This is a genomic window from Streptomyces sp. NPDC087420 (assembly GCF_044744165.1).
Lineage (GTDB): Bacteria > Actinomycetota > Actinomycetes > Streptomycetales > Streptomycetaceae > Streptomyces.
The window spans coordinates 1-56,871 of record NZ_JBIUXU010000025.1 but is presented as its reverse complement, the minus strand read 5'-3'; the positions used below and the strand labels follow the sequence as shown (position 1 = coordinate 56,871).

Genomic DNA, 56,871 nt, shown 5'->3' with positions numbered 1-56,871 from the left:
ACAACGACCACATCTACGCGGAGATCGACCTTCCCACCGACCCCGACACCTACAACATCCACCCCGCACTGCTCGACGCCACACTCCACGCCGCATGCACCGAGGGTCCCCGGCTGGCGACGTCGTGGAGTGGGGTCGCCGTGCACGCGGTCGGCGCGTCCGCCCTGCGGGTGCGGATCGGCCCGAACCGCAACGGCTCGGTGTCGATGATGCTCGCCGACACCGTGGGTGATCCGGTCGCTGAGCTCGGAGTCGGCACCACCCCCATCGATTCGAGAGAACTGCGGGCCGCCAGGGTCGCACAACTCGAGGCGCTGTACCGGGAGACATGGGTCGACCACGTCGCGAAGTCGTTGCCTCGCAAGGCGAACTGGGCAGTCGTAGGCGCGGATCCGCTCAGCGCCGTGGCGGGATTGACGGCTGCGGGCGTGTACGCCCAGGCGTACACGGGATTCGAAGCCCTGGCCGAAGCCGGCGAGGACGTGCCGGACTACCTGGTGCTCACCGTACCGGCGGGCACCGAAGTCGCCGCCACCGCGCGGGAGACACTGCGCCAGTTGGACCTACTGCTGGCGACCGAAGCGCTCGCCACGGTGACCGTGGTGTTCCTGACCACCTCCACGGTGCCGGCATTCGACCATGCCGGCACCGACCTCGGCGGCGCCGCGGTGTGGGGGCTGATCCGGTCTGCGCAGGCGGAGAACCCCGGACGGTTCGTACTCGTCGACGTGGACGCCGGCGAAGCGTCGTGGCGTGCGCTGCCGAGGGCCGTCATGTCCGGTGAACCACAGATAGCTCTGTACGAGGGCCGGGCCAGGGTGCCGCGGCTCGCCCCGGGTAAACCGGTGGGCGACACGGAGCGGTTCGCCGGAGACGAGGGCACAACGCTGATCACCGGCGGGACCACGCCCATGGGCGAACGACTGGCGCGGCACCTGGTTGCCGTGCACGGAGTACGGAACCTCGTGCTCACCGGCGCCGAGGCCCCCGTGCTGACCGCGGAGCTCACCGCTTCGGGTGCCACCGTCACCACTGAGGCGTGCGATCCGGGCGACCGCGCGGCGCTGCGCGAGCTGATCAACTGCCTGCCCGCGGAGCATCCGCTGACCATGGTCGTGTACATACCAGAGGCGCTGCCGAGCGACGAGGCAGCCACTCTGACACCGGATTCGCTCGCCGACGTGTTGCGCGCGACGGTCGGTGCCGCGGAGATTCTCGACCAGGAGGTCGGGGCCGTCACCCTCGTCCTGTGCTCGTCGTTCGCCGGGACCGTCGGCGGCCGTGGAACCGCCGCCTCGGCCGCGTCGGCGGCCGCTCTGGACGCGCTCGCCCGACGACGCTGGGCGAGCGGAACCCCTACGGTGTCGCTGGCCTGGGGGCCCTGGGCTCTGGGCGACGCACCGTCCCGTACCGGGATCGCAGGAGTGAGCGTGCTGGGGGTGCGGGAGGCCGTCGCGCTGTTCGATACCGCCTGTCGTGCAAGCGAACCCGTTCTGATTCCGGCCAGGTTGGATCTGGCCGAGCTGGCCAGGCAGGCCAGAACCGGGACGACGCTGCCGCCGGCGTTCAGGTCACTGGTCACGATCACCGGCAAACGCACAGCGGGCGGAGGCGCAGCCTCGGCGACATCACTACGGCAACGGCTCGCGTCAATGGCGGAAGCCGACCGGAACCAAACGCTGTTCGACCTGATCGCAACGCAGATTTCGGCGGTACTCGGGCTTGAGCCGGCTGATGTGGTGCAGCCGAACCAGATCTTCCGCGAGCTCGGGTTCGACTCGCTTTCCATTCTGACCCTGCGAAACCGCTTGAACTCGGCGACCGGCCTGCGTCTGGACACCTCGTCGATGTTCCAGCAGTCGACACCGGACGATCTGGTCCAGCACCTCAGGCAGGCCCTGCTCGAGAACTGATGCGGCAGAGGAGACGATGATGCACCCACCACTTACGCAGTCCAAACGCGTCGTTAACCCGACGGGGCGTGGTTATCTGCTGCTCGAGTCGCACCCGGCCGGATGCTTTCGCAGCGTCGCGCTGATGCGGGCCGAGGTGCCGGCCCCCGATCGGCCACCGGCACGGCGGCCAACGGCGTTGGTGATCGGGTCGAGTGCGGGCTACGGCCTGGCCAGCACGATCGCCGGGCTGGTGCGGTATGGGATCGACGGGGTAGGTATCGGCTTCGAGCGGCCGGCCGGGCACCGCAGTGCCACTGCCGGGTGGTACCGCACCATCGCCGTCAACACGATCGCCCGCGACCTCGGGTCGGACTTCTCGTTCCGCAACGCCGACGCGTTCGCCGACACCACCAAGACCGAGACGCTGGATCTGCTGGCCAAGCGGTTCGGCGGTGTGGACTACTTGATCTACAGCGTGGCCGCGCCCCGGCGTACTGATCCACGGAGCGGCACCACCTACCAGTCGGTGCTCAAGCCGCTCGGCGCGCCGCACACCACCCGGAACCTGGAGTTCGCCAACGATGGAGCCGCGTACGTGCGCGAGGTCACCGTCGATCCGGCGAACGAGGCCGAGACTGCCGCGACAGTGCGTGTCATGGGAGGCGAGGACTGGTCCCGCTGGGTCACCGCGCTGGCGGAGCGCGGGCTGCTGCGCGACGGTTTTCGCACGGTCGCCCTCACCTATATCGGCTCGCCGCTGAACTCGGCGATCTACCGCGAAGGCACGATCGGCGCCGCCAAGGCCGACCTGGAGTTCACGACGGGAGCGTTGAGCGAGCAACTGGCCGCGGTGGGCGGCCGTGCCTACACCTCGGTGAACGGAGCCGCGATCTCCCAGGCGTTGACCGCCATCCCGGGCATTCCGCTCTATGTCAGCCTGCTCCGTGGCGTCCTGGGTGACCGCTTCCCGTCCCCCGTCGAACAGTCGCTCCAGCTGTGGAACCAGCTCACCGCACACCGGCCCGACCTGGACGAGTCCGGCCGTATCCGCCTCGATCGCTGGGAGCTGTCCGATCAGGTCCAGGCCGCCGTGGCCGAACGCTGGCGGTCGATCACCCCCGAGACCGTCAGCGAGCTGGCCGACATCCCGTGGTTCCGTGCCCAGGTCCGCTCCCTGTACGGCTTCGACGTCCCCGGCGTCGACTACGCCGCCCCGGTCGAGACCGACCTGCCCTGGCCGAACTCGTCGACTCCTTGAACTCGCCGCCGAGGGCGTGATCATCTCCCCCCAGCAGCGCCGCGACCACCACCGACGCCGACAGCAGGATCGACTCCCGCGTGAGGCGTCCGGTCACCCGGTAACGGCTCGCGTACGCGAAATCGCCGGGTCGGACATGTTCGCGATGAGTTCCAGCGGATCGAAGATCGGGGATCGGACCGTGAAACCCGCGGACGACACCGACGGGATCAGCAGCCGCTGCGCCCACGACGACGGCGTCGCACTGGACGCCGCCTCCGACGCGGCTCGAACGAGCCTCGGCCGGCCGAAGGGAGCCTGAATCATGACCGATTCCCCCAAGAAGTACGGCCACTGGATAGCAGGCGCCTGGCGCGAGCCCGAGCAGGGCTACTACCAGATCACCAACCCGGCCACCGAGGAAGCTGTCGGCTACGCCTCCGAGGGCCACGCCGCCGAGGTCTGGGCCGCCGCCGAGGCCGCGCGGGCGGCCTTCGATGACTGGTCCCGCACCGATCCGCGCGAGCGCGCTGCCATCCTGGAGCGCATCGGCGCCCTGATCTCCGAACGGGCCGAGGAGCTTGCGGCCTTGGTACAGGCCGAGACCGGCGCGACCATGCGTGTGGCGAAGTCCATGCAGGTGCTCACCGCGGCCGACAGCTTCCGTCGCTACGCGCGCGGCGCGCTGGAGCCTGACACCGTCCCCCTCGCGCCGCACCCCGTCACCGCGAGCCCGCCGGCGGGCGGCGGGCTCATCGGGGCGGCGGCCGTGCGCCGTCCCCTGGGCGTCGTAGCATGCATCACCTCCTGCAACTTTCCCATCGCCAATCTCGTGGGCAAGGTCGCCCCGGCCCTCGCCATGGGCAACACCGTGGTCGCCAAACCCGCACCGCAGGACCCGCTTGGGTTCCTGGAGCTGGGTCCGATCATGAAGGAGGCCGGTCTGCCGGACGGCGTCTTCAACGTCGTCACGGGATCAGGACCCATCACGGACGAGGCGCTGGTCGCCCATTACGACACAGACATGATCAGCTTCACCGGTTCCACCGCCGTGGGAAAGAAGATCGCCGTAGCTGCGGGCGGGCAGATGAAGCGCACGCTCATGGAGCTCGGCGGCAAGGGCGCGGCCATAGTTCTCGAGGACGCCGACGAGAAGGCCTTCACGTCGGCGGTCATGGCGGTCGGTTCGACTCTTTCCTTTCGCAGCGGTCAGCTCTGCACGGCGCCGACCCGGATGCTCGTACACCGATCGCTGTACGAGAAGGCCGTCGCCGCACTGACCCGGTACGCACAGGAAGTGACAGTCGGCAGCCCTGTGGACGACTCCACGATCGTCGGCCCGCTCATCTCCGCCGCCCAGCGCGACCGCGTCGAGGCGTACGTCGAAGATGCCAGGCAACAGGGCGCCCGGGTCGCCGCCGGCGGTGAACGCCCCGCGCTCGAACCCGGGTTCTACGCTGCCCCCACCGTCCTCGCCGACGTCACCCCGGACATGACGGTCGCGCAGGAGGAGATCTTCGGCCCGGTGGTCGTCGTGATCCCCTTCGGCGACGAGAACGAGGCGGTACGGATCGCCACCGGCACCCCCTCCGGCCTCTACGACTACGTCTTCTCCGGCGACACCGCCCGCGCCTGGCACCTCGCGGCCCGGCTACGCAGCGGCAACGTCGGCATCAACACCGCCCAGCGGCACCCCGAGACACCCCTCGGCGGCCCCTTCGGGCTGCACGCGTACAGCGAACTCCAGTCGGTCGTCTGGCCGTCCTGAGACGAGAGGAAACGAACCCGTGCGAGGCGTCATCTTCGACGGCAAGCAGCCGCGCATCGTGGACGACCTGAGGTCCGCGCCCCCGTGACCGACGGCACCGTCCCGTTCCTGCGGCGCGGGATGACGCCGCGTCGCGAACGCGTCCATTGTTCAACCTCTCTCATATTCCGGTCACTTGCGGTCGTCCGTTGTGATCAGCCCATTGAAGGCCTGGCTCTCGGGTGATGAGTGGGTCGTTCCCACGTCACGGACGTCAGCTCCGTGCCCTGGCCCGCAGGGATGCCGAAAATGCCATGCCTGAGGAGATCGGCAAGGTCAAAAATGTGAGGCGGTCCAGTTGTGCGGATCGTGGCCGAGCCGCGGGATGTGGCTGAACAGCAGACCAGGGGCCGGTTCACGGTCGGGGACCGTGTCCTGGGGATCGAGCCGATGCCGGCCCGGGCGGTGCGGTTCCGGTGAACCCGGAGCGGACGGTGGGGCAGTCCCTTCTGCGCCTGTCCGAGGACATCGGGCTGAGGGTCCGGCACGCTGCAGACCGCACTCTGGGCGGCCTCCCGTTGGCCGATGTGGATCACGGATCCACTCGAAGGCCTCCCCGTCGAGGACGTCGGCCGGGGTGCGCTCGGGGTGGCGCGGGAACAGGGAGGCAACGATCGAGTGCTTGGACGGGGCCTCTGGCGGCGCCGGGTCGACCGCTTCGGTGAGCGAGCCGAGGACCGGGCCGGACACCCAGGCGCCGGTGGCTTCGCCCTTCACGGCCCGAGACATCCGTCGATCCGCGCGCGGTGGGACCCGCCGCGGGGTGCCCCGTGAGTGAGGCACCCCAAGGGCGCCGCCCGGCAGACCGCGCCACATCATGCCTACGGAAGGGCCGAGCCAGTGATCGAGGAACTACTCCCGGACTCGGTGGTGGCCGTGGAGAGCCGAGGAGGCGACGACGACTGTGCCACGCTCCTCCCCGAGGAGGAGACGGTGGTGGCACGAGCGGTGGCCGAACGGCGCCACGAGTTCGCCGCGGTACGCGCCTGCGCCCGTCGGGCCATGGAGAAGCTCGGCCTCCCTCCGCAACCCGTCCTGCCGGGAGAGCGCGGCGCCCCGCGCTGGCCCGAGGGCCTGCTCGGCAGCATGACCCACTGCGACGGATACCGGGCCGCCGCGCTCGTCCGCGCCACCGACATGGCGTCTCTCGGTATCGACGCCGAGCCCCACAGTCCGCTCCCGGACGGCGTTCTGCGTTCCGTGTCGCTCCCCGCCGAGCGGGACCGCCTCGCCCTCCTCGCCAGCGGGCGGCCCGACGTCCACTGGGACCGACTGCTTTTCAGCGCCAAGGAGTCCGTATACAAGGCCTGGTTCCCGCTGACTGGAATGTGGCTGGGCTTCGATGAGGCGGACATGGAGATCCACCAGGATTCCGAGGAACCCGGTACAGCGCCGCAGGGACGCTTCCGAGCCGAACTCCTCGTCCCCGGACCGCTGGTGGGGAGACACAGGCTCGGGCACTTCGAGGGACGGTGGACCGTCCGCGAGGGCCTGGTCGCCACCGCCCTGACGGTCCCCCACCCCTATGCACGCTCAGGAGGGTGTTACAACGGCTGACACAACGAGTTGATCTGTCGCAGGGTGGCTTTATTCATGAGTAGTGCCGCCAGTTGTTCACGGGTTTGGGAGGTGCCCAGATCCACGGTCGGGTGATGTTCACGAGTTTTGACAGCACTGGGGTACTTGCCAGGGCAGCATCGGGATGCTCCTGGTGAAAGGTCCTGGTCATGCCGCAGATGTCGAAGGTCGAGCTGTACGCGGCGATCCGGCGTGACCACCGTGCCGGCATGAAGATGCGCGAGCTTGAGCGCAAGTACAACGTCTCGTGGAGGACGGTCAAGAAGGCCGTGGACTCCGTCTGGCCAGGGCCCCGGAAGAAACTGCCGCCGCGGCCAACTGCGCTGGATCCGTACAAGCCGGTGGTCGACGAGATGCTGCGGACGGACCTCGACGCGCCGCGCAAACAGCGGCACACGATCACGCGGATCTTCCACCGGCTCATCCAGGAGCACGGCGCCGATGTGTCCTACCAGATGGTCCGGCGCTACGTCTCCGACCGGAAGCCGGAGATCCTTGCCGCCTCGGGCAAAGCCCCCGTTGAAGCCTTCGTGCCGCAGACCCACATGCCCGGTCACGAGGCAGAAGTCGACTTAGGCGACGTGACCGTGCGCCTGGCCGGCGAGCTGGTGACCTGCTACCTGTTCTCGCTCCGCCTGTCCTACTCAGGCAAGGCCGTCCACCGCGTCTTCGCTTCCTGCGGCCAGGAAGCCTTCTTCGAAGGGCACGTGCACGCGCTTCGCACGCTGGGCGGTGTCCCGCGAAGCAAGATCCGTTACGACAACCTGAAGTCGGCCGTGGCCCAGGTGCTGGGGCTGAACCGGGCCCGGGTGGAGACCGACCGGTGGATCGCCTTCCGCTCGCACTTCAACATCGAGAGCTTCTACTGCCGCCCTGGCCTCGAAGGCGCCTATGAGAAGGGCTGCGTCGAAGGGATGATCGGCTATTCCGCCGCAACCACTTCACACCAGTCCCGGAAGTCGACTCCCTCGCTGAGCTGAACGAGATGGTCGACCAGTGGGACCTGCACGACGGGCACCGCAGGATCGGCTCGCGGCCGGACCGTCGACGAGTACTTCGCCGTCGAACAGCCGATATTGATGCCGCTGCCAGGAGAGCCGTTCGAGACGGGCCGACTGTTCACGCCACGGGTCGACCGCTACAGCCAGATCGCCGTCCGCACCAACCGCTACTCGGTCCCGACCCGCCTGATCGGCAAACGGGTACGCGTCGTCCTGCACGCTTCCCACCTGGTGGTTTACGACAGGAACGTTGAGGTGCCCCGCCACGAGAGGCTGATCGCGAAGGGTAGTTGCCGCCTGGACCTGGACCACTACCTCGAAGCCCTCATCCGCAAGCCCGGCGCCTTCCCTGGTGCCACGGCTCTGGAACAGGCCCGGTCAGCGGGCAAGTTCACCCCGGTCCACGACGCCTGGTGGGCCCAGGCCCGCAAGGTTCACGGCGAGCGGGACGGCACCCGGGCGTTGATCGAGGTCCTGCTGCTGAACCGGCACCTCGCCCACGAGCACGTGGTCGCGGGCCTGGCCACCGCACTGCGGGCCGGCGCCCTGACCGCCGACGCCGTTGCCCTGGAGCCCGCAAGGCCGCCCAGGCAGAAGACGAGCCGACCATCGGCGCATCCATCCCGGCGCTTCCTGGGCAGACGCCGGCCACCGTCACGTCGCTGCACGAGTGGCGCCTCGCGCACCTCCCGCCGGACACCAGGCCGCTGCCGTCGGTGACCCCCTATGACCAACTGCTCCGACGCCGCCGCACCACCGGCAGTGACCACCGTGAGGGAGGAGCCCAGTGACCCTGCCCCGCCAGCGAGGCTTGACCGAGCAGGCCGCCGACGCCGCGATCGACACCGCCTGCCGCCTGCTGCCGCTGCCCTCGATCCGCAACGAGGTCAACGAGATCGCCGACAGAGCGGTCAAGGACCAGATGACCTACCGCGGCTTCCTCGCCGAACTGCTGATGACCGAGCTGGTCGAGGCCGCCGACGAGAAGCAGCTCAACAAGACCATCGCCCGCTACGGCCGCGTCGATCTCCTCTGCGTCGACGAGCTCGGCTGTGCGCCACGAGGCGCTGATGGATCTCGCGGGATGAGAGGCCCGCCGCCAGTCCTCGCAGGGACTGGTTGAAGCTGGAGGCAGGCTGAGCCCCGGGTTGGGGGTGAGGCCAGAAGCAGCCTCGACAACGTAGGGGCGGACCGACACCACCAGACGGTTCGTGCCCGCAAGCGAAGACGGAATGGGTGTAAGGAAACTGAACCAGTGGTTGACGTCCCGTGAGTCGTCAGCGGCCTGCCGAATCTGGTGGATGGGCCGCTTTGCAGTGCTGGAGATCGCCATAGCCGATGGGATCTCCTCTTCCGGCGTCTTTAGCCTATGGGCGTCGGGAGGCCCGGACCAAGACTGCGATTTGCGGTCCGTGGCGATGCTGCCGGGGTATAGCTGGGCACCGAAGCCGTCAAAGAGATCCTCAGTGAACGTGGGAAGCGATCTGGCATCGCCCTTCCCGTCCGGCAGCCGGCCGGGCGGCGGGCAGGCGCAATGCCCGCTGATGACGCCAGATCGTGGCGGAGTCGCCGTAGTACTCGGAGTCCGGGAAAGCCGGTCACATGGGGAAGTTGCGCCGTCTAACTCGGCGTTGGATCACTCTTTCAGAGAGTAGGGGTTCGGAAGGAGAAGCCTCTGGACCACCCGCCTTATCTGGACGCGAAAGTGCGAGGGGACAACAGCATGGCGGGAAAGCGTGAAGCGCTGCGAAGGCGTTTAAGGTGCTGTCGCGCAAGGTCCGTGTGATATGGCGAAGACCAGACTGTTTGAAACCTAGTTCCCAGTGATGGAAATGTGCATCCTCCGACATGCAACGCCCGGAGCGGAGCCACCAGCATCAGGCGAATCCCCTTTGCTTCGCCCCAATCTTCCGGCTGGTGGGCGGTGGGCAACGAGCTCACTCAAGGGAACGGACGGGTCGCCTACGATACGTCCAATGCAAGAGGAATTCGGGATTACCTAAGGGGCGAGAGCCCTACGGTGACGGAGTGTCAATAGTAGTCGTGGGAGTAACGCCCCACCAAGGAGAGCGGGAAAGCCGCTTACAGGGCCAAGTGGCACAGGTTCCACGATATCCGGAGAGGCAAGGTACGCGTAATGCAGAGAGCCGAAGCCCTGATGGAGATCATCCATGAACGCGGCAAGAGAGGATTGCCACTGGAGAGATTGTACCGGCACCTGTTCAACCCGGAGTTGTACTTGCGTGCCTACGGGAAGATCTACCGCAACGACGGTTCCATGACGCCCGGTTCCACCACGGAGACCGTGGACGGCATGAGCCTGAAGAAGATTCAGGTGATCATCGATGCGCTGCGGCATGAGCGCTATCGGTGGACCCCGGTCCGGCGTGTGCATATCGAGAAGAAAGGATCGCCAGGAAAACGCCGCCCTCTGGGGTTGCCATCATGGTCGGACAAGCTGTTGCAAGAAGTAATACGCTCCCTGTTGGAAGCCTATTACGAGCCTCAGTTCTCCGACCGCTCCCACGGTTTCAGGCCGGGGAAGGGTTGTCATACCGACCTTACGGAAGTATCTGAATCGTGGCGCAGTATGACATGGTTCATCGAGGGAGATATTTCCCAGTGTTTCGATCGGCTGGATCACGGAGTGCTTCACTCCACCCTGGCCGAGAACATTCACGACAACCGCTTCCTGCGGTTGATCGACGGACTACTTCAGGCTGGATACCTGGAGGAATGGCGCTACCACGAAACACTAAGTGGAGCGCCACAAGGGGGTGTTTTGAGCCCCCTGCTCTCCAATATCTACCTGGACCGGCTGGACAAGTACGTCGAGACAACGCTCTTGCCCGTCTTTAACCAGGGAGCCCGACGCAAGCCTTATCTTCCGTACATGCGGATACATAAGGCCAGTTGGAAGCTGGAGAAGAAGGGCCAGCGGGAGGAAGCACAGCAACTGCGTCGTCAGCTGCAAAAGCTCCCCTCCCATGACCCCAATGATCCAGGCTTCCGGCGGCTGCATTTCGTCCGTTACGCGGACGATTGGCTGCTGGGGTTCTCTGGGACACGGCGGGAAGCCGAGTACATCAAGGAAATGATCGGAAAGTTCCTGCGGAATCGTTTGAAGCTGGAACTCTCTGAAAGAAAACCTTGATCACTCATGGGCGGTCACAGGCCGCCCGCTTCCTCGGCTACGAAATCGTAGTCCACCACAACGATGCCAAGCACGATCGGAACGGTCATCGCTCCATCAACGGGCAGATCGGGCTGAAGGTGCCTATGGATGTCGTGCGCGACAAGCGTAAGACCTACACGCGACGCGGTAAACCGGCAGCCATGCTGACGCGCGCTCATGATTCGGATTTCCGTATCGTGACGCGGTATCAGGCGGAGTTCCGGGGCATCGCGGAGTACTACCAGCTGGCCTATAACCGGCACCGCCTCGGCCTGCTGAGGTGGGTCATGGAACGGTCGATGACCAAGACGTTGGGCCAAAAGAACAAGGTCAGCGTCAACAAGGTCTGGAACCGCTACCGCGCCACCTGGCAGACGCCAGCAGGTCCTCGCAGAGGTCTGCAAGTCACGGTCGGGCGAGGTAACGGGAAGAGGCCACTGGTTGCCCGATGGGGCGGGATTTCGCTTGCCCGCAGGACCACGAGGGTAGTTCTCAAAGACAATCTCCCGGAGATCTGGAGGAAGCGCCCGGCGGAACTCATCGACCGGCTCATGTCCGGCCGCTGCGAACTCTGTCAGTCGCGGACTGATGTCGAGGTGCACCACGTTCGGCGTCTGAAAGACCTCCTCTCCAAGAATCAGGCTGAACGGCCTGATTGGGCCCAGCAGATGGCGTCACGCCATCGCAAGACCCTGATCGTCTGCCGTAACTGCCACGACGGAATCCACAACGGATCCTCAACGGGGCAGGCTTCATCGAATGTGGTACTGGAGAGCCGGGTGCGGTGACAAGTCGCATGCCCGGTTCGGTGGGGGGCCGTCGGAAAAGGGTCCGCATCTGCGGATACCTCGCCGGCGGCCTACCCTGCGGCGACAGCGTGATAGCAGCAGGACTGCTGTCGGGGAGGAACGTTGTTGAATTACGACGCGCCGCCGACAACTTGGCCGGGCAGCATGACGGCCGAGCGGCGGGTACCGATCACCAGATCAAGCTGCACCGATGGGCAAGGAATGAACCGGACCGCCGGTTCGATGATGTATTCAACTTGATCTGCGACCGGGCCACCTTGCTGGTGGCTTGGGAGCGGGTGTCTGGCAACCGGGGTGCCAGAACAGCAGGCGTGGACGCGGTCACCCGCTACCACGTCGAAGAGCGGCAGGGAGTGATTCCGTTCCTGGAGGAGCTTCGCTCCTCTCTCAAGGACGGGTCCTTCACTGCGTTGCCGGTCAAGCAGGCGGTGATTCCCAAGAAGAACGGCAAGGTCCGTTACCTGGGCATCCCGACCCTACGTGATCGAGTCGCGCAGATGGCGCTCAAGCTGGTTCTGGAGCCGATTTTTTTTGAGGTCGATTTCTATCCGTCCAGTTACGGGTATCGGCCTGGTCGTCGGGCTCAGGATGCCATCGCCGAGATCCACCACTTCACCTGCAAGCCGTCGACCTACGAATGGGTCATCGAGGGCGATATCAAGGCTTGCTTCGACAACGTCGACCATCACGTCCTGATGGACCTGGTGGCCGAGCGCGTCAAGGACCGCAAGGTCCTGCGGCTGGTCAGCGCGTTTCTGCGGGCCGGGGTTGTCGAGATGCACGGTGGATTCGCAGAGACCCTCACGGGAACTCCGCAAGGAGGAGTCGCTTCCCCGCTGTTGGCCAACGTCTATCTCTCGGTCCTGGACCGGCATTTCTCGCGGATCTGGGACACGGAGATGTCACCGCCCTGGCGTCGGCAATACCGGCGTCGGATGGGGCGGCCGAACTTCCGGCTCGTGCGTTACGCCGACGATTTCATCGTGCTCGTGCACGGGACGAAGTCCGAGGCTGAGGCGCTCAAGTCGGGGATCGGTGAGCTGTTGGCCAGCAGGCTGAAGATGACCCTCTCGGATGAGAAGACCCACATCACCCACATCGACGACGGATTCGTCTTTCTCGGCTTCCACATCCAGCGGAGGTCCTGGGGCGACGGCCGTCGCGTCGTGCTCACCATCCCGTCGAAGCAAGCCTTGGCGTCGGTGATGCACAAGATCAAGAAACTGACGGGGCGGAGCACGACATCGCTCTCGTTGGAGGAGGTGCTGCGGACGGTCAATCCGGTCCTTCGGGGCTGGGCTGCCTATTTCCGTTACGGCGCATCCAAGAAGACGTTCTCCTACCTCGGCTGGTACGCGTGGTGGAGGCTGATCCATTGGATTCGCTATAAGCACCCCCATGTGACCTGGAAACAGTTGCGGCGCCGCTATTACGGGGCGGACCGCATCACCGAGGGCGGGCTCGTCCTCTACAACCCGGCGAAGATGCGGGCCAGCGACGTCACTTGTAAGCTCCCCAGCGCTAGCAGACGGGCCTCCCCTTGGAAATCGTCCTGATGCTCCGTGTGCAGGATGTTCTGCATCAAGTCCCTGGATGTCATGTCACACCAGCTCTCCCAACGGTCCCGTTGCGGTAGGTCGTTGGTGTGGAATACCGCCTCGATCATTTTTGTCCCCCTGGCCATGGCTCTCTTCCGCCACCCCGGACGCGGGAAATAGCGGCCCTTCATGGCAAGCATGGCGAGTCCACTTCACCACCGCTTTATGTGAGATCACGAAAGGCGAAAAACGTTCTCTCGCAGAGACCTCCCCGTCAGCAGTGTTCGAGAGGGCCGTGCCCCGCCCCGGGCTTGCCGAGCCCAGCGACCTTCCGACCGAGCTGCGCCACGACATCGCGGTCGGCTGCGGCGGAACCACCGTCTTCTAACTCCCGCCCAGTAGAGGCGGCCGTGCCTGCCTTCTTGCCGCAGAAGGCGAGGAGGCAGACGTACGGCCGGGCTGCCATGGCTCGGCCGGAAGCCTTCGACGGTTGGCGAATCCCGCAGAGCGATCAGTAAGAAACCCCATGACCGCCAGTCGGCGATCGTGACGACACGGCCCGGTCGAGCTCGCGTGGGGCGTCCCGGGTTGGCGTCCCGTGTCCGGCCGGTTGATCACCAGTGGTGACATTCCGGCACCCAGCTTTCACCGATATTGGAGTCGATGACAGTGGCAACGGCTCTGGGGCCTTGGCCCAGCTCGCGGCAGATGCGTGAGACGAGACATCACGGATGTGGTTGCCGATGCCGACGGCCGCCCAGCGGGCCAGAACCCTCAGGCCGTGCGCCAGGGCGGAAAGTCCGCAGGCAGGGCCCGCCACTTGAAGCGGGTGTCCACGACATAGCGAATGGCATCCACGATCTCCGCCGCAGGTGCTTTTACGGACGCCCGTCGATGGCGGTCTCGCAGGCTGGGACAGGTAACAGCGGTTCGATCTACGAACTGGCGCGCCCGTCGTGAGCAATCGACTGAGACCCTGGGGCTTGGTACTGGACGCCTCGGATGTGCAGCCAACGCCGTGGTGGCCTGCGGCACCCGATCCGGAGTGCACCCACTGGCCGGAGAGCTGACCGCGCTTCAGCGCGACAGGGCCCTACTGTGCTGCAGGAAGGCCGAGGTCGGCGAGGAGAAGGCCCAGCTGGGACTCTTCGTGGACGGCATAGCCCTGCCTGGCCATGCTGTCGGCCAGGGCGGGATTCCAGGGGGTGGGAGCAGGTTCCCCGGTGAGGGGGAGAGTGCGGTCGCCGGGTAGGAGGCTGAGTGCGTCAAGGTAATCCTGGGCCCGCATACGCCATGGCCGGGCGCCGGCCTGGAAGAGACGTCCCGCGATACCGACGCCCGGCCAGTCGAAATCACCGTGATACAGGACGAGCGCATCGTCGTGAACAAGACGGCGGACAAGTTCCCAGCCGGCGCTCGACGGGTTCCCAGATGTGCAGATAAGCGTCGCGTCCGTACCGTGCCGGGCTGCCCCTTGCAGGATCTGGGGGTTCTCGCAGGCGTAGATCCGTTGCCGCGGGTCGGCGAGCCGGATGCCAGCAGCCGAAGAGCTGCGCAGTTCCTGCATCGTCAGATGAGTGGCCACACCCAGCTTGGCGCGCATGCGCATCATGGCTGACCACGGGTCGTCTCCGGGCGGCATCAGCCGCCAGGTTAGAACGGTCCCGGACACCAGGTCCGTGGTGACTTTGACGCTTTCCCACAGCGCTTTGCGCTGGGCTGTGTTCTCGGCCGGCGGCCCGCCGCCGGCAGCCGTGATCGCCCGCAGGACCAGCGCCCCGGTGAGGGTCCCATCATCAAGGCCGTGGGCGTCGTGAGTGATGTGTGCGGCGAGCTCAGCTATTTCCCACGGCCTGGTCGCACTGTCTCCGGACAATGAAGAGCCGAGGCCTAGGCACGAGAGAGTCTTCACCGCATGGTCCAGGGCACTGTCGGCGGCGATGCTGCCGGCGCGGGTGAGGAGGCCAGAGGAACGGATCCCGGCAATCCACAGAGGAACCCAGGCAGCAGAGGCAAGGCCTGCGGAGCCCAGCGAGGCATCCAGGCGTTGCCACACCTGCGTCCAGGCCGCATCCCGCGTTTCCTTTGCCGCGGCACGATCGATCAGGGGCGCGCCGGTGAGGTCGGCGACGGCGACCAGAAGGCCACGCCGGGCCGACGAGGCACGCAGAGCCGTATCTAGCGCCTCCAGTTTCACGCGGGTACGTCCCGGTGCGCAGATGGTGCCGAGCAGGCCGCCCATTTGCGTTGCGCCGTCTTCGTCGAGAACGACCTGCACACTGCCTGTGGGGGAGAGGCGGTTGCGTTCCAGACGGGTCCGCACGGCAGTCCACAGGCCGCGCAGAGCGGGGTGGCAGAGGTAGGAGCGGATCGGCTCGGCCATCCGCTCGGGGGCGGGAAGGGTCATGGGGCAAATTTCAAGTGCCTGGTGTGGCCGTCCCAGTGCACGTGGGTGGTGACGGCCGCGGTGCCTTCGGAACGCCGCACCTCGTAGGCATCCAGAGCGGGCACCTGAGGAAAAAATCCCCACAATGCATGCCCGGTCATGACGAAATCGAGGTCGAGGCGGACCAGTAGTGCCATGAGTTCTCCGACAGTCCGGTTGTCGACCTTGGCGAACGCGTCGTCGAGGAGGACCAGGCGCAGCGCACGGTTGGTGTCGGGCAGGCCGGAGAGGTAGGCGTCAGCCGCTGCGAACAGGGTGACGTAGGAGACGAAACGGGTCTCGCCCTGGGAGATTTTGGCGCGCCGGCTGATCCTGCGTACCTGGTTGGCACCGGGGCCGGTGATGAAGGCATCCATGGAGTGCCACATCCGGTAGTCCAGCGCATCGCGTAGGTGGGCGGCGTATCCGGCCTGCGGGTCGCTCGCGAAACGCTCGTCCACACGTGCCTTGAGCAAGGCGATCAGTTCCTCGCTCTGGTCCGGGCGCATGACCCGCCCGTCGAGCGCGATCAGGTTCCTGATGCGGCCGACAGGGCTCTCCGCCGGCTCGGTGAGCTGCCAGCGGAGCTTGACGCCGATGCCGTGACTGGTGGAGATCGACAGCAGCGAGGCGTTCATGTCTTTCACAAGCTGCACGGCCTGACCGATGCGGGTCCGTAGCTCCTCGGCCACCCCGCCCAGGACGAAGTGTTGAAAGGCGGTGCGCTCACGGCTGGTGAGCGCCTCCCTGCCCCTGTCCCGCCGGTCGGCGAGATCCTGCGCCGCCTCGGCGATGTGCCGGCGCCCCTCGGCGTCGGAGAGCTCCACGACATGGATGTCCCCATCGACCGTGATGCTCACGTCGTAACTGCCCATGACGTTGCGCTCCAAAGCCGAATGTGCGCGAAGCAGCGCGGTGACATCCGCATGGGCATCCGGTTTCGACAACGACGCCAGGACGGCCTGGGCTGCAGCTTTGACCCCCGGCGGGTCAGTAGCGGCCCGGGCATACCGGGCAGGCTGCCCCGTAGTGGCGAGCGCAAGGGCGGGATGAGCTGCGCAACGGGCCAGATCGGCCGCAGCACGGGCCAGCTGTTCGCGCGCCTCAACGGCCGCCAGCTGTGCCGATTCTGCCCTGACCTCGGCCTTTCCTACTTGACCCGCAAGGTCAGTGACGGTGCGACTGCCCTTGGCCCGCTCGGCTTCCGCATGGAGCAACGCATGTTCCACCTCGGATAGTCGCTTTCGTAGATCCTCGGCGGACGTGCCCATGCTCTCCTGCAAGGCAGACAGCTCAGCAGCCTCGGACGACCACGCCGTCCACTGGCCCGCGGCCTTCGCCTCGGCAGCCTCACGCTGGCCGCGCTGCGCCACCACTGCGTCCATCGCCCTCTGCCACGCCGCCACCCGCGCCGAGACCGCAGCGCCGGCCTGCGCCAGCTGCCGGCAATCAGTGACTGCCTGCCCCGCCGCGTCACGAACCTCGCCCAACTCCTCAGCGGTGCAGGGAAGACGGAACGCCGAGCACCGTTCCCGATGCGTACGCTCCGCGGCCGCCCATGTCCGCCGTACCTGATCTGCCGTTCGCCCCAGCTCGGCAGCCTGACGCTGTTTGGCCGCGGCAGTATTCCGGGCCGCGGCAGCCTGCTGGCGCAACGTAGCCAGCTCACCCGAGCGAGGAGCGCTGCGCAGGTGGGTGTCCAAGGCGGCCTGGGCCCGGTGCACCGTGTCCCGTGCCTGGCTGCGTGCCTCCGAGGCATCCCGCAGGATCTCCAGCTCCCGCCCGATCTGGTCCAGGCGTTCAGCCCTCGCAGCGGCCCGCGCCTTTGCCCCGATGTACCGGGCAGCGGGCAGCGAATGACGGCCGCGCAAGGCCCCCAGCCCGAAGGACCCGTCACGGTGTACCCACGTCGGGCATCCCGGCGTGTCCAGGGCGATACGGTCCAGCGCCGCCTGGACCCGCCCCACCGGCACGCCGCTGTCGGGCACCGCAGTCAGGACCGAACGCACCGAACGCACCGTAGCGGGGCCGTCTGCGGCCAGTAGGAGCTGGCCTGTACCGGTGACCACCTTCCCTGTGGGGGTGATGTACGCGGTGAGCAGCCCGGAGGCCAGCAAGGCGGCCTCCAGACCTGCCTGGTCCGCTTGGCTCACGTCCGGCTGAAAGTCCACAGCACGCCACAACGGAATTCCGTCACGGGGAACCGCTTCGGCCCAGGCCGCCCGAGGCGGCTGGACGTCACGTGCCTGACGCAGCTGCGCGGCCTCGCTCTCCAGCAGTGCCTGGGTCGCCAGGTCGCGGGTCTCTTCCGATGCCAGGGAAGCCAGCGCGGTGGCGTGGCGGGTACGAGCGGTGAAGGCAGCGGTGTGCGGAACTGTGTCCAGCTCCTCCAGGTCCGCACCGGCACTTTCGTAGGGTTCCCCAGCCAGGGTGTGTACGTCGAGGAGCAGGGCGCCGGCCGCCGAGTCCTCCCACCGGGTGCCGGGCAGATGCTCGGTACTGGCCGCACATGTGACCCAGGTACGCCAGCTCGTCGCGAGGTGGATGGCGCAGGTGTCGCGGTGCTCGGCCGCCGCCACGGCGGCCTCTTCCAGCTCGACCGCGTCCTGCGCGCTCTCCTCAGCTCTTTCCTCCGCCCGTTGGACTCGGACGAAGGAGGCATGTAGTTCGACAGCGTCCTGGTGGCGGGCCCGCGCCTGGTCCTGCCGGGCGCTGCCCGCGGTGGCCGCCTCGGTGGCGGCCTGGTGCAGCTCGGCCGCCTCCTCGTCGAGGAGGCCCGGGGCTGGCAGGAGGAGCATCGGCAACGGGCGGCTCACGGCGACCGGGTCAGCGGCACGCTGGGTGCGCACCGGTTCGGCAACGGCAGCTGCTGCCCGTACCGTGGCTGAGACCTTCTCGGGAAGCCTGTGGCTCAGTCCGGTCTGCTGCAGATGAAAATGTGCTCTGCCCAGGACGGCATCGGCGCTCTCCGCAGCGGTGCAGATCTCCTCAGCCGCAAGGTCGCACGCCGTAACAGCTCCAGTCTCCTCGCGGCGTGTCACGGAGGCCATCTCCAAAACGCCCTCCGCCGCTGCGGCAAGCGCATCGAGCTTGCCCAGACGCTCGGACAACTCGCGGGCCTGGCGGTACTCACGCGAGTCCTTGATGCCGGTGGCCGTGGCGGCAAGCTCTTTCGCGTACTGCTCGACCTCCTCCAGCCCGGCCGCCGCCTCAGCGTGTTTCTCTGTCAACGCCTCATGTTCTCTGGTCTGTTCGTGTTCCCTGCGCTCAGCCTCGAGGGCAGTACGGGCGGCGATGCGGGCGGCGTTCGCACTGTGTGTCAGAACTCCGGTGGCATAGCGCGAGTACACCTTGAGGAAGTCCGCCACGTGCCCGTAGGCACTCTCCAACCGCTCCAGCGCGGCCCGGGTTTCCTCCAGCCCGTCGAGTTCCTCGCCGGCGGCCGTCAGGGCGTGCTCTGACAGAGGCGGCAGCGCATCGGAGAGGATCTGGGGGAGGCGGCCTTCGTCGATGCGGTTGCCAACGTCGGGGGAGCGCAACGTGTGCAGGAGCTGAAGGAGCCCCGCGTAGCGCTGCCGGCCGGCTTCGCCGGTCAGCCCGAAGACCTGAGAGCGGACCTGATCACGGTGGGCTTCGGGTTTGTCGGTGATCCGCTCCGCCCCGATGGCACTAATGAGGCCCTCCCGAGAGAGCGGTGTCCGACCCTCGTCCATCAGGACCAAGTCGTGGTCGACGCGCAGTGGCGAGGTGAAGTACCAGACCTTCGCTTCGGAGGTGCTGCGCGAGAAACGGACCTGCGCACCCAAAGTCAGATACTCACGCTCATTCTCACCCGGCTCGCCCGGGCCCGGTGTGCGGGTCAGTTCGACCCACAGATAGCCGAGCCTGTTGACCTGTTCCTCACCTCCCGCACGCATCAGGTCTTCTAGCCGGACCTTGCCCGAGCCGGTGGCGTCCATCCGCCGCCGGTCGGCGTCCAGGAGGAAAGGCAGCAGCATCTCGAGTGCTCGCGACTTGCCCGAACCGTTGGCACCACGTAGCACCAGACGGCCATCGGAAGCATCGAAACGCTGGTCGAAGTAGTACCAGACGTTGACGATCCCGGCCCGGTGCAGCTGCCACCTCTGAGTACCGGGCAAAGCGGCAAGAGAAGCGCCGTTGCTGAACTTCCGGTAAGCGGAAGCCGCCGAGGTGGCCGTCACGATGCCTTCCCTGTCTTCGTAGCAGTCGGGTAGCCGTCCCCGAAGAGAACCCCGGCCGCCGGAGCAGGCACGGAGGGCTGCGCCAGACGGTGTGCGGCGCGAGTACCGGACATCTCCTGCACCGCAGGCCGGTATCTGGCCGAAGCGGGGTGGAGCCGCAGACCGCTGTTGCCAGAAGTGGCCAGCGACAGCGACTCCAACAGCGCGACTACCTCGCCGCGCAACCGATCCGGGTCCCGGGTGTAGGCCGCGGACCAAGAAGAGGCATAGCGCGCGGAAAGCCCCACCAGGCACTCCTCCACCAGCTGCCACTCACACAGCAGGCCAGACTCCGAAGGCGCTTGCGAGCCCTCCGCCTCCGATCCACCGTTCTCGATTAGGACGTCGATGAGGAGCAGTGCGGCCTGGCGGACCGTGCCAGGGCCGGGGAAGGCTATATCGCTCAGCGTGCCTTCGGTGTCGTAGGCCAGAGCGCCTTCGGCGCGGACCTCCAGCGTGAGACCGAAATGCTCATCCAGCAGCCTGGCCAGGTCCGTACGTTCCCGGGAAAGGACATCCCGTTCGGCTTCGCTGAGCCCGTCGCGCGACACCAGCGGATTCTCCACCAGCTTGCGCCGCAGGGAGCGGCGAGGCTCCTCAGCACTCTCACCCCACAGCGCAGACAGGGACACCACTCCGTTCAGCGGACGAGCCAGAAGATGGGGCAGCAGCGGCCGATGAATACTCAGCAGCGCCTCCTCCCGACGCTCGGTCCAGCCGCTCACCGTGCCGTCCGTCTCCGTCAGCACCCCCCAGTCGATCAGCAGCCCGATCGCGGCCACCAGACGCCGCCGCTCCGGCCAGCTGTCCTCGAAGGGCACACCGGCCGCCGAGGCATCTGAACGGATCTGCTCGATGAACGCGGAGATAAGGATCTGCTCACCAGTACCGGGAGAGAGCAGGGCCGCCGAGGCCAAACAGAACAGCGCATAGGTCTGCGGACCGAAAACCGGACCGTCGCCCAACCGCACGGTGCGCACCGGTGCCTGGGAGTCCAACGGGGTCTTGACCAGCCGGGCGAACGACGACTCGACGATCAAGGGATAGCCGAGCATCTTGGAGAACACGGAACGCAGGGAAGCCGAATGGCGCCGCACCAACGCCAGGTCCGCAGGATGCCGGTGGACAGTGAGCACAGGCGACGCGAGAAGAGCCTGGGCCGCAGCGCGCCGCTCCAGAGCGTCGTGCGAAGCCGTAGAAGCGGACCCGAGGACGGGCACAGTACTCATTGGTCGCCTTCCACGGTCTGTTGGTTGCTCATGCTCTTGACCCGTACCTCCAAGTGCTCAACGGTGTAAGCCCCGTTCTCCGACCACAAGCACGTCCCTCCGCCCATGATGAGCTCCACCATCAGCACCATCCCCACGTCAGGGACGGGCATCTCGTACAACGTGCCTGAGGACAGACTCTGGTGGTAGGCGAGGAAGTCTCCGACGTAGTCGAGCAACACGTCCTGGGCATACGCGGACGTCCAGGCCCCGTCCATCCGCCCAACGGCGATCAGTTCCGCCACGGCCGCACGCAGCCGGCTCCCCTCCTCACGGGACTCCGCCGTCAACCGGGCACGATCCAGGCCCGGATCCGGCACTCTCGAGGTACGCCCGCGCGTCGTACGGTCCCCGCGCTCCCGCAGCGACACGGGCACCTCGACAGGCCGTGCATCCCACCACGACGTCGTCGGCGACATACGGGGGTCAGGTTCTTCAGGCCCCATCCCCAGGTGCCGGGCCGGATGGGAACCGAAAGCCGCCGAGAACGCCCGATGCGCATCCACCGGCTCGGCACCGGAAAGAAGAGACGCCAGGCGCAGCAGATCCGCCCGGCGCGACGCCCCCGTCCCGCCGGCCGACAGCATCCGCTTGGCGTTGGTGATCAGCTGACCCAAAGCCTGCTCCGCCGCCGCCCGCAACTGCGCCGGCCCGGAACTTCCGCTGCCACCGGTGTACCAGGAGGCCAGCTCCTCCCAATCCGCCCGCGCGCGTCCCGGGAGCCGCTCGACGGTAGCCACCTCGGTGTCCGCCAGACCCGGGAGGTCAGCGAGGACCCCCACCAAGCCGTCGAGGTAAGGCCGCAGCAACTCCAGCCGGTTGACCATCGCGGGGGAGTGGCGGGCCACATCGTTGCTGATCAGATCCACGTACTCCAGCAGCAGACCCTTGAGCGTCGCGTACTCCTCGCCCACCAGGTCGTAGCGAGTCAGCACAGAACTTAGGTAAGTGTAGAAATCGCGGGCGCTCTCACTGAACAGCTTCTGATTGTTGAAGACAGTCGTCACGTCAGCCGCCAGCGCCTCGGCGTCGACCACCTGCAGATTGGCCATCCTGCCCAGGATGCGGTCCAGGATCTCCACCGTGCCGCCGAGCAGTTCCCGGGCCACTTCCCTGGCCCCGTCAGCAGCGTGCAGGATCTCCTCGGCCTGACGCTGAACACGCCCCCCAAGCGTCGATACCTGAAACCGCGCCCGCGAGTTCCGGTAGGCGGCGACTGTCGGAACCCTGGCATCACGGACGGACGGAATGAGATTGCCCCAGCGCACCAGCGCCAGGCAGCGGTCCTCTGCCGTCTCCGCCGGAATTTCCCAGCCCGCGTCCCGTAGCGCCACACTGGCCTCAGCGGCCGACAGATCCGCCAGCAACGTAGCCGAGAACACCCGCATGACGGCGAAGTACTCATCGGACGAATCAGCGGTCAGGTACCGGTAAAGATCCATTCGCGCGCCAGGAGGACGGCCCGCCACGCCACTTCCGGCACCTGCTTCATCAACCAACGTCTCCCCCCGGGGCATATGCACTTCGCCCCGGTGCCCGGGCCCGGGCACCAGGGAACAAGCTATCGGTGCCGGTGGTCACTTCAGCGGGGCCGATCACAAGGGATCGAAACTTTCCGTACTTGTCCGAAACGCACGGAGCGCTGCGAACGATCAAGCGGGGGATGCGATGCATGCCGGTCCGATCCGGCGCACCCCGGCGCTATCCACTCCTTTGGCTCCGCTGTCTGCCCGCCGCCTACTTGCTGACGGCCGTTCGCCAGGACAGCCACTGTTCGGACGATACGCAAGGGGTGGTCCAGCAGATTTTTTCCCAGCGTCAAGGCGGCTGGTTCCGTTGTAGCGAATCGTGAGGTCCGTGCTGGCCAGAGCAGCGAACCTGCCGCTGGTTTGCCCTGCCTGCAGGGCGGCAGTTTGCGGACGCCGCACCACGCATCCCGAACTGGTGCTGTTCACGACCTGGGGCGATCTGCAGGATTACGCCGCCTACGACCCCGCCGGCCGTGACCTGCAATCCCTGGTCGACCTGGTCGATACCCACGGCGCGGACGCCATCCTGACCGCCGTCGACCATCTCGCCCCCGAAGGCCAGGCCGAGGTAACCGTCTCCACCGCGCACAAGGCCAAAGGCCGGGAATGGGCACAGGTGAAGATCGCCGACGACTTCACCCCACCCTCCGACGGCCCGCCGCACGACACAGGGCAGGGGACGGCCCGCCGGATCGACGACAAAGAGGCATGCCTGGCCTATGTGGCCGTCACCCGCACCCGGCACCGCCTCGACATCGGCGGCCTGTCCTGGATCAACGAGCATCCGGAAGGAGCATCGGCCAGTCCCCAGCCACCACAGTGATACTCCGGGCGGGTTCTGGGCGTTCGGTGCCTCCGCCTGGAAGGAGCGCACGGGGGAGCGGCGGTACGGATCGCAATGATCCGGGACGGTGCAGCATCGAGTGTGACGGGCGCCGACCCTGCCGGTGACGGCACATCCGAGAAGCCCTCAGTGGCCGCCCGCTGTCCACAGACGGCCCCCGGCAGGCTTCTTGAGCTATGAACATCAGCTCGCCGGGCATCGCCCGGAACAACAAGACGACGCCGCGCTGCGAACGCCACGACGCGCTCCTCCAGCCGGAAGAGCGGACCGAGTTCGCGGCCCGGTTCCCGGCCGGCCACCGGGCGCAGATGGCGTTCCTCCTGGCCAACTACGCCGACAACGCCTCCGTGGTCGGGGCGCTCTTGGGCACCGGAGTGCGTACGGTGCGCCGCCACTGCCGTGGGTGGCCGCCGCCGCCCGGGCTCCGGCTGCGCCGGGCCCTGCGCCGCCGTGTCGTCGACCTCGTGTGCCCGCGGTGCCTGTCTGATCGTGCGGTGGAAGCGGCGCGCCAGGCGAAACGGGAAGCCCGGCGCGCGGCCCGACGGATTCCGCGGGATCAGGGCGGCCCGGATTGCTGACACCGCTTGCTCGAGAACCTTCAGTTCCTGTGTGACGGTGAAAGCTTTCCTGCATCATCGATAGTAAAAAGCTGATATAGATGCGAAAGTTGCATAGATTCAGGTAAGATGGCGGCATGGGATTGAGCTTGGAGGAGTCGCTGCGGCTGACGGTGGCCGCGTTGATGCAGGTGACGGGTGACTCGCAGCGGTCGGTTGCGGGGGTGCTGGGGCTGACGCAGACGCAGGTGTCGCGCCGGCAGTCGGGCGCCATCTCATGGAGCCTGCGCGACGTCGACGTCCTGGCCGAGCACTACGGCATCGGCGCGCTGGACCTGCTGGCGGGTCCGACCAGAGCGTGCGAGGCGCTGCCCACCGGCAGGCGCCGTTCCGTCCGGACCGAGGCGAAGGGGGCGAGCCGGTGAGCGACTTCGACGCGATCGACTCGCTGCTTGACGCCGTCGGTCCGGAGGCCGAACTCCCGCCCTGCCAGGTGCGCCGCGAGCTGCGGGAGCGGGCTCGGCTGTCCAAGGCGCAGGTGGCCCGTGCGCTCGGGGTGAGCCCGTCCACCCTGAGCGGATGGGAAAGCGGCCGGGACCCGGCCGGCGAGATCCGCACCAAATACGCGTACCTGCTGGACGGGCTGAACACCAAGCTCGCCACCGAGACCGAGACCGAGACCGAGACCACGGCGGCGCCGGCGCCGGCTGCGGAGCAGCCCCTCACGTCAGACGCGGCCGCGACCGTCACTCCCTCGTCTTCGCCGGATCCCGGGCAGGATGAGGACAGGGACGACGTAGAGCTGCTCGTCGTGCCCGAGCCGTGTGTGCTGTGCGGCCGTCCGGCCAGACGACGCGTGGCGGGGTTCGCTCAGCACCTGTCCCCGGCCGACTGCCAGCCCACCGCCACTGGAGCCCCCGCTGCCGCGCCTGCCCCACCTGCTGAACAGCCCACCGCGCAAACTCCGAAAGCGCCGCTGTGCACGGCACGTCCGGTGCGTGCAACGGAGCGTTCTAAGGGCCCGGCCCGCCACGCGTTCCAGGAGCCGTCCGGCCCGGTCGACCTGATCCGCGAGGCCGTGCAGGGCGTGCTCGCCGAGCACCGAGGCGACGTCGACGCAGCCACGGCGGCGCTGTTGAAGCGGGCGATCCCGGACGCAATGCGACTGCTGGACGAGACCCGCAAGGGCGCCCGCTACGACGTGATCGCGCACCCCTGGATCCCCGACATCCTCAAGAAGCAGACCGCGCGCGGCGCCGACCAGATCTGGGAGGCCCGCCCCAAGTGGACCCGTCACGAACTCCCGCCCGGCCGGCATGAGGTGACCGCGCTCGACATCAACGGCGCCTACCTATCCGCCCTCAAGACGCACCTCCCCCTGGGTCAGCTCGAGCACTCCACCGGCCTGGCCCACGACCGCCGCCGCTCCGGAGTCCACCTGATCACCCCGCCCGAGTGGGAGCACGAGGCGGTGCTGCCCAACCCGATCGGCCAGAGGGACGAGCCCGGCCCGCTGTGGGTCACCGAGCCGACGCTGCGCCTCCTGCTGCGCCTGTCCGGCCCGAAGCACCAGCTGTGCGCGCCTCCTCAGATCCACGAGTCGTACACCTCCGGGGCCACGGAGAACCTGCTGGAAAAGTTCCGCATCGCGTTGAAGGACGCCCGCGACACGGCGATCGAGCAGGGCGATACGGTGACGCTGGAGTACGTGAAGGCGATGTACTCGAAGTTCGTCTCCACGATGGGGGAGTCGAACTACAACCGGGAGCTCTACCGTCCGGACTGGATGCACCTCATCCGCAGCCAGGCCTTCGCCAATCTGTGGCTCAAGGCGCTCAAGGCCCATGACGAAGGCCTGGCCGTCGTCCGGGCGATGGGCACCGATGAACTCCACGTCATCGGTGACTGGCGCCGTGTCTTCGCCGAAGGCCGAGGTGTTACCGAGGTCAAGGTCAAGGACACGTACGCCGCCGGAACCGACGCCGGTGAGCACGCAGGAGAGGGGGAGTAGTGCCGGAGAAGAACATCGACTTCGGGAGGTTCGGCGCCCAGGGCATCAAGGGCAGCGACGCCGTTGCCCGCAAGCTCGACGAACTCGCGGGCGGCATCGCCACTCCCGTGACCGCCAAGCGCGGATGGACGGCGCGCCTGCACTATCTGACGAAGTCGACCCAGACCCTGAAGGCAGCGCAGGACGCCGGACTCACAGTGACCCACCGGACGCTGAAGGCCTGGCTGGAGGGTGAACGCCGCCCCTCCAAGGCCAACCTGAAACGCATCGACCAGGTGTACCGGGCGGTGCGCCGTCACAACGTCGCCCGCCATCTCCTCAGGCGCCTCAACCGCGACGGACGTGGTACGCGAGTGGAGATCCACCCGCTCAACCAGTCCCAGGTGCCGCAGCCGCTGCAGCGCGTGGTGGAGTACCGGACGATGAACGTGCGCCGCTGGGACCGAATCGTCGGCTCCTGGGCGGCCGGCGACCACCAGAGCCTCGACGCCGCGTGGCAGGACACGATCGTCGACCTCGGCTCGCAGTGGGGCCAGTACGAGTACGTCACCAACGTCGGCTTCGCCGCGTAGAGCCCTGCGCCGGAAGGTGGTCTTCGGCGCCTGCTGGGATGGCGTACGGTGGGGATCACCGACGCGGGGTGGAGCAGCTCGGTAGCTCGCTGGGCTCATAACCCAGAGGTCGCAGGTTCAAATCCTGTCCCCGCTACTGCCGAAGAGGCCCGGATCTACACAATCCGGGCTCTTTTGCGTTCCCGGCGCAAGCCCACGTCTGCCTCCTGCCCAGCAGGAGGCCCGGCCGCCCTTGCTGCCTGCCCGAGGTGATCGATCTCAGGCCGTTCTCGCTGGACTCTCTGCGGCGAACAGGGGAGTCGTCGGTGACGGTGCGCGGATCGCAGTGGTTGGCGTCTGCGCACAGTGCAGGGTTGCCATGTGCGCGGTCCGCGCTGGGATCTCGCAGCAGGTCCTGGTCTGCCCATACCCGTCACCGAGCCGCCGTGCTGTGCGGGACCTGCGCCGTGGTCCACCTGGCCGCGCGGCATACGGCCCCGCAGGCCTGGTGTCCTGGGGAACAACGGTAGTTCTACCGTGCGGTCGGCGGCATAGCACTGTGGCAGGGATTGGGTGCGTTTTTGGAACGTTTGGACGAGGCGGCCGTGCCCCATCGGGTGGGATAGTCGGGGCCGCCGGGTGCGGCTGAAGTCGGATGAGGCAGGGTGAACGGCATGGTGACCTTGGCCAGCCCGTCGGTGGGCACGTCGGTACGCGCAGCCTCCGCGGCCCTGCTGGATCCTGCCGTACTGTCTGTCTCGCTCCAGCTGATGGGCAGTCAGGCGCTGCTGTTCTACCGGCTTGACGAGGAAGAATGCGCACGCCGCGCCCGCGTGTCAGCGGCGCGCCTGGACAGTCTTGATGCGCTGCAGACCCTTCTGGAGCTGCCCGTAGATGAGCCCGTCGCACTGGCGTCGCTGCCCGCACGGCTGCGTTCGGCGGTACGGCGGCTTCCGGCCGGTGCGGCCGAGGCCGACCGCCGTGAGGTCACCCGTCGCGCGGTGCGACCGCTCACCGTTGATCTCGCCGTAGTCCGGGCGAGCGCCGTGGGCTGGCGCGGAGGGCTGGAGCAAGCCGGCCGTTTCGCCCCCTTCTGCCGGCGCGCCCTGCTGCTGGATAGCGCTCCACCGGCCGCTGAGGAGATGCTGATGGAAGCCGCCTTCTACGGCATCGGCATCCTGGTGGCCGACGGCGAGAGCGTGGACTTGCTGCTGGAGCCCCGGCCTTACACCCCGCGCCGCCACACGCCCGCGGCGTGGTGCTTCACTGAGGAGTTCCACCGCCGCATCGGCTAGGCAGTTTCGTTTGGATCAGCGGGCGGACCAGATGAAGATGCCTGCGATGTGGAGTCCAGCGAGGTAGATGGTCGCGGTCTTGTCGTAGCGGGTGGCGAGGCCGCGCCACTGCTTGAGCCGGTTGATGGAGCGCTCGACAGTGTTGCGCTGCTTGTATGCCTCGCGGTCGAAGTTCGGTGGCCGTCCGCCGTGGCTGCCCCGGCGGAGTCGGTGGCCGCGCTGGTCGGCGGGGACGGGGATGACCGCGCGGATGCCACGGCGGCGTAGGTGGTCGCGGATGGCGCGTGAGGAGTATGCCTTGTCGGCCAGGACCACGTCCGGTCTGGTGCGGGGTCGTCCTCGCGGGCGGGGAATGCGCAGGCGGGCCATCACGTCGGGGAAGGCGGGTGCGTCGCCGGCCTGTCCGGCGGTGAGGACGAAGGCCATCGGCCTGCACCGGTCGTCGGCTGCGAGGTGCACCTTGGTGGTCAGTCCTCCGCGGGACCGGCCGATGGCGTGGTCTGTCGGTTCGTCGGCCGGGGCCCTTTTTTGCGGGCCCCGGCGGCGTGCTGATGAGCGCGCACGATCGTGGAGTCGACCGAGACGGCCCAGTTCAGGTCCTCATCGGCGTCGGCCTGGGCCATCAACGCGGTGAAGACCCGTTCCCAGGTGCCGTCGACAGCCCACATCCGCAACCGGTTGTAGACCCCTCGCCAGTTCCCGTACTTCTCCGGCAGATGGACCCACTGCGATCCCGTCCGGAACTTCCAGGCGATCGCGTCGATCACCTCCCGATGATCTCTCCACCGCCCGCCCCGCCTGGGCGTCCGGTCCGGCAACAACGGCTCGATCCGCGCCCACTGCGCGTCGCTTAACGGCACACCCAGAACAACGATCAGATGATCCGAACGAAACGGCCTAGTCACGGCTCACCGCGCTCCACGCCCGCCACCGGGCGGGCTGTCGACGAAGCCTGCGGGGCGACAGAGGCCTGCGCCCACTGCAGCAACTGCTGGGGCACCTTGAAGGCGCTGAACCCGGGATGGTCGAGTTCGGCGTTGAGCACCGGGTAGCGGTCGGCCGCCCGCTGGCAGCGCTGCTGCCACCATGTGGGCCGTCCGGCCGGCTCGACGGCGTCCATGCTGCGCAGCCACTCCATCAGCACCGCCGCGTTGTGGGCGGCCGCCGGCACCTGCCAGTGATTGCTGACGAAGGTGTCCAGCACCAGTCCGTCGCAGGCCGCGCACCGGCACACCGGCGCCAGGCCGGCGGCGAACCTCTTCGCCAGCGTCTCGCCGAGGAAGAAGTCCATCAGCTCCGGCAGCAGCACGGAGGGCGAGTTCGGTCCGCCCGGAGACCGCTTGGCCGCCTGGCCGGGCGGGACGATGTGCCGCACGCTGCTGGTGGCGCCGAAGGCGGTGAACGCCGCCCCGTGGGCCAGGGCCCCGAACGCCGCGAGGTCGGCACGCAGCAGCGCGGTTCCGGGTACCTCCGCCAGCAGCCGCTTGAGGTTGCCCACTGCCTGGGAGAAGCAGGCCAGTGGGTCCATCTGTCCGCCGAGCATGACCGCTTTGGGGTTCGGTACGACATTGAGCCAGGCGATCAGCTGCCCGACCGCGTCGTCGCGCAGCCACCCCACGTCCACGGGAACACTGAAGAAGACGTGGGGGTCCTCCAGCTTGAGGACCTGGTGGACGGCGGCCTTGAGGGCGTCGGAGTCTTCCGCGTGCAGATATCCGGTGGGCGTCATGGCCGCTGTCGCGCCCGCACGGTGGCCCACCTGCTCCTCGATCGACAGCCTCAGCGGGTCACCGAAGACCAGCTGGCCTTCCGAGACGTCGGGGAAAGGGTCGTCCTCACTGGCCGCCGCCATGGTGTAGACGGCGGGATCCGCGAGGAGCGGTCCCGTGAACCCCTCCTCGCGCAGCTTGCGGACTTTCACTGCAGCCCCGGGACCGCTGACGACGAGCCCACTGCGCACCGGATCGAGCTGCGCGCGGATGTAACCGACCCGGCTCACCCCGGCCTGCAGCAGCATCCGGCCCTGCAACTGCCCGGGTACAGAGGGCTGTTCGGTGAGAGGCGGGTCGGGAGGCTCCGCGGGATCGGAACCGGCGCCCGGGCGCGGGGAGGGGAACGACTCAGTCATGGCCTCACCTTCGAAGCGGAATCCACCGCCGCGCCTTCGCGCGGGGCGTACAGCAGCTGGAAGTCCTCGGGCAGCAGCCGCGCACAGCGGGCCAGCTCCTCCTTGCTCATCCCCGCGGCCAGAGCCGAGCGGATCAGCCCGGGGACGTACCGGGGCCGCTCCCGGTCTATCTCGACCGGTTCGGCCGTGCGGTATCCCAGCGCGGACATCTCCACCATCACGCTGCGGTACTGCCAGTCCGTGACGATGCTCAGACTCTGCGCCCGGCGTAGCAGCGCGGCCATCGACACCTTCCACTCCCGCTTCAGCCGGGCCAGGAGTTCCAGGTCGACGCGAGGCGTGAAGGCGGAGCGGATGTCACGCGCGGGCATGAGGAACTCGGCAGCGAATTCGTCGGCCTGCCGCTCCTGCACGGTGCTGTCGCCGGGGGACTGGTGCAGGACCAGGTGCCCCAGCTCATGCGCCAGGCTGAAGCGGTAGCGGTCTGCGGGCGCGTGGTCGTTGGCCAGGATGAGCGGCGGCTGCTTCCCGTCCCACTGGCTGACCGCGTCGAGCCGGCCGCTGCCCAGATCACGCGCGACCACCAGGGCCCCGGCCTCCTCCAGGGACGCGGTGATGTCCGCCGCCGGGCCCGGCGGCATGCCCCAGGCCTTGCGAACCTGCCGGGCCGCGTCCTTGGCCGTGGTCAGGGCGTCGAGTTCGGCAGGGGGAATGGCCGCAGCCCGCACGCCGAGACCGGGGCGGCACGCCGCGATGCCCTGCAACTGCACCCGTGTCAGGGCGAGATGGGCATGCTGGCGCCGCAGGGCGGAGACGGTCAACGACGCACGCTTGCGGTGGTGGACGAGCCCCACGCCGATCCCGTGCACCTGCGGATCCAGACACAGCAGATCCGGCGGATACCCCAGCGCCGCCGCGTACAGCTCCAGCCGCTCTCCCGAGACCGCCAGCCGGCCGCTCTCGGCGCGGCTCACATACCCCTGGGACACCGCCACGTCACCGCCGGAGGCCTTCACCATCGCCTCAGCCACGTCGGCTTGCGTCATGCCGCGGAACTCCCGGGCCACCACCAGCATCCCCGGCTGCGCCGGACGTACGTCGCTCACGTCGTACCACCTCGGATCAGACCTCAAAAGATTAGCTTCAAATATTCCTCCATGCATCGAAGTTGACAAAAATGACAGAAGGTCAAGAAGAGGGGGCGCAATGCGTGGAACCGTGCATTCTGGGTTCACGCTGGTCAAATACGTTCCCTGAGGCTGTGCCGGTGCAGCTCCCGGCTCCTGCGGGATGCGGTGTTCCGCCCTCAGGAGGAGAGGCTCAGCCTCTCCTCGCCCAGACGCTAACTGGCGCAATACGGGGCACGGTTGCTGTGCGTGCCTCTAGGATGACGGCCTGCGCCGGGGCCTCAAGCGCCTCATCCGCACGCGTAACGCCCGCACGCCACACCCCTGTCCGTCGCCCGGCGGAGCGGGGGAGATACGGAGCAGCTCGACCGTGCACCTCATCCGCTTCTCCGCGTGCGGGTTCCGCTCGCTGACCTATGTGCAGGACATCCCGGTCAGCAGCCCGACGATCCTGGCCGGCCGCAACGACGGCGGCAAGAGCGCGGTCCTGGCCGCGCTGGCTTTCCTCCTGGGCGAACATCGTCTGACGGACGAGGACCGCACCTACCAGCAGGACGAGGGCGTCAAGGGACAGCGCTGCGCGGAGACATGGGTGGAGGGCGTCTTCCGCCTGGACACCACCGAGCAGACAGCAGCAGCCCCCTTACCGGCCGAGCTCCGTATCCGGCGCCGCTCACGGGCCGGTGAGGCGGCGTGCTGGGAGTTCTTCGGATCACAGCCCGCCGACAGCCGCCTGCAGGGCCTGGGCCGGCTGATGAAGAAGGACCTGACCGAACTGGTCGCCGAGTTCGGCCTCGTCCCGTCGGGCACGCTGAAGGACGACCTGCTGGCCGCGCTCACCGCACACGCCGCGACCGTCCCGCAGACCGACCAGTGGCAGCCGCTGCCCAAAGACCTCGAGACCCGGCTGCCGCGGCTGCTGGCGTTCGGCGGCAAGGACGAGAGCCCGGACGACGCGGTGCGCACCGCTTTGAGCAGCTGCTACGAGACCCACCTGGAGGACGAGACCCTCCAAGGGCAGGTCCGGGAGATCGAGAAGGAGATCACGCAGCGGCTGGAGAAGGAAGCGGACTCCCTGTGCCGGCACATCCGCCAGCACTGCCACGAGTTCGTCGGCGTGGAGGTCAAGCCCGAGGTCTCCTTCAAGGGCGGCTTCAAAAGGGCGCCGCTGGAGGTCTCCAAGGCCGACGGCGAGCCCGTGGACCTGACCCGCTCGGGCCAGGGCAGCACCCGGCGCATCGCCCTCGCCGTGTGGGAGTGGACCAGCAGCCTCCTCGAAAGCAGTGAACTCGCCGCGGCGGGGGAGCAGGGCGAGCCGCAGCCCACGCAGACCATCGTCGTCTACGACGAGCCCGACACCCACCTCGACTACCGCCACCAGCGCACCGTCATGGACATCATCCGCAAGCAGTGCGCCCTGCCCCACGTCAGCGTCATCGTCGCCACCCACTCGATGAACCTCATCGACGGCGTCGACATCGCCGACGTCGTCCACCTCAAACTCAGCGACAGCGGCCGCACCCTCGTCGAGCGCCTCGACGACGACACCCACGACGGCATCGACTTCCACCTCGGACAGATCGCCGCCGCGGTGGGACTGCGCAACTCCGTCCTGCTGCACGAACGCTGCTTCCTGGCAGTCGAAGGCCCCACCGAGCAGCAGTGCGTGCCCCTGCTCTTCCGCCTCTCGCAGGGGCTGCCCCTGCAGGCGGCCGGCATCGCCCTGTGGGCCTGTGACAACAACGAAGGAGCACTCCACCTCGCGGGCTACCTCGTCAAGCACCACCGCACCGTCATGCTGATGGTCGACGCCGACAGCCGCGCCAACAAGCACTTCAAGACCGAGAAACTCATCAAAGCCGGCCTTGACCTCACCAAGCAGGTCTCCTACGTCGGAGAGAGCGACGGCTACAACGAGCTGGAGGAGCTTTTCAGCGACCTCCAGTGGGCGGCCGCCGCGAACGCCCACTGGCCCCGCCTCAAGGGCTGCCCCTGGAGCGCCGACGACTTCACCGAGCACCGGGGCGGCAAGTTCAGCGAGCGCATCCTCTACATGATCAAACAGCAGGCCGAGGAGAGCAGCCCCAACGGCAAGGCCGACATGCTCTACGCGCTGGTGTCCATGCTCACCACCCCCGAAGAGGTCCCCCAGCAGCTACGGGACATCTTCACCGAGGTGCAGGCCCTCGCCTGCTGACCTGCTGCTGCGCCCGCCGCTGCAGCATGCGCTCCTTGCGCTGCTCATTGGTCGGCGCCGTCCAGGCGTGCCATCCGGCCTCCGCAGTCCATTGCCGCGCGTGAGCGCGGGCTTCGATTCCGCACCACCGGCAGCCCCCGGGCGCCACAGTGTGCTCGGTCCTGGCAGAACGCGATAACGACATCACATCCTCCTTCCCCCACTGCTTATCTTGCCTCCTGCCACTGACAATCACCCCGCGAGCCGCGTCCGGCTCCGCCACCCGGCAGCGCAGACGAAGAAACCTTTCCCTCGCGTGTCCCCAAGCCTCTGAAACAAGACCGTTTATCGGGAAAACCATCCGTAACTCCCACCACACTGGTTACGGTCTGTGCCCATGAGGTTCCTGCACACCTCGGACTGGCATCTTGGCCGCCGGTTCCACGGGGAAGATCTGATCGACCACCAGCGCAAGGTCCTGGACCACATCTGCGCCACCGCCCGCACCCAGAAGGTGGACGCCCTGCTGATCGCGGGCGACATCTACGACCGTGCCATCCCGAGCCTGGACGCGGTACGCCTGTTCGACCGGGCTCTGCACCAGCTCGCCGACCTCGGCATCCCCACCGTCATGATCAGCGGCAACCACGACTCGGCCCACCGCCTCGGCACCGGCTCCGGCCTGTACGCCAAAGCGGGCGTCCACCTGCGCACCAACCCCGCCGACGCCGCCCGCCCCGTCCTCCTCGACGACGAACACGGCCCCGTCGCCGTCTACGGAGTGCCCTACCTCGAGCCCGCCCTGGTACGCACCCAGCTGGACGCCGAGACAGCCTCCCACCAGGCCGTGCTCACCTCGGCACTGGACCGCATCCGAGCCGACCTCGCCACCCGCCCGGGCACCCGCTCCGTCGTCCTCGCCCACGCCTTCATCACCGGCGCCACCAGCAGCAAAAGCGAACGCGACATCAGCGTCGGCGGCATCGCCCACGCCGGCGCCGACCTCTTCGACGGCATCGACTACACCGCCCTGGGCCATCTCCACCGCCCGCAGCGCGTCAACGACCGCATCCATTACAGCGGCTCCCCGCTGGCCTACTCCTTCTCCGAGACCAACCACACCAAGTCCCTCACCCTCACCGACCTGCCGGCCGACGGCGCCCCCACGATCACACACCACGACCTGCCGGCCGACCTCCACCTGCCGCTGGCCCGGCTGACCGGCCGCATCGAAGACCTGCTGACCGACCCCGCACACGAACCGCTCAGCGAAGCCTGGCTGCAGGTCACCCTCACCGACACCGCCCTGCCGTACGAGGCGATGGCACGCCTCAGACAGCGCTTCTCCAAGACGCTGGACATGCGGCACGTGCCCGCCGGCATCCCGGCACAGGCCACCGACAGCCCCACCTACCGCGAACGGGTACGCGGCCGCGGCGACCTCGACATCGCCCACGACTTCATCACCGCCGTGCGCGGCACCCCGCCCACCACCGCAGAGGCAGGCCTCCTGCAAGAGGCCGTCGACGACATGCGCGTGCACGCCCAGGAGAAGGAAACCGTCTGACATGCGTCTGCACTCCCTACACCTGCAGGCCTTCGGCCCCTTCGCCCGCCGCCACACCGTCGACTTCGACGCCCTGTCCGCCGACGGCCTGTTCCTTCTGCACGGCGACACCGGCGCCGGCAAGAGCACCCTGTTCGCCGCCATCTGCTTCGCCCTCTACGGCCTGCCGCCCCACGAACGCAACATGCGGCTGCGCAGCGATCACGCTCCCGCGGATCTGCTCACCGAAGTGACCCTGGAAGTAACCCTTGCTGGCAAGCGCCTGCAGATCCGCAGGATCCCCGCCCAGAAGCGACCCCACCTGCGCAACAGTGCAGAGCTCGTCGACCAGAAGGCCGAAACCTACCTGCACCAGTGGGTCCTCGACGAACACGGACACGGCCGGTGGGAAGGCATCATCAAGTCCCACAAGGAAGCCGGAGAAGAGATCAAGTCCCTCCTGCGCCTGACCCGCCAGCAGTTCTGCCAGGTCGTCCTGCTCCCACAGAACGAGTTCACCAAGTTCCTGCGCGCCGACGCATCCGAACGCCGGGTCCTGCTCGGCACCCTCTTCGGCACCCGCCGCTTCGGCCTCATCGAAGAATTCCTCGCCAACCGCAAAACCCTCACCGCCAAGACGCGCGACGAGGCCCGCGCCGACGTCCTGCGCCTGGCCGAACGCATCCAGCAGGCAGCTGGCGACGACCTCGAACCGGCCCAGAACGCCCCCCGGGCCGACGACTCCGCCACCCTCACCGCACCCGCCCGCGCCTGGGCCACCGCCCTGCACCGCCAGGCCCTCACCCGCCAAGACGCCGCCGACGCTGCCACCGAGACCGCCGAGCAGCAGCTGACCGAAGCCCGCCGGGCAGAACAGGCCGTCCGCGACCTCTACCGTCTCCAGCAGGCCCACCGCACCACCGCACACGACCTCGGCCTGCTCCACGAGCAGACCACCTACCACGACCACCTCGCCGAACGCCGCGACCGCGCCGTGAAAGCCCAACAACTGCAATCCGTCCTGGAGACCGCACACACCGCCGACCGCGAGCACACCCGTGCCCTGGACGACGACAGCCGTGCCCGCGCCCTGCTGCCGCCCGAACACGCATCCCTCGGCACCGCCGGCCTCACTCACGCCGGCCAGCAGCTGCACGCCGAAACCGGCGCCGTCCAGGCACTGCTGCCCGACGAGGCCACCCTCCAGCGCCACACGACAGATCTGGCCGCACTCGACCGCGAGCACCAGCAGCTCACCGAAACCCTCACCGACGCCCAGCAATGGCTCAACGCCCTTCCGCAACGCCGCGCTGACCTTGCCACGCGCCTGGAAACCGCCCGCAGCGCGCAGGAAACCAGCCGCGAACTCACCCCCACCCTCAACCTCGCTGAAAAGCAGCTGGAAGCCGCCAGGCGCCGTGACGTTCTCGACCAGCAGATCAGCGCCGCCCACAAGGTCCTCAGCCAGGCCGAGAAGGACTCCGAGCAAGCCGCGAAAACGTACGTCGACATCCGGCGTCGCCGCACGGACGGCATCGTCGCCGAGCTCGCCGGCCGGCTCGTCGACGGCGAAGACTGCCCCGTATGCGGTTCCCCCACCCACCCCGCACCCGCCACCGCCCAGCCCGGTCAGCCCACCGCCGCCGACGAACAGGCCGCCGAAGCCGCCCACAACCACGCTCAGAAGACGCAGAACAACGCCAAAGAGGCCCTGGCCCAGCTGAACGAACAGGCCGCCACAGCACGCGGTGAAGCCGGTGGCAACATCCCCCTCACCGACCTCACCGCCCACCGCACTGACCTCGAACAACACCTCGCCGACGCCCTCTCCCAGGCAGCCGACGCCGGACCAGCCGGCGAACAACTCACCCTCCTGGAAAAAGAACAGGCCGACACCGAACACACCCGCAACACCGCAACCGCACGCATGGGCGCCGCCGACGCCACCTACGACAGCCTGCACACCCAGCGCGAAGAGCTCACCCACCGCCTGGCAACCGCCCTCAACGGACACGCCACACTCGCCGACCGCATCACCCACCTCACCCAGCACGCTGGCCGACTCGAGGCCGCCGCCGCGTGCGCAGCCACCGTGACAACAACCGCCACAGACCGCCACAGCGCCACCGCTCTCGCAGAGCAGGCAGCGCACGCGGCAGGCTTCACCTCCCCGGCCGAAGCCTCGGCCGCCCGCCTGCCCGACGACGAACTCACCGCGATCGACAAAGAGATCACCCACTGGCGTGAACAGCGCCTCGTACTGACCGCCCGGCTCGCCGAACCCGAACTGCAGGCAGCCATCACCCAGCCACCCGCCGACCTCGAGCACGCCGTCACCGAACTGAACACCGCCACCACAACCCACACCCGCACGGCAGCCCTCGCCACCCAGGCCGCCGACCGGACAACCACGCTGGCCACCCTCACCACTCAGCTGGACACCCAGATCCAGCGCCTGGAACCCATCGAGGACGCCTACCGCACCGTCGATCACCTCCACGGCCTCATCAGCGGCGGCTCACCCAGCAACCAGCTCCGCATGCAACTGGAGTCCTACGTCCTGGCAGCCCGACTCGAAGACGTCGTCGACGCCGCCAACACCCGCCTGTCACGCATGTCCCACCACCGCTTCACCCTCGTCCACTCCGACGACAGAGCCGCCCGAGGTGCCAAATCAGGCCTGGACCTCAAGGTCCTCGACGCCTGGAGCGGACACAAACGCCACACCGACACCCTCTCCGGCGGCGAATCCTTCTACGTCTCCCTGGCCCTCGCCCTGGGCCTCGCCGACATCGTCACCGCCGAAGCAGGCGGCCAGGCACTGGACACCCTCTTCATCGACGAAGGCTTCGGCACCCTCGACGAAGACACCCTCCACCAAGTCCTCGACGTCCTGGACTCCCTGCGCGCCCACGACCGCACCGTCGGACTCATCAGCCACGTCCCCGAACTGCGCCGCCGCATCACCCAGCGCCTGCACATCGCCAAGCACATCGACGGCTCCACCCTCACGCACCTGACCGAAGCTGCTGAATGACCGCACAACAGGACACGCTGCACGTACCGGCCACTCGTCGGCTGGCGCTCATGACACCAAGGCCCTGGGCTCCAGTCGACAGAGACCTGCTGCAACGAACCCCCGCTGTACGCGAGAATGAACGCGAGCCAGCCCCTCACGTATGCCGAGGAACCGTGTGATGACCGCCAGCCCTCCTGCCACAGAACACACCGGACGTCTGGTCCTGCGCACGGACCAGCAAAAGGGCCTCGTCAGTACGGTTCGCCACCTGCGCCGCCCACGCACCCGCGGACACGCCGTCTCAGCCTGCGGCACCGGCAAGACCCTCTTCGCACTGCGCGTCGCCGAGGAACTCGGCGTGCGCCACCTGGCGGTGGCGGTGCCCAGCCTGGACCTGGTCGCGCAGTGGGCTGCGGCCGCCCGAGCGGACGGCCGCCGTGAGCCGATGATCACCGTCTCCTCGCTGCGCGCCGAGTCCCACCCGCTCCTCGCCGACGCCAAGGTCGACTCGGCCAACGCGGGGGAATACCTGGCCTACTGGCTGGGCCGCCACCCCAAAGCGACCGTGTTCTTCACCTACGACTCGCTGTCCAAGATCGAAGAAGCCCAGCACTCCGCAATCTTTCCTGCCCCCGTCTTCGGCCTGCTGATCGTGGACGAAGCACACGCCACGGCCGGGACCTGGGAGAAGAACTGGACCGCGCTGCACGACAACGAGCGCATCCCTGCCGAGCGCCGCCTCTACCTCACCGCCACCCCGTATGTATGGGAAGCCCCCCGCCTGACCGAACCGCCCACCACCAGGGCGCAGCCCAAGCGCACCACCGCCACCGCACCGGCCTGGGACGACCCGTCCCTGCTGGCGACGATGGATCAGCCGAGGGTCTTCGGCCCCCGCCTGCACACCTATTCCCACGCCGACGCCATTGACGACGGCGTCCTGGCCGACTACCAGCTCGTCGTGCCCACCGTCACCGACACCGAACTGCGCACCGCCCTCACCGACTCCGAGGCCGGGCCCACCGCGCGCCGCACCACCGCTCTGCACCTGGCCATCATCAAGGCCATGCGCGAGCAGGACCTGCGGCACGTGTTCGTCTACTTCCAGCAGATCGCCGACGCCGCCGACTTCGCCCGCCAGTTCGCCCACACCCTGCGCACCCTCCCCGACGAACTGCGCCCCGACTGGGCGGGCGAGACCGTCGTGCAGTCCATCGACGGCACCCACAGCCCCCACCGGCGCGCCGACATCATCGCCCGCTTCACCGACGCCGAGCGGGGAGTATTGGCCAACGCCAAGATCCTCGGCGAAGGCGTCGACCTGCCGGCCGTCGACGGAGTCGTCTTCGCCGACCGCACCGCCAGCGTCCGTCGCATCGTCCAAGCCCTCGGCCGCGCCCTGCGCAAACCCCCCACCCTCAAGACGAAGACGGCCAGCCTCGTCATCCCCGCCTACATCCCGCCCGGCGCGGACCCCACCGACCTCCTCGGCACCCCCTACGAGGCGCTCTGGCTGGTCACCGCCGCCCTGCGCCACCACGACCAGACCATCGCCGCCCGCGCCCCACGGGCCAAGAACCAGCACCCCGCCCGCGACTCCCACACCTACATCACCCGCCGCTTCCGTTTCGACCACACCCTCGACCCTTCGGCGATCGCCCGCGCCCTCGACCTGCTGGTGTGGCCCTCCGGCGGCGCCGTCCTGTCCGCCCCCCGCCGCGCCGGCCTCGCCGCCGCCATCCGCTACCACGCTGAGCACGGCCACCTGCGCGTACCCGCCGACTACGAGGACGCCTACGGCTACCGCCTCGGCAGCTTCATCACCGGTCAGCGCACCGCCCACCAGGCAGGCGCCCTCGATCCGGCATGGACCGCCGAGCTCGAGGCGCTGGGCATGATCTGGGACGACCACGAGGCCACCTGGCAGGGTCACCTGGCCACCGTCGAGGCCTACCACGCCGAACACAGCCACCTCGCCGTCCCCGCCCAACTACCCGGCGGCCAGTTCCTCGCCGACCAGCGCGCCCTGGCACGCAAGGACCACCTCACCCCCGGCCGCGACGCCCAGCTCACCGCCCTCGACCCGAGCTGGAAACTCCCACATGGCCCCGACTGGCACCGCAAATACCACCTGCTGCGCCGCCACCTCGAAGCCGGCAACCACCCCAGCACCCTCACCCGCGACACGGTCGTCCACGGAGTGAAGGCGGGCGGCTGGCTGCACCGCCAACTCGCCACCTGGGACGGCCTCGACGACGGGCAGAAAGCCCTGCTGGCCCGCATCGGACTCACCCCCGGCCGCGTCACCCTCGACCAGAAGGGCACCGCGGGCGGGCCGGGTACACCGCGACGGCGCACGTTCGCGCAGACCGCCGAGATCCTCCAGCTCTTCGTCGAGCGCTGGGGACGTACGCCCGGCGCCCGCGAGTGGATCGAGGTCGACGGCGAACGCGTCATGATCGGTCCCTGGCTCGCCAAGGCCGGCACCAAGCGCAACGCCGGCCAACTCCCGCTGAGCCAGGCGCAGCTGCTGTCCCGGATCCTGCAGGAGGACTGGAGTGCTCCTTCGGTAGCCCGTGCCGCCGCCCCAGGCGGCGGCCCCGCACAAGGGTCGGACGACCTGTGACGCTCGCCGGCCCACGACCACGGCGGACGAGGCGTCAGCCTCCGCCCGCCCCCGGACCCCGCGGGCGGGGCCAGCGACGGGGCTCGAATCACCTTGCACAGCAGAGAGTTGGAGCGTCGCAGCTGCGTGGGACAGCCCTGGAACGGGGAGCGGGCCGGGCGTACGGCGGAGTGGCCGCGAAATCGGCCACGAGCCCCGAAGCCAGCCGATCTCTACTATCCTCGCTAGCACGTGAACCATGATCAGGGACGCGTGCGGTGCTGCCGGGTTGCCTCCCGGCGGCACCATCCTCTGACTCGAGCTCGCCCGCCCTGACGCGCTGTGCGCGATCTCCAGCAGGCCGCTGCGACAGGGACGTCGACGCCTCGCGCACTCGATGGCCGCGCCCTCCGGCAGGATCCAGCTGGTGCGGGCCGCCATCGAGTGCGCGTGACGTCGGCTCGCCGGATGCGGAGACGGTGGTCTCGCGCGTGTTCTGGGCGCAGAACTCCCGCACCGGCCGACCGTAGGTCGGCCGCGCCGTACGCGGCGCCCCCGGGCTCGGAGGTCCGGAGGTGCTTCAGTAGTCCGTCTCCGTTTACGGGCGCTGGGCGAGCAGTACGTCGACGTGGCTGGAGTGCTGGATGTAGGCGGCGAGGTCGGGGCCGAGCAGACCGGCGACCGTCAGCAGGTCCTTCATCCCTACGCCGACGGGAGCGGTCAGGAGCGGTTCCCAGTGCGCGGCCCGGTTGCGCAGCTCGTGCAGGTCGCCGATGAGCTGGTCGACGGTGGCCTGGTTGGTCCCGGGCGGGAAGGCCAGGTGCAAGCGGGGGACCCACAGGGTCTTCTCGTAGGCGGGGACGGAGAAGGACCGACCGCCGGGTGTAGTCCGGCGGCCGGTCCTTCGTCCGTGTGCGGGGCTAGGCAGCCGCGTTCTCCTCCTCCGGCTCCCTCCAGCCCGTCCTGGTCACGTAGTTGACGAGGTGGCGCCGGTGCGAGCGGACCGTGGCGGGCGCGAGGCCGAGGAGCTCGCCGATCCCCGAGTCCGTGAACTCGAGGGAGTACAGGACGAGCACCTGGGCCTGACGCTCCGGCAGCTGCCCGACCAGCTTGCGGAACGTCTCGCCGTTGACGATCACGGCGTCCAGGCCCTGCTCGTGCTCCGCCGTCCGGTCCCAGGACTCAAGGTCCCCGAACCCCTCGACGGGGTGCTCCCACCCTCGTTCGAAGGCGCGGCGCAGCAGGTTGTCGGCCACCCTGCGCAGGTAGGCGTAGGGGTAGGCCATGACGCTGACCTTGTCCCAGTTGCGCAGCACGGTCACGAACGCGTCCTGGGCGATGTCCTCCGGCGAGTGGCCGGGTAGATTCCACCAGCCGCGCTCGCGTCGCGAGGACACGTACCTCGTGCACCGGCCGGCGTTGTGGGCGTAGAACGCCTCGAAGCTGGACGGATCGTAGGCGGTCTGCGCCGCCACGTCCTCCGGCACGTACTCCAGTACGTCCTTGGGCACGCTGTCCGCGCGGTCCACGGACGGCGACTTGGGGCCGCGGTCCCAAACGGAGCCGGACACCGACTCCCCGCCCATCTGGCGGGTGTTCTCCAGGGCGTCGCGGACGCGGGTGAGCTGGGCCTGGCGGGTGTTCTCCAGCGTGTCGCGGTCCGTCTGGCGCTGCTGCGTGTCCTCAGGCGACGTCATGAGCATCTCCGTCGTCGTCGATCTCGGCGGCCGGGGAGGTCTCGGTGCTGCGGGCGGCGGGAAGGGTGATGACCTGCGCGAGCCGTGCGGCGCGACGCTTGCGCATCCGTCGCACGACGCGGAGGACGGTGCCGGCGATGATGCTGATGACGGTCAGGACCGGGCCCACCTCGCGGGCGGTCTCGGTGACGGCGTCCCAGTGGGTCCACATCACCAGGCCGGTCAGCGGCAGGACCGCGCCCACCACGCAGACCAGCACTCCGACGTGATGGTCCTGGACCCAGATGTCCGCGGGTTCCAGACCGCGGCGGACGGCCTCGACACCGCGCTTCGCGAGGTCGAGGACGGTGCGCGACGCCGTGCGTACGCGCTGGGGAAGGCCGAAGAAGGCCAATGGTTTACCTCTCGGGAGAGGGACCGCCGGTCCCGCGTGCGCGGATACCGACGGCCCCGGGGTGGAGGTGGCTCGGGTTCACGCGCTCTCGCCAAAGGGTTCGTGAAGTCCCTCGCCCTGCAGGGTTATTCAGTTTCCATTCCATTACAGCAGAAGTTCAAACCGCTGCGCATCAATCCGGATTCCAGAGAAGCCGTGACGTGGTTCACGCGATCCTCGCTGCACGTTTCCGGGTTCCGGGGCGGTGCGAATTCGGCGACGGGCACTCGCAATTAATGATCTTCTTCCGTGACGCCAAACCCTTCGCCCTCTCATCCTTTTGTCTTGTTGTCTTATCGTCACTCCGGACTCCGGGCGCTTCGTGCTCTCCATGCCCTCCGTAGTCCGGTTGCCGCCACGGCGCTGCCCTTGCTTGCGAGGCCGGACGGCTCCTGTCGGCATGTGACGCGGGTCACTTCGATGTGGCTGCACGGTCCGCAGTCCTCAGTGCCTATTAGTAATGACGACGGCAAGCAGGCAAAAGAAATGCCTACTCATTCCGATAGATGAATGGAGTGCAGCTTGCCATGCCCACTTTCCTTCGGGAGGAAGTGGGCTAGTGTTGTCACGAGCATAGTTGTGACCGTTTTAGTGTCAGTTTCTGTGCTTGCTTCGACTTGGGGGTAGCTCCGGGTTGGAGGAAAGCCCGGATTCCCCGCTCTCGCCAAAGAACTAGGGATCCCCGGGCTTCTGCGCATGCGAGTCCCCGGCACCGCCCACGGGCAGCCGGGGACTCGGTGTACCCGGAGCCGGTCTCCGCGCCGGTGCCGCCGGCGACCCGCCCATCACCAGCCTCCTCGACGGCCCGCAGGCGGACCTGATCGAGTTCTTCTCCGGCCTCAGCCGGCAGACCGTAGGGCCGCGGCCCGCCCGATCAGCGACGCGGTCAGCTCACCCGCCAGCGGCACTGTCCGCAACGCTCCTGCCCGGCGCCCGTGCCGGGGTGTCCCCGGCCCGTGGCCGGAGTCCGTCATGGCTTGCCGCGCGACCGGCTCCTTCGCCTGGTGTGCCCGGGTGCCAGCAGTGACCAGGGCGGTGAGCTTCCGGGCGGAACGGGAGCGGGCGCACGCAGACTCGGAGGACCCGTCGGGCATGGTCACGATGTATGCCTACTGCGGCCGTTCGGCTCCCAGATAACGCACGGCCGGGAAGCACTCGGCCAGGCGCATCACCACCGTGGCGCGCCCGTGCTCGGCGAGTTCGCGACGCGCCTCGCCCATGTTGAGGATCTTGTCCACGGTGTAGGTCTCGGTACAGGGGCCCAGCTCGATCTGGTGGTCGCCGAGAGTGAAGATCATGGACTCATATCCGGCGGTGAGACGGAACATCCCGCCGCGGATGCCGGCCAGACTGTCGAGGCCCTCGGCGCTGATCACCCCCACGGACACGCTCTCGCCCCGCAGGACGGTCTCCTCCCCGTCGAGCAGTGCGTGGATCTCCTTGACCTCGCGCACGTCTTGCTGGGTGAAGGCGTTGGGGACGGGGAAGAACTGGCCGGTCCTGCTCTGCAGCCGGGCCAGGTCGTCGTACGCGTTGGCCCAGAACCGGGCCTCGCCAGCCTCCCATCCGCGCGGGGTCATCCCGGCGGTGACCGGGGCGCGCATCTGGCCGGTGCCTCCGGCGAAGACGAGCACCATGAAGCGGCCGGGGCGGCTCTCGGCGAGCAGCCGCAGCACCGGCACCACGGCCGTCGGCAGTGCGGTCTCGGGCGGCTCGAAGGAGAACGTCAGCCGGCCGGAGAGATCGCTCCGGCCGAAGCGCACCCCCACCCGCATCAGGCCGGACATGTCGTGGCCGTGCAGAGTCCCGCCGTCCGCGCCCAGGACGCGGTGCTTGAAGGTCACGGGCAAGGAGGTGACCGGCAGACCGGAGGGCTGCTGGACGACGAGCTGCCCGCGCAGCGGCGGTGTCACCTCCTGGCGGGGCGAGGTGATGCGCACACGGCCGAGCCTGAGCCGTTCCAGTCCGAGACGTGCGGGCCCGGCCAGACGCGTCTCGGCGAGGTTGTCCGCCGTCAGCTCCACCTCGCCGCCGAAGCGCATCGTCTCCTCGAACTGGCGCCGCCGCTGCACCTCCTGCTCGTCGTCGGCCGGGAACCGGACCCGGCCGGTGAAACGGACCGCTGCCTGCCCGTCGGGAGTGGGCCCCTTCGGCATCAGGTGCACGACCGTCTGCCCGTCCGCGCCCAGCGTGGTGTGCAGCGCGTAGTACGGGGAGATCTCCTGGGCCCGCGCATGCAGCGCGCTCGCCCACTCGAGATAGTCGGGCAGCCCGCCCAGCAGCACGTCCCGCTCGGCGCGGGCCTCGGCGATTCGCTCCAGAATGTAGTCGCCGGACTCCTGCAGCGCGTAGCGCACCAGATCGGGATGGGCAGCGAACTTCTCGTCCAGCCAGCTGCGCCCGCGCCAGTGCCGTACGAACGGGAACTCCTCGCGCAGTCCCTCGAACCACCGCAGTTCGGCGGGGTTGTGGTCGATCGGCACGAGCAGGTCCCAGTGGTCGGGCTGGTGGCGGGCCGCCGACACCAGCGAGCGTACCACCTGCCGCCGCCGGACCGGGGTCATGCGGCCGGTGAACGACTTCGCCTCGTAGGCGGTGAGTTCACCGCCCTCGGTGTGCTCGAACAGGTCCCGGCCGCCGTCCCCGCCGCTGCCGTCGACAGCCCGCGCCCTTTCGCACAGCCGCAGCACCAACAGCGTCACGAGAGCCTCGGACACCTTCGGGCTCTCGGCCGCCAACCTGTCCCACGGAACCCTCACCGCATACCCATCCCTCGGACGCGTACGGACACCACGACCCCCACCCGGTTGCTCCATCACCCCTGTACTTGCACCTTCCCGGGCTCCGGCGGCCGATCTGCCGGAGCCCGGATACAAGCTGGCCAGTCACATTGCCCGGCCGCTACCTCCCTTGCCGGGGCAGGGAGTTCAGCGTGGCGGGCGTCTGCGTGAGATCGACCCGGGGGTGGGCGGACCCGTCCACCGGGTTCAGCAGTCGGGCCGTCCATCCTTCGGCGTTGCGCACCGCCTCCAGGGCGGTCTGGTCAGCCAGCGGCAGTACGGTCAGCAGGCACCTGGCCTCCCGCCGGGACGCCCCGGCCGTGGGGTGGGCGTAGTGCTCCGCGAGCCGGTCGCCGACCGCGCCGCGTCCCTGGCGGCACACACTGCCCACATACCGGCAGCCGCACCGGCTGTCCCACGCCACGTACACCGCGCAGCTCGCCGTTACCCGGCGGCGCACCGCCGCCGGGTCGGCCGGACACACCAGCACCGTCGGGCCCCCGCGGCCGTCGTCGGTCGGGGGCATGTCGAGCACTGGGCCCATCAGCAGCAGGACCGGTTCCACTGCCCGCCCGATCCGGGAGGGCAGTGCGAGAACGGCGCTCACTCGCCGCCCTCCTCGTCCTCGTCGATCACGATGACCGAGGTGTCGGCCGGTCCGAAGGCGACGAGGACATCGTCGAGCCGCTTCAGCTGCTCACGCAGTGCCTGGACTCCGTCGAAGGTGCCGAAGACCCCCTTGCCGCGCTTCTGGCTCATGCGGGCCAGGGCGCGTCCGGCCTTGGCCGCGGAGGTGATGCCCTGTTCGAGTTGCCGACGCTGGCGCACGTCCTCCGGCTCGCGCTCCTGCGGGCTGCCGCTCGTCTTGAGCGCGGCGCGGTTTGTGGCGATGGTGCGCTCGGCCTGGACCGGGTCGGCGGCGTGGACGAGGTCCCACTCGTAGTCGACGATGACCTGCTCGCCGGCCTTGTCGAACACGGGCTCGCCGTCGCGCACCACCACGCCCTCGACCTCGCGCTCCTGGGTGTGGAACAGTTTCGGCAGCACGGCCGGGTCGGCGGAGACGTGGGCACGGGCGATGGAGTGCAGCATCCGCCGTCCGCCAGAGGTCTTCGACAGCAGCTCCAGCAGCTTCACCGGGGTCGCCCGGAAGGGTGCCTTGCGGCTGTCGCGGTCGATGCCCTCCTTCGAGCCGCGGTCCCGCGTGATCAGGCCGTCGAGGATCGCGGCGGTTCCGCCCAGCACAGTCAGTTCGGCCACGGCGTCCGCCTGGCCGTCCAGGGCGCGCGCGAGGATGGCGTCGAGCACCGCGAACGCGTCGTCGCCCTTCGTCAGCTCCCACGGCTGCTTCCACACGGTGTCGGTGATCGTGCCGCCGTTGCCGAAGGCCCGCAGCGGCTGCTCGATGCCCTCCTGGCTGCGGTACGCGGACAGCGCCATGGGCGCCAGCCGCTCACTGACCCGCTGCCGGTCGGCCTTGCCCATCCCGAATTCCTGCTTGATCAGCTGGTTCATGCCGTATGCGTCCGGGCCGGCGAGGACCGCGTGCTGGTGGACCGCGGCCGACCACAGCCGGTGCACTGGCAGCCCGAGCAACTCGTGCATGGCCTGCGCGCCGACCGTGCCCGACAGCACCCGATGCACGTCCGGGGTGATCAGCCCCTCGCCCAGGGCGTGCCGGTAGACCCGCTGCATGCCCTGCGTGTTCTGCGCCCCGGGGGTCCAGGCGGTGACGTGCACGTGCAGGTTGGCCAGCAGGTCGTCCCGGGCCGCGACCAGGTCCGCCAGGGGTTCACCGTCGTCTCCCCGCGCGCCGACGACGACGGTCGCGGGGAAGGCGAGCGTGTGGCCCTCCCGCCGGGTCGCCTCCGTCAGCCCGGGCGCCGCCAGGTTCTTGCGGGTCCGCGCGGTCAGCTCGGTCACCCGGCGGCGCGCGGCCGCCTGCTCTGCCCGGCTGCGGCCCCCGGACTGCTCGGTCGAGCCGATGACGGAGTTGATGCAGGCCGAGATCGCCTTCTCGATGTCGCCGCCGGTGCGCGCCAGCCACATGCTCACCATCCGGCTGTTGCCGTCGCCCGCGACTAGGAAGGTGTCCTCGGTGCCGTCGTCGTACACGACGCGCATCACGAACAGCGTCAGCGGCTCCTTCACACCCTGCTGGAGCACGCTCTGCGTGTAGTCGTTCTCGCCCTTCTGGGCGTGGTAGGTGTTGCGCATGCTCGCCGCGACCGCCTTGGCCAGCGCCTTGCGGTCGGGCATGCGGATCGTGAAGACCGCGACCGGCTTGCCGGTGTCGGGGTCGGTCATCGTCTCGTACGACGTGACCAGCGACGTGGGCGGCGCCACGTCCATGGCGGTGTGCAGCTGGTCCGCCCACCGCTGGTTGATGAGGTCGGGCAGGACGTCGAGGTCGAGGTAGCGGGAGTGCGGCGCGGTCGCGTACAGCATGCCGCCCACGATGGGCTTGGCCGTCAGCAGGCTGACCGGCTTGCCGGCCGAGAGCGCCTCCAGCCGCGCCGGGTCCACCGCGCCCGAGGTGATGGCGTTCGCCGCCGCCTCGTCCAGCGAGGTCTCGGGGTTCACGAGCAGCGCCCTGCGCGCACTGCGGAGTTTGGTCACCGGCTGCGGGTCGGCGACGGGCTCGGGGCGGCGCAGCAGGGGCGGCAGGCCGTCGTCGGGCTCCTGCCCGTCCAGGCCGTCGAAATTGTCGAAGGAGGTCATGTTCTCGCCCTTCCTGGGGCGTCGCGCGCAGCAGGGGATTCCTGCGGCAGGGCCACCTGGCCACTGCGTCCACTGCGCGCCGTCCACAGGGGGCGGCGAGCGCCGTCACGATCCGTCAGCGGCTCATATCTCCGCGACATTCCGTGCCGACTGGCGTTCCACGGTTCCGGGTGAGCTGCTGGTCAGCCGGTCCACCAGGGACCGAACTCCCGTCGACGACGGGTGCCAGCCGCTCTTCATGCCTCAGTTCGAACCCTGCGGCATGCAGTTCCATGTATCCAGAGCGGTGCGCTGCCGACAACGAACGTCGGCACCCCAAGTGTACGCCCGACTCCCGCCGGCCCGGGAAGAGCTGGCGGTGCGTCGAGTGCGGCGCCGTCGCGTGAGGCCCGAATGGGCAAGGCCCCTGCCCTACGGTCGACTGCGTGGGACAGGGGCCTTGGGCGCCTCGTCGGGTGTCTGTGGCCTGCCCTGACGGGCGGGTCCGACACCGGACAGAGGTCTCTCCCCGGATCCGGGAGGGACTCGCCGGGATCAACGAGGGGCAGGCCCTGCGGCCACGGTCACCTCGGTCACCCCTGGGGCACCGACGAGTGACCTCGGCACGGGGGCCGCCGTGACCGCCGAGCCGGGGTCACTCGTCGGCGCCGTCCAGGCCGCGGTCGCCGAGTTCAGGCGGTCGATCCAGGCCTTCATGAACGCCTTCGCCCCGCCCTCCTCGGCCCCGGGCAGGGACAGCAGCCCTTGCCCGGCGCCGACCTGTTCGTCGATCAGCTCCTCCAGCCAGGCGGCGAGGCCAGCCGTCTCGGGGGACAGGCACATCACCAGCGCGTGGGGGACACCGGACGGGGTGGTCATCTGAGGGACGAGCTGGGCCACGGACAGGGCGAGCCCGGACTCGTCGACCCTCGCCCGCAGGCGGGCGAGGAAGGGGTTGTCGGGCATCAGCAGCCCGTGCATCACGTACAGGAAGCCGATTATGGTGAGGATCCGCGCCACACCGCGCGCCGCGGCCATCTCCTCCTCGCCGGCCGCCCGGAGGCGGGCGAGCGGGTCGACCAGCGCCCCTGCCTCGACCCAACTCTCCAGGGTGCCCTCCCTCTCGGCCTGCCGCGCGGACTCGGCGACCGGAGCCCAGTCCACGCCGGGCATCAGTGCGGCGAGCGCCTCGACGAGCATCTCGCCGCCGACCTCGCCGGCCCTCATCCCAGCGGCCGCGGCCAGGTGCACCGCCGCGCTCCGCCGTCCGCGCTCCGGGCCCTGCTCCCACGCGCCCCCGGGGTCCTCGACCACCAGCTGCCTCACCTCGTCCGGGTGCGGCAGCCCAGCCGGACCCTGCCGCGCGTGCCCGGGCAGCAGCCCCGCCGCCCGCCACCGCTCCAGCTGCGCCCCCGACACCACCACGCCCAGGGCCGCCAGATGCCCGATCAGCTCCCGGTCCGCCGCCCCCGGCACTCCTCTGACCACCCGCACACTTTAGAACCCCGCGAGGTACAGAAATCGCATATCGCCGCACCCGGTGAACTGAGCAGGACACCACCGCCGCACGGTCCGTACACCCCGGCCCGACCTGCCAAGAAGCCTCCCCCTCATGCCCACCCACCCCCGATGGCCCGCCCGCACCACCGCCGCGCTCTTCCTGGCTCCCGCCGCCGCCCGCACCTACACCGGCATCGCGCTCCTGCTGCTCCTGGCCCTCACCGCAGTCCTCGCCCTCGGCGCCGCCTACGCCCCGCGCCCCGCCCACCGCACCGCCGCCCGGCGCACCCTCCACCTCCTCCTGCGTCTTGCCCCGTGGTACCCCAACGCCGGCGGAGCGCGGGGGCCGGGGGAGGGGCGGGGTGAGGCCTGAGGGCCCCACCCTGATCAGTCATGCGCGTGACCGGCTCTCGCTGGTCGGTCCCGTGGCAGAATCCCGTGGCACGGGACGCTGAGAGCGGCACGGACCGCCGAGCGGGAGGTCTCGCCGCGCACAGCGATCAGCAGCGTTCCCGCACGGCAGGCTGGCGGACAGCACCACCGCTCCACCGCTGCCGCACCGAGGGGAGAGACCGCCATGTCACGCCTGTTGGACCGCCGGCTGCTCCAGCCGGACCCGTCCTCGCTCTATGACGTCCTGCAGACCGCCGTACACACCGACACCGCCCGCCCGGACGCTTCCCGGCTGCTCCGACTCATGAGCAGCCCTGCGACCGTAGGACGGGCGCGACTAGTCCGTCCTGGCGGCGCCGGTTGGTAGGGCCGCATCCCGGTGATCCCCCACTGCAAGATCTCGGCGACCGTCCCGGGCCTTGCCGGGGCCGCCGGTGTCCGAGGCCGGTGCCTGTGAGCAGGGAGCGGTACGAGAAGGCGACGGCGTACGTCGCCCTGCAGGACGATGGGCGCTGGCTGATGGCGGGTGGCGCCCGGTGGGCTGCACGAGGACGGCGGGGACCCGTGGATGGATGAGCCGACGGTGTTTCTCCACGCGGGCCTGCTGACCAGCTCCGGCCGCCGCCGGGCGCTCGCCGAGCTCGGCTACGAGGAAGCCGACCGTGGCGGCCCGTGGGAGTGGAGCGAGGGCCTGTGGGAGTTCGATGAGATTCCTCTGCTGTGCACGACAGCCGTGCGCCCGCTCCGACGCTGACAAGCCCGCACTCCGCCAGCTCGGCATCGTGCAGTACCACGGGTCGTGCACGGCATCTCGCGTCCGGATGTCCGGGACCGCGTGCATACGGCTCCGGCCCCCGCCGATCTGGGATATCGGAGGGGGCCGGATGGCGGTAGCGGGGGCGGGATTTGAACCACGCGACCTCTGGGTTATGAGCCCAGCGAGCTACCGAGCTGCTTCACCCCGCGTCGGTGTCCCTCACACTACGTCATCAGGACGCGGCAGGCCGGGATTTCCGTCACCCGGAGTCCGCCCGCCCCGTCCGAGTTCCAACTCGCAGGCAGACCACACCGTTTGGTCCCGGATCGGGGCACAGGAACGCTACCGTTCGGGCATGCCAGGAAGACCCACGCCCCGCCCTCCGCAGCGCCCGCGTAAGCCCCAGCCAGCCCACAACAACGGCGACTACAACGTGGTGCGCTGGCGCGACGGCGGCCCACTGGGCGGGAAGAAGTGGGTGCGCAAAGGCACCGAGGCGGGCAGCGGGCGCGAGGGCGTTCTCAAGCACATGTCCGCCCCGCCTGTGCCGGGCGAGCGCTACGTGAACAAGGCAACACAAGTCCGTCGCCAACGCTTCTACGACGAGGCGCTCTTCATGCGGCAAGTGAACGGGAGTCCGGGCATCCTGCCGATCTGGGACATCGACGACACCCACGGCACCGAACCACGCTGGTACGCCATGCCCCGGGCCCGGCTGCTGGCCGACGTCTTCGACGACACCTCGACCGTCCTGGACGTCGTCACACACATTGCCGCCCTGGCCTGGACCCTCGCGGGGCTCGCCGAACAGGGGATCTTCCACCGGGACATCAAGCCCGACAACCTGTTCTGGTACGAGGAGGCGCCGGTCCTGGCCGACTTCGGGATCGCGGCCTTCGCCCACCTGCCCGCCGGCCTGACCCGGGTCGGGGAGAAGATCGGGCCCGCCAACTTCATGGCCCCCGAGATGCGCAGCGCTGGCGGCAAGGACCGCGGCGAGCGGGCCGATGTCTACTCCCTCGCCAAGACCCTCTTCGTCCTGGCCCACCCCGGTCGCGGCCCGTATCCGCCCGAGGGAGCACACCGGGTGGGCTCGGAGGAGTTCAGCCTGTCCTCCCACGGCGGCAGGAACGCAACGACCGCCCTGGAACATGTCCTGGAGGCCGCGACCCAGCACCAGGTGCATGACCGGCTGACTATGGCCGACTTCTATGCCGAGCTGGCCGCCTGGCTTGATCGCCACACCGCCCAGGCAACCCGCTTCCACCCCTTCGGCCGCCCCTTCATGGGTGGCTGGGGGCCGTATGGGGACCGCAACCGCCGCGATGTTGAGGCGACACGGGCGATGATGCTGCCCTGCATCCGGCGTATCGCTGAAGCCCTGACCGGTGACCCCAGCGCCTGGAGCGAGGGCATCGACCACGACAACGGCGATGCCACCCTCGGCGAGTACGGCTGGATCGACAACAGCGAGGAGGGCTTCATCCCCGACGGCGGCTTCATCTGGATGGCCACCCACATCCACGACGGACGGCGCATTGTCTTGGACGCACTCCTCGACGACGGCGTGTGCTTCCTCGCCGAAGCACAGCGAAACGGACCGCCATGGGTCCTGGAACAGCAGTGGGGACATACCCCATGGCATCGTGCGCGGATGCCGCGGACCGCCGACCAGGTCCAGCGGCTGACCGACACGGTCATCGGCTGGATCTCACGCTCTATACCAAACGCCCCCGTCACTGAAGGTCCTGAACGGACCGCCACCGCGGTCTGATCCAGCCGTCGAAGCCGGCCGCATCCCACCACGTCGGACCGGATCTCCGGTGCGGAGGCGCTCAGCGCCCAGGACCCTCAGCGAAAGCAACTCTGGCGCGTTGCCGCAGGAAACGGACTGCGGCAACGCGCTGCGCACGACCAGCAGGTGCCGCGTCGGCGCACACGAGAGGGACGCCACCGGACGGGGCAAGCCCAGTCTTTGTCCACTCCGGCCGCAGGCCGGGCGAACTCGAGGAGACCGGCACGATGACCAGTGGCACTTCCCAAGCGCCCTCCGCCGCCCGCCCGGTGCTCCAGCGGTGGCTCACCGGCGCCCCCGGCACCCACCCCGTACGGGTTCTGGAAGCCGAGACTGGGACGAACCCGGCTGTCCCCATGGGGCTGGACGCCCTGGAGACGATGGCAGCCGCACTCGACGGCACGGCCGCCGACAACCCGCGCTGGAGCAGGAAGATCGCGGAGTTCGGGCAGCTGACCTCGATGGGACAACTCCTCGAGATGCGGGCCGAGTTCGCCCTCGCCCTGACTGATGCCGGGATCGGCTACGAACTCGGCGACACTAAGATCTCAAACCCCGACCTCCTCCTGCTCGCCAGCTCCGGCGCCCTCTGCGCCGGGATTGAGGTGACCGCCAGGGCGCCGCACAACATCAACGAACTCGTCGAACGCGTGGAAGCCGTCAGCGCCGGCCAGTTCGACGTGGACCTGGCCTTCGACGGCTATCCCAGCCGGCTGCAGCCGGAGATCGCCGACAAGGCTGCGGCGGCTGTGCGCGCCCAGGCCGACGCCCTCGGCGCGGGCAGCCCGGCCGTGACCGAGGTCATCCAGGTCGAGGACCCGAAGAACGGCGGCCCCCTAGAGATCACCGTCCAGGTCTGTCCGGGAAACGGCGCGGTGGGCTGGGAAGTCACCGCCGGGATACTCGACGGCCCGCTGGGCGCCGCCGAGTACGCCGCGTTCGAAGCCCGGCCGCGGCACGCAGAAGGCGGCCCAGGGTCACTCCCTGGACGGCGCGCCGGTGCTCCTCGCGGTCGACGTCTCCCGCTACGGAGCCGCGTGGATGCGCCCCGGCACCGTATGGGCCCAGCGACTCGCCGCCGCAGAGCAATTCACACCCGACTACCCCTTCGCCGGGATCGCTGCCATGCGCCAGAGCCTAGAGCAGCCGGGACTGCTCGACATCGGCGTAGGCCTCTCGCCCCACCTGCCGGTAGCCGACCGGCAGGTCCTTGAAGACCTGTGCGCCGCCCTGGACTGGCCCTGTGTATAGCACTCAGCGCCCAGGGCCGGTACCGCTGCCGTCAGACGGCATGACGGCGAGGGGCCGGGGCTGTCCGTGGTGTCCGGCGCCCGGTGCCGCCCGCGGCCCGCGTGCACGTCGTCGGTGTGCCCTGCGGCCGGGGGAGTTGGTGTTCGGCGTCGTCGGGGAGGACGTCGACCAGGCCCGCAGCGGCAGCAGGTCGCGGGCTGGGGCGTAGCGGAGCACGAAACAGGCGTTGTCGAAGAGCAGGGCCAGGCGCCCGGCGAGCGCCGTGCGCTGGGCCGTCCGCATCGTGTTCTCTGTCCAGCGCAGGTATGCGAGGTCTTCGGCGAACCGTAGCTCTGCCTTGTACGGGAGCCATTGCCCGTTCTCGTAGTCCCACAGCAGGGACCCGGCGTCGCGGGCGAGGACGCACCAGGCGTGATCTGCGGGCTCCAGGCCGGGGGAGTCGCGGGCGGGTCGGCCGGAGCGGCACGGTTCGCACAGGCTGACGTTCCGGGGCGGACCGGCGGCCGGGTGCAGAACAACGGGCGGCTGTCCCTGGTCTGCGGGATGTCCGCACAGGTGGCAGACGGGCGGGAGCACGGCGAGGCGCGGCCAGCGGGGTGGGGTGAGTTCACGCCGTGATCAACGGGCCGTCCGGCCGGACGGCATGCCGGACTTCGCCGACACCGGTGTACGACGTGCTCGACGTCCTGCGGCCGGGGCCGTGCCGTGCAGGAGTGCGGCGCCGCGATCGACACCGGGTCTCGGGAATCCCCGCCACGGCGCCGGCGGCGATCCCTACAGTTGCCCCATGGCCTCTGCTGACATGTCCGGAATGGATCGCGAACTGATGTGGGTCGACTATCCGGCCGGGACGCGTCTTTCGCAGTCGCGCGCTTCCGAGGGGAACCGCGGACTCGTGCTGGGTGACGACAACGCGCTCGTCACCCATGCCGAGCTTTTCCCGGCCGCCAACACGATCAAGGTGGTCGCAGGCGCAAGCTTCGCGGTCGGCGTCGTGGTGTGCGCCGTCGCCGTGAAGGCCGCGCCGTACATCAAGAGCGGGCTGAGCGGCCTCAGGTCGAAGCTGAACCGCACGCCGCAGGGCACCGCCTCTGAGGAGGCGCCCGTGCTCGACACCACGATCACGCTGGAGCGCATCGACGGGTCTCCGGCTCGGACGCCGACGGGCCCTGTACGGAGGAGCCCCGGCCCCAGCGAGGACCTGACCGCCCTCGCCGACACGGCAGTGTCGGACGGGGCCTGACCACCCCGGGGGCCCTCAGGTCCCGTGCCGGTCACCAGGGCAGGGAGATCCCTTTGCCCGGGCCGCGGCTGACGCTGCGGTCGAGGACGCCGAGCTGTTCCATCTGCCCGAGCTGGTACGCGACGCTGCCAGTACTGGACAGTCCCACGCTCCTGCCGATCTCCCGCACCGAGGGGGTCTCGCCGTTGTGCGCGGCTGCCCAGTCCCTGAGCCACGTCAGGATGCGCCGTTGCTGCTCCGAGAGGTGCTCCTCGGTCTCCTCGATCTCCCGGACCAGTTCGCGCAGCGCGACCTTGGCCGACGGCGAGCGCCCGGCCTCCCGGGCCCGGCGGTCACACGGTGGCGGGCTGGGTCAGGAGCGTGTCCATGAGGGTCTGGTAGCGCTCCAGTCCCTCGGCCCATCCGGGCATGAGGAGGTGCTGGAAGACGCTCATGGCGACCGCGACCTCGCCGCCGATCCCGAGAACGGGGGCGTAACCGACGCGAACCCACTGGTCCCACATCCCGTCCGCCATCAGGGTCCGCAGGATCTCGGGCTCGTTCACCGCGCGCGCCAGGAGCACGGTCAGGGCGGTGCTCGCCTTGATGCAGGCGAGCACCGCCGTGCACAGCCGCTCGCCGTCGGCCTCCCGGACGGCGCGGACAATGCCGGGCAGGCCACCCGCCAAGGGAGACTGCGCGAACAGGTCTTCACCGGCGAGGGCGGCCTCACGCTGGGCGGCGCGGATGTGTTCGATCATCTCGGGGTTGCCGGGCGTGGCGGCCTCCCACGCCTCCGCCATCTCGTCGAAGCCGATGTCTTGGGCGCCGCCGAGCATCAGCCGGGCGCCCGGGTCCATCAGGGCCGGGTGGCCGATGTTGGACACCGACCGGGTCGGCGGAAGCTCGAACTCGGCGCCGGCCGCGCCCGCACGCAGGGCCCCGTCGAAGTCCCGGCGGGGGCAGCGCCGGTCCTTGAGCATCCGGGCCGCCATCTCCTGACGGGCCTCGAACGCCTCGTCGGAGTCGCCCGGGGGGATCTGGCCGAAGTCGATCCCGGCCCTCCGGAACGGCCGCTCGAAGGCGTCGGCCACCGCTGCCCGCAGACGCGTCGTGCTCTCGGCGGTGGCGTCGATCGCCCAGAAGTCCCAGCCGAACCAGGCCTCCGCGCGGGCGCGGGCATCAGCAGCACGGCCCAGGACGAGATAGGCCTCCGCCTGATGGAGGGCAAGTTCGGCGGAGTCGAATCCGAACCGGCCCGGGGCCTCGCCGTCGGCGGAGTCGAGTTCGTCGCGCGCCAGTCCGCCTCCCGCGGCGACCACCGGACCTGACACCTAAACTGCGGGCCCTGATCGACGGCCTTCGGACAGCCGTGCGATAGCCGTCGGCCTCAGGCCCTGGAAAGCGGTCACACCCTCGCCGGCCATTCGTCGGAGCGGCCCCCCAAGCAGAGTCGCCGACGGCAGCTACTCGGTACGCCAGGACTCCAGCCGCTGCGCGACCGCGCGCAGATCTGCGTCCTGGGCACGGATCGCCTGAGCGAGTTCGTACAGGTCGTCGTCTTTGGCTCCCGCAAGGCCGGGGCAGGGGAGGGGCAGAACTCAAATATCCCAAGATTTTTTGACCAAGGAAGCATCCAATCCTCAAAGTTTCTCAGAACACATAGCTGATCACTTATCTGATGAGGCACAGACCGGCCAGCCGGAGAGCGCAGCCCCTTGACTCCTAGCCAGCAGGAGCCGGCCACGGAGTGGACGGATCCCTCAACTCACCTTAGAAACAGTCGAGATGCACTGAACAACGCAGATCAGTCGGGGAGGAGGCACGATCGCGGAGCGATCGGGACACCGCACCGACGAACCCAACAAGATCCGCGGAGCGGATCTCCGGTCCCGGAGGGACCGAGCTGTCTTCGCGGAGCTAAGACAGCTTCTCCGACGCGTAGCGTCGGAGCGCCGTTCCTGCGGAGCAGGACGCGCGC

35 protein-coding genes, 2 tRNA genes and 6 pseudogenes are annotated in these 56,871 nt (G+C 68.8%); 24 read left to right on the top strand and 19 right to left on the bottom strand.

Annotated features, from left to right (window positions below; genetic code table 11):
• The 8 genes and pseudogenes from ACIO1C_RS34885 to ltrA form a co-directional block, all read left to right on the top strand.
• The coding region (locus ACIO1C_RS34885) for a type I polyketide synthase (protein WP_401871577.1) at positions 1–1,913 on the top strand (1,913 nt) is incomplete at its 5' end.
• 19 nt (positions 1,914–1,932) lie between these two features.
• The gene (fabV, locus tag ACIO1C_RS34880) at positions 1,933–3,153 is read left to right on the top strand and encodes an enoyl-[acyl-carrier-protein] reductase FabV (RefSeq protein WP_401871574.1); all 1,221 of its coding nucleotides are present in this window, start codon (positions 1,933–1,935) and stop codon (positions 3,151–3,153) included.
• A 304-nt stretch (positions 3,154–3,457) separates the two neighbouring features.
• A complete protein-coding gene (locus ACIO1C_RS34875) occupies positions 3,458–4,900 on the top strand; it encodes an aldehyde dehydrogenase family protein (RefSeq protein WP_401871572.1) in 1,443 nt (480 codons plus the stop codon).
• An 879-nt stretch (positions 4,901–5,779) separates the two neighbouring features.
• Positions 5,780–6,496: a 4'-phosphopantetheinyl transferase gene (locus tag ACIO1C_RS34870; protein WP_401871570.1), complete on the top strand. Its 717-nt coding sequence runs from the start codon at positions 5,780–5,782 to the stop codon at positions 6,494–6,496.
• A 179-nt stretch (positions 6,497–6,675) separates the two neighbouring features.
• Positions 6,676–8,309: pseudogene (istA, locus tag ACIO1C_RS34865) on the top strand (IS21 family transposase).
• Positions 8,306–8,569: pseudogene (locus ACIO1C_RS34860) on the top strand (hypothetical protein); the annotation flags it as partial. The pseudogenes istA and ACIO1C_RS34860, both read left to right, overlap by 4 nt.
• Positions 8,570–9,655: 1,086 nt before the next feature.
• Positions 9,656–11,481, top strand: a pseudogene (locus tag ACIO1C_RS34855) (reverse transcriptase domain-containing protein).
• Positions 11,482–11,570: 89 nt separating this feature from the next.
• Positions 11,571–13,058: a group II intron reverse transcriptase/maturase gene (gene ltrA, locus ACIO1C_RS34850; protein ID WP_401871567.1), complete on the top strand. Its 1,488-nt coding sequence runs from the start codon at positions 11,571–11,573 to the stop codon at positions 13,056–13,058.
• 638 nt (positions 13,059–13,696) lie between these two features.
• Here the strand turns inward: ltrA and ACIO1C_RS34845 are convergent.
• The 5 genes and pseudogenes from ACIO1C_RS34845 to ACIO1C_RS34825 form a co-directional block, all read right to left on the bottom strand.
• A pseudogene (locus ACIO1C_RS34845) lies at positions 13,697–13,975 on the bottom strand (transposase); the annotation flags it as partial.
• Between the two features lie 158 nt (positions 13,976–14,133).
• A complete protein-coding gene (locus tag ACIO1C_RS34840) occupies positions 14,134–15,447 on the bottom strand; it encodes a TIGR02679 family protein (RefSeq protein WP_401871566.1) in 1,314 nt (437 codons plus the stop codon).
• Positions 15,444–19,667 carry a TIGR02680 family protein gene (locus tag ACIO1C_RS34835; RefSeq protein ID WP_401871563.1) on the bottom strand — a complete coding sequence of 1,408 codons (4,224 nt, stop codon included), beginning with the start codon at positions 19,665–19,667 and terminating at the stop codon, positions 15,444–15,446. Before ACIO1C_RS34835 ends, ACIO1C_RS34840 begins: the two co-directional genes overlap by 4 nt.
• Entirely contained in the window at positions 19,664–20,935 is a 1,272-nt protein-coding gene (locus tag ACIO1C_RS34830) for a TIGR02678 family protein (protein WP_401871562.1), read from the bottom strand. Before ACIO1C_RS34830 ends, ACIO1C_RS34835 begins: the two co-directional genes overlap by 4 nt.
• Positions 20,932–22,416: a DUF2397 domain-containing protein gene (locus tag ACIO1C_RS34825; RefSeq protein ID WP_401871559.1), complete on the bottom strand. Its 1,485-nt coding sequence runs from the start codon at positions 22,414–22,416 to the stop codon at positions 20,932–20,934. Before ACIO1C_RS34825 ends, ACIO1C_RS34830 begins: the two co-directional genes overlap by 4 nt.
• 475 nt (positions 22,417–22,891) lie before the next feature.
• Between ACIO1C_RS34825 and ACIO1C_RS34820 the strand changes: the two are divergent.
• The 7 genes and pseudogenes from ACIO1C_RS34820 to ACIO1C_RS34790 form a co-directional block, all read left to right on the top strand.
• Positions 22,892–23,326: pseudogene (locus tag ACIO1C_RS34820) on the top strand (3'-5' exonuclease); the annotation flags it as partial.
• Positions 23,327–23,523: 197 nt separating this feature from the next.
• Positions 23,524–23,925 (top strand): hypothetical protein, encoded by a 402-nt coding sequence (locus ACIO1C_RS34815; protein WP_401871556.1) that lies wholly within the window; start codon positions 23,524–23,526, stop codon positions 23,923–23,925.
• A 116-nt stretch (positions 23,926–24,041) separates the two neighbouring features.
• Complete coding sequence (locus tag ACIO1C_RS34810) at positions 24,042–24,329, top strand: helix-turn-helix domain-containing protein (protein WP_266469336.1); 288 nt, start codon at positions 24,042–24,044, stop codon at positions 24,327–24,329.
• On the top strand, positions 24,326–25,915 hold the full coding sequence (locus ACIO1C_RS34805; RefSeq protein ID WP_401871553.1) for a helix-turn-helix domain-containing protein: 1,590 nt from the start codon (positions 24,326–24,328) through the stop codon (positions 25,913–25,915). Before ACIO1C_RS34810 ends, ACIO1C_RS34805 begins: the two co-directional genes overlap by 4 nt.
• The gene (locus tag ACIO1C_RS34800; RefSeq protein WP_361059423.1) at positions 25,915–26,487 is read left to right on the top strand and encodes a transcriptional regulator; all 573 of its coding nucleotides are present in this window, start codon (positions 25,915–25,917) and stop codon (positions 26,485–26,487) included. Before ACIO1C_RS34805 ends, ACIO1C_RS34800 begins: the two co-directional genes overlap by 1 nt.
• A gap of 62 nt (positions 26,488–26,549) precedes the next feature.
• Positions 26,550–26,623, top strand: a tRNA-Met gene (locus ACIO1C_RS34795).
• 508 nt (positions 26,624–27,131) lie between these two features.
• Positions 27,132–27,761: a hypothetical protein gene (locus ACIO1C_RS34790; protein WP_401871550.1), complete on the top strand. Its 630-nt coding sequence runs from the start codon at positions 27,132–27,134 to the stop codon at positions 27,759–27,761.
• Positions 27,762–27,776: 15 nt separating this feature from the next.
• Here ACIO1C_RS34790 and ACIO1C_RS34785 read toward each other — a convergent pair.
• From ACIO1C_RS34785 to ACIO1C_RS34775, 3 genes and pseudogenes are all read right to left on the bottom strand, one after another.
• Positions 27,777–28,627, bottom strand: a pseudogene (locus ACIO1C_RS34785) (IS5 family transposase).
• A 35-nt stretch (positions 28,628–28,662) separates the two neighbouring features.
• Positions 28,663–29,889, bottom strand: a complete 1,227-nt coding sequence (locus ACIO1C_RS34780) for a hypothetical protein (protein ID WP_401871548.1) — start codon at positions 29,887–29,889, stop codon at positions 28,663–28,665.
• Positions 29,886–30,995, bottom strand: a complete 1,110-nt coding sequence (locus ACIO1C_RS34775; protein WP_401871545.1) for an ImmA/IrrE family metallo-endopeptidase — start codon at positions 30,993–30,995, stop codon at positions 29,886–29,888. The genes ACIO1C_RS34780 and ACIO1C_RS34775 overlap by 4 nt, the downstream gene beginning before the upstream one ends.
• A 391-nt stretch (positions 30,996–31,386) precedes the next feature.
• Between ACIO1C_RS34775 and ACIO1C_RS34770 the strand changes: the two genes are divergently transcribed.
• From ACIO1C_RS34770 to ACIO1C_RS34755, 4 genes are all read left to right on the top strand, one after another.
• The gene (locus tag ACIO1C_RS34770; RefSeq protein WP_401871542.1) at positions 31,387–33,213 is read left to right on the top strand and encodes an ATP-dependent nuclease; all 1,827 of its coding nucleotides are present in this window, start codon (positions 31,387–31,389) and stop codon (positions 33,211–33,213) included.
• Positions 33,214–33,589: 376 nt separating this feature from the next.
• Positions 33,590–34,759 carry an exonuclease SbcCD subunit D gene (locus ACIO1C_RS34765; protein WP_401871540.1) on the top strand — a complete coding sequence of 390 codons (1,170 nt, stop codon included), beginning with the start codon at positions 33,590–33,592 and terminating at the stop codon, positions 34,757–34,759.
• Position 34,760: 1 nt separating this feature from the next.
• Positions 34,761–37,775 carry an AAA family ATPase gene (locus ACIO1C_RS34760; RefSeq protein WP_401871538.1) on the top strand — a complete coding sequence of 1,005 codons (3,015 nt, stop codon included), beginning with the start codon at positions 34,761–34,763 and terminating at the stop codon, positions 37,773–37,775.
• Positions 37,776–37,935: 160 nt separating this feature from the next.
• Positions 37,936–40,383: a Helicase associated domain protein gene (locus tag ACIO1C_RS34755; RefSeq protein ID WP_401871535.1), complete on the top strand. Its 2,448-nt coding sequence runs from the start codon at positions 37,936–37,938 to the stop codon at positions 40,381–40,383.
• Between the two features lie 577 nt (positions 40,384–40,960).
• Here the strand turns inward: ACIO1C_RS34755 and ACIO1C_RS34750 are convergent.
• From ACIO1C_RS34750 to ACIO1C_RS34720, 7 genes are all read right to left on the bottom strand, one after another.
• Positions 40,961–41,188, bottom strand: coding sequence for a hypothetical protein (locus ACIO1C_RS34750; RefSeq protein WP_401871532.1), 228 nt, complete (start codon positions 41,186–41,188; stop codon positions 40,961–40,963).
• A 94-nt stretch (positions 41,189–41,282) separates the two neighbouring features.
• Positions 41,283–42,059, bottom strand: coding sequence for an RNA polymerase sigma factor (locus ACIO1C_RS34745; RefSeq protein WP_401871530.1), 777 nt, complete (start codon positions 42,057–42,059; stop codon positions 41,283–41,285).
• Complete coding sequence (locus tag ACIO1C_RS34740; RefSeq protein WP_401871527.1) at positions 42,046–42,453, bottom strand: hypothetical protein; 408 nt, start codon at positions 42,451–42,453, stop codon at positions 42,046–42,048. Before ACIO1C_RS34740 ends, ACIO1C_RS34745 begins: the two co-directional genes overlap by 14 nt.
• A gap of 1,148 nt (positions 42,454–43,601) precedes the next feature.
• Positions 43,602–45,209 carry a hypothetical protein gene (locus tag ACIO1C_RS34735; RefSeq protein ID WP_401871525.1) on the bottom strand — a complete coding sequence of 536 codons (1,608 nt, stop codon included), beginning with the start codon at positions 45,207–45,209 and terminating at the stop codon, positions 43,602–43,604.
• A 184-nt stretch (positions 45,210–45,393) separates the two neighbouring features.
• Complete coding sequence (locus ACIO1C_RS34730) at positions 45,394–45,879, bottom strand: hypothetical protein (protein WP_401871523.1); 486 nt, start codon at positions 45,877–45,879, stop codon at positions 45,394–45,396.
• Positions 45,876–47,993 carry a hypothetical protein gene (locus ACIO1C_RS34725; protein WP_401871520.1) on the bottom strand — a complete coding sequence of 706 codons (2,118 nt, stop codon included), beginning with the start codon at positions 47,991–47,993 and terminating at the stop codon, positions 45,876–45,878. Before ACIO1C_RS34725 ends, ACIO1C_RS34730 begins: the two co-directional genes overlap by 4 nt.
• A 534-nt stretch (positions 47,994–48,527) precedes the next feature.
• The gene (locus ACIO1C_RS34720) at positions 48,528–49,460 is read right to left on the bottom strand and encodes a hypothetical protein (RefSeq protein ID WP_401871518.1); all 933 of its coding nucleotides are present in this window, start codon (positions 49,458–49,460) and stop codon (positions 48,528–48,530) included.
• Positions 49,461–49,584: 124 nt separating this feature from the next.
• Here ACIO1C_RS34720 and ACIO1C_RS34715 point away from each other — a divergent pair, with 124 nt between their 5' ends.
• A complete protein-coding gene (locus ACIO1C_RS34715) occupies positions 49,585–49,845 on the top strand; it encodes a hypothetical protein (RefSeq protein WP_401871515.1) in 261 nt (86 codons plus the stop codon).
• 588 nt (positions 49,846–50,433) lie between these two features.
• Entirely contained in the window at positions 50,434–50,619 is a 186-nt protein-coding gene (locus ACIO1C_RS34710; RefSeq protein WP_401871513.1) for a hypothetical protein, read from the top strand.
• A gap of 137 nt (positions 50,620–50,756) precedes the next feature.
• Here ACIO1C_RS34710 and ACIO1C_RS34705 read toward each other — a convergent pair.
• Positions 50,757–50,831 (bottom strand) — tRNA-Met (locus ACIO1C_RS34705).
• Between the two features lie 146 nt (positions 50,832–50,977).
• Here ACIO1C_RS34705 and ACIO1C_RS34700 point away from each other — a divergent pair.
• Both ACIO1C_RS34700 and ACIO1C_RS34695 read left to right on the top strand, forming a co-directional pair.
• On the top strand, positions 50,978–52,396 hold the full coding sequence (locus ACIO1C_RS34700; protein ID WP_401871510.1) for a protein kinase: 1,419 nt from the start codon (positions 50,978–50,980) through the stop codon (positions 52,394–52,396).
• A gap of 248 nt (positions 52,397–52,644) precedes the next feature.
• The gene (locus tag ACIO1C_RS34695; protein WP_401871507.1) at positions 52,645–53,631 is read left to right on the top strand and encodes a hypothetical protein; all 987 of its coding nucleotides are present in this window, start codon (positions 52,645–52,647) and stop codon (positions 53,629–53,631) included.
• 40 nt (positions 53,632–53,671) lie between these two features.
• On the opposite strand, the gene ACIO1C_RS34690 is transcribed toward ACIO1C_RS34695, so the two are convergent.
• Positions 53,672–54,244, bottom strand: coding sequence for a hypothetical protein (locus tag ACIO1C_RS34690; protein WP_401871505.1), 573 nt, complete (start codon positions 54,242–54,244; stop codon positions 53,672–53,674).
• 211 nt (positions 54,245–54,455) lie between these two features.
• Here ACIO1C_RS34690 and ACIO1C_RS34685 point away from each other — a divergent pair, with 211 nt between their 5' ends.
• On the top strand, positions 54,456–54,911 hold the full coding sequence (locus ACIO1C_RS34685; protein ID WP_401871503.1) for a hypothetical protein: 456 nt from the start codon (positions 54,456–54,458) through the stop codon (positions 54,909–54,911).
• Positions 54,912–54,942: 31 nt separating this feature from the next.
• On the opposite strand, the gene ACIO1C_RS34680 is transcribed toward ACIO1C_RS34685, so the two are convergent.
• A complete protein-coding gene (locus ACIO1C_RS34680; RefSeq protein ID WP_401871579.1) occupies positions 54,943–55,176 on the bottom strand; it encodes a hypothetical protein in 234 nt (77 codons plus the stop codon).
• Between the two features lie 67 nt (positions 55,177–55,243).
• Positions 55,244–56,212 (bottom strand): hypothetical protein, encoded by a 969-nt coding sequence (locus tag ACIO1C_RS34675; RefSeq protein ID WP_401871500.1) that lies wholly within the window; start codon positions 56,210–56,212, stop codon positions 55,244–55,246.
• Between the last annotated feature and the right edge of the window lie 659 nt (positions 56,213–56,871).

Coding starts and splice junctions, on each gene's coding strand:
- fabV (WP_401871574.1), top strand. CDS start 1,933: ATGCACCCACCACTTACGCAGTCCAAACGCGTCGTTAACCCGACGGGG.
- ACIO1C_RS34840 (WP_401871566.1), bottom strand. CDS start 15,447: ATGACCCTTCCCGCCCCCGAGCGGATGGCCGAGCCGATCCGCTCCTAC.
- ACIO1C_RS34710 (WP_401871513.1), top strand. CDS start 50,434: ATGGATGAGCCGACGGTGTTTCTCCACGCGGGCCTGCTGACCAGCTCC.
- ACIO1C_RS34830 (WP_401871562.1), bottom strand. CDS start 20,935: ATGAGTACTGTGCCCGTCCTCGGGTCCGCTTCTACGGCTTCGCACGAC.
- ACIO1C_RS34825 (WP_401871559.1), bottom strand. CDS start 22,416: ATGGATCTTTACCGGTACCTGACCGCTGATTCGTCCGATGAGTACTTC.
- ACIO1C_RS34685 (WP_401871503.1), top strand. CDS start 54,456: ATGGCCTCTGCTGACATGTCCGGAATGGATCGCGAACTGATGTGGGTC.
- ACIO1C_RS34715 (WP_401871515.1), top strand. CDS start 49,585: ATGCCCACCCACCCCCGATGGCCCGCCCGCACCACCGCCGCGCTCTTC.
- ACIO1C_RS34765 (WP_401871540.1), top strand. CDS start 33,590: ATGAGGTTCCTGCACACCTCGGACTGGCATCTTGGCCGCCGGTTCCAC.
- ACIO1C_RS34760 (WP_401871538.1), top strand. CDS start 34,761: ATGCGTCTGCACTCCCTACACCTGCAGGCCTTCGGCCCCTTCGCCCGC.
- ACIO1C_RS34780 (WP_401871548.1), bottom strand. CDS start 29,889: ATGACTGAGTCGTTCCCCTCCCCGCGCCCGGGCGCCGGTTCCGATCCC.
- ACIO1C_RS34745 (WP_401871530.1), bottom strand. CDS start 42,059: ATGACGTCGCCTGAGGACACGCAGCAGCGCCAGACGGACCGCGACACG.
- ACIO1C_RS34815 (WP_401871556.1), top strand. CDS start 23,524: ATGAACATCAGCTCGCCGGGCATCGCCCGGAACAACAAGACGACGCCG.
- ACIO1C_RS34875 (WP_401871572.1), top strand. CDS start 3,458: ATGACCGATTCCCCCAAGAAGTACGGCCACTGGATAGCAGGCGCCTGG.
- ACIO1C_RS34700 (WP_401871510.1), top strand. CDS start 50,978: ATGCCAGGAAGACCCACGCCCCGCCCTCCGCAGCGCCCGCGTAAGCCC.
- ACIO1C_RS34755 (WP_401871535.1), top strand. CDS start 37,936: ATGACCGCCAGCCCTCCTGCCACAGAACACACCGGACGTCTGGTCCTG.
- ACIO1C_RS34725 (WP_401871520.1), bottom strand. CDS start 47,993: ATGACCTCCTTCGACAATTTCGACGGCCTGGACGGGCAGGAGCCCGAC.
- ACIO1C_RS34695 (WP_401871507.1), top strand. CDS start 52,645: ATGACCAGTGGCACTTCCCAAGCGCCCTCCGCCGCCCGCCCGGTGCTC.
- ACIO1C_RS34810 (WP_266469336.1), top strand. CDS start 24,042: ATGGGATTGAGCTTGGAGGAGTCGCTGCGGCTGACGGTGGCCGCGTTG.